The following is a 57,079-nucleotide window of genomic DNA, read 5'->3' as shown; positions in this document are numbered from 1 at the left end:
GCGCGCCGCCCAGTCCGCCACAGTTTTGAACGGAGCATCCATCTGCGCTTCGAGTTCCGCCTCCGTATCCACACCGTCAATCTGCTCATCGAGATAATCGAGCATACCGGAGCGGCGCATGAAAGGCGCGTCGGCGCGAATACGCCCGCGTGCCTTCCCAACTGCAACTGCCAGCTCGGATTTGTGCTCATGGGGAGGATAGGGAATGCCGGTGACATAGCGAATGAAGTCGCCCGCCCAAAGCGCTCCCTGCGTGGTCAGGATGAAGGGATCGTAGGAGTGAAACGCCCAAAGAATATTGTCGTCGGGAATGGTGTTGGGGTTGAGTGCCGAAAGTCCTTGGGCCGAACCCCAGCAAGCACCCGACAGAACAAGTGTGGTGCGCGGCGCGGAAGAACGCGCTGCTGCGAAAAGCCGACCAAGCTGCTCGTCCCAGGCAGCGCCCTCAGCACCCTCGCAGCCAGTCACAGGCTCGTTCATCAACTCGAATGCGACGCGCTCGGGATCCTCGCCGGAGAGCGTGCGGCCCATGTCACGTACCAGACCCAGATAGCGTTCAAACAGCGCATCATCGCGCAGGAGTTCCTCCACACCTGCAAACCTGTCTGCACCGCGCGGAATGGGATGAAGGTCGACGATCACCTTCAGCCCCGCGGCATTGATGGTTCTCACACCTTCCAGAACCGACACCAAAAGGCGTTCGCGCAGATGCTCGGCCTTCGGGGAGAGAAACGGAATAGGGTCGACCGGCATGCGCAGGAAATCGAAACCGGTACCCTTGAGCCGGGTCAGCTCGCTCAAGTTCAGTTTTCGCCGCCATTCTGGATATGGCAGAAGCACACCATCCCGCGACCACTCCGCCTCGTTCGGCCAGGTATCCCACAGGTCGAGATTGAGCCCGCGCTCAGCCGAAAAGGTCGCAGCCTCGAGCGGTCCGGAAGCCAGCGCCAAAAGACCGACCGCGACCAGCCCACGCGTCAACCCTGCCATCCTGCTCGCCATTCAGCGGCCCCCGTTTCCTGATCCGCACAGCACACACCACACCTTCCGGATACCAGCCGCGGATTAACGAAACATGGTCACAGACGCCTGCGACGGGTGTTTCAGGACACCATCACAAAAACGGGAAATTCTGGCTTTGAAATTCTGAAACTCGCTCTGGAATGACAGAAAACCGGTCAAATTCCGGAATTCGGGCGGCACAGAGCCGCCCGGGAAATCATGGCGCCATCTAGGCGCGCAGCGCCTGGGGATGCCCGCCCTGATCTGCTTGAAGGTCTGCCTCGCTCGCCAGTCCGGCCGCGACGACGGAAACCCGGAAGACACCTTCCAGCTTGTCATCGAAAATCGCGCCGACGATGATTTCGGCATCATCGCCCACTTCCTCGCGGATGCGGGTGGCAGCTTCGTCCACCTCGAAAAGGGTCATGTCGCGTCCGCCTGAGATGGACACCAGCACACCGCGCGCGCCCTTCATGTTGGCTTCGTCCAGAAGCGGGTTGGCGATGGCCGCTTCGGCAGCCTTCATCGCGCGTGCATCGCCCGTCGCCTCGCCCGTGCCCATCATGGCGCGGCCCATGTCGCGCATGACCGAGCGCACATCGGCGAAGTCCAGATTGATCAGGCCTTCCTTGACGATCAGATCGGTGATGCAGCGAACGCCCGAGTAAAGAACCTTGTCGGCCAGTTCAAATGCCTCTGCAAACGTGGTCTTGGCGTCGGCGATGCGGAAAAGATTCTGGTTGGGAATAACGATAACCGTATCGGCCGCCTGTCGGAGAAGCTCAATGCCGCGCTCGGCAATGGCCATACGTCGATTGCCCTCGAAGGTGAACGGCTTGGTGACGACCGCAACCGTCAGGATCCCTGCATTGCGCGCAGCAGCGGCAATGATGGGAGCAGCACCCGTGCCGGTGCCCCCGCCCATGCCGGCGGTGACGAAGCACATATGCGTGCCCGACAGGTGATCCATGATCTCGTCGATTGTCTCTTCAGCGGCGGCCTGGCCGATCTCCGGTAGCGACCCGGCACCGAGCCCCTCGGTCGAGTTCGCGCCAAGCTGAATAAGGCGCTCCGCTTTCGACATGGTGAGTGCCTGCGCATCGGTATTGGCGGCGATGAAGTCCACACCCTGCAGGCTTTGCGCAATCATGTTGTTGACGGCGTTGCCGCCACCGCCACCGACACCGACGATGGTGATCTTGGGGCGCATTTCAGAGATTTCGGGCTTCTTTTCGTCCGTCATAGGGCCTTGGTCCTTCCTGGGGGCAGGCGGCGAAGAACGAATCGCTCCGCCCGCGCGTCCGCCTCAGGGAATCAGAGTGCGCACACTTGTTCAAGTGCGCGCTACACCTCGAATATCGCCACAATACGGCTCAACTACAAATCTGATGACGCTTTGTAATAACCGGCTGGCGAAGTCATGACGGGTCGCCGGCATTGTCGGCAGTCACGCTTTCACGCAGGAGCCTCAGAACATCCGGATCAGCCGACTGCACACGACTCCAGTTGGCGATGAAAGGTGTTTCCATCGGGTGCTCCAGAAAGGTGTGCCCCGCCTCGACGATGTTCGCCGCAAACAGCTCCACAGCCTTCTCTTCCTTATGGCGGTCCACATGAAGGCCATTCATGATCGCGTCGTTGTAATAGCGCTCGATCAGATCCAGAGCGAGCCGATAATATGTGGCCTTGAGCGTGCGGAAATGCTCCTGGCTGAAAACCATTCCGTCGGTTGCGAGCTTGCGGAAGATCGCCTTCGATATGTCGATCGACATGCGCGAAAGCCCGCGCGCGGCGTCTTCCGCCGACAGCGGCTGGTGCTTGTGGTCGTAGCGGTCGCAGATATCCACCTGGCAGACGGAGTGGCGACCGAGATTGCGCCAGACTTCTGAAAGAACGCCGATTTCCAGCCCCCAGTCGGAGGGAATGCGGATGTCCGGGAGGATGGACGTGCGCATGGCAAATTCGCCCGCCAGCGGATAACGGAAGGCCTGCAGATATTCGACATAGTCGCTGTGGCCGAACGTGCGCTGCAACGCCTGTAGAAGCGGCGCAATCAGGAGCCGACTGACCCTGCCGTTCAGTTTCCCGTCTGCGATACGCGGATAGTATCCCTTGCAGAACTGATAGGGGAAGGAAGGATTGGCCAGCGGATAGACAAGCCGCATGAGCATTTCGCGCGAATAGGTGGTGATGTCGCAATCGTGCAGGGCCACCACATCGCTGTCCTGGCAGGCAATTGTGTAGCCCATGCAATACCAGACATTGCGCCCCTTGCCGGGTTCTTCCGGAGCGAGGCCGAGGGTGGCAAGCCGATCCTGGACGGCCTTGAGCCGTGGACCGTCGTTCCACAGGATCGAGTGCTTTTGCGGCAGACGGGAGAAATAATCCCGGGCGAAACGAAATTGCTCTTCGTCTGCCCGGTCCAGACCTATGACGATGTGATTGATGTAATCGACCTGGCAAAGCTCATCGACGATCTTGCCAAGTGCAGGGGCTTCAAGCTCCGAAAAGAGCGACGGCAGAATGAGTGTGATCTTGCGCCGGCCAGAGAAAAGGTTGAGTTGCCGCTCCATCTCTTCGGGCGCGATGGTGCCCAGATTGTGCAATGTTGCGACGCTGCCGCTCTGCTGGAAATCCGACATGATGTTCCTCCCCGCTATTCGATCTCTTCCAGCACCGCGAGCATTTCTTCGTTCCAGCCTGCTGGCCCCGCAAGACGCGCCCTTCTCAGAACCTGACTTCCCCCACGGGCAATCTTGCCGATCCCCGCATGGGCAGGGTTGGGAATTTCAACCGCGATGTCGACGCTTTCCAGCATGTCCCTGTCGTTCGGCGCATCGCCAAGTGCCACACTGACGACTGGCACGCGCTTGTCTTCAAGACGTTTCAGAAGTTCCCTGACCCTTTGCCCCTTTGTGCCACCAAACGAGAGCGTGACGAAGCGTCCGCCCTTCTGGATGTGAATGCCCTTCTCGTTGAGTGCCTGGCAGAACGCAGCAAACTCCCCTTCCGTTCCGCTCCAGACGCCCGGTTCGGAATATTCACGCTGTTTGGCCAGTTGCGCCCCCTCCAGGCTCAGGCCCGTGCGCGCGGCCACCTCCTGCTCATCCCAATCCGAAAAGCCGGAATAGCATCGCCGCAGCTCTGAAGGCAGAGCGTCGAGATGTCCGACGAGTTCTTCGTAGCGGCCACCGCTCTCATGTTGACTGCCCCGTTCGGAAGCAAGAATGCCAGCCCCATTTTCCACGATGGCGGGACAATGGGCAAAGTCCAGCGCGCGGCGCAGAGGCGCGATTTCAGCAGCCGTTTTGCTGGAAGCAAGAACGAGCACGCCGAAGCGCGCGCGCAACGCCTTTATCGCCGGCAGGGCGGGTGTGAAATCATAGGTCTCGTGATCCAGCAGCGTACCATCCAGATCGCTGAAGACGACGAGGCGCGGCCGAATGATCATGAAGCCGTTTGCCGGTTGGAGATCCAGCGCGTCTGGTAGGGAGCAAAGGCAATCTCGCCTGAAAGCTGTGCCACGGGCTCACCAGTCAGAAGGTCATGCCACGCATCCCCCTCAATGAGATTGAGTGACATGGAGGGGATGGATCGTTTCTGACTGGTCAGGTTTGATACTGCGAAAATGCTCTGCGACCTGTCGAGACTCTGGCGCCAGAAACCAAAGAAAGCTTCACCAAGCTGAAGCGTAAATTGCGTGGCATTAGGATGGAAGGCCGGCTGAGCGGAACGCACACGCACCATCTCCTTCAACCACGAAAGGACGCGGGCGGAAAGAGTGTTCGGGTCATCAAGCTTCTCGCGCAGCATACCATAATCCAGGCGCTTGCGATTGATCGCCCGATTGTAACCCAGCTTTTCGACGCCGTCATAATCGTTGCGCGTTGCAAGCAGGGAGTGGATGTAAAATGCGGGAATGCCCTCCAGCCCCATGACGATGGCCTGGCTGCAAAGAAAGCGCTCGACCTGCAGATCGTCAGTCCCTTCATGGGTACCGGCAAAGGCGTCGAAGAGAGCCACATTCAGCTCATAGGGCCTATCGCCATCCGGACGGGCATAATGGGAAACACGGCCACCAAATCCCTGAACCGTGTCGATGACCTGCAGGATCTCTTCTTCAGGAATGAGACCTTCTGCGGGCCGCAGGCCGATGCCATCGTGAGAGGCGGAAAAATTGAAATAGGCGCAGCCGAGTTGCGCCGGCGGCATCGCCATCTGCCAGGCGTTGAGATATTTCGATGTGCCGCCCAACAACGCATGGAGAAGAAGCGGCGGCAACGCGAAATTGTAGATCATGTGCGCTTCGTTGCGATTGCCGAAATAGCTGAGGTTCTCGACATTCGGAACATTGGTCTCGGTGATGAGAACAATCGGCTCTTCGCGGTAATCGCACAAGAGCCGGATAAGCCGGATGATCTCATGCGTCTGGCGCAGATGGATACAGCTAGTCCCGATCTCCTTCCAGAGGAAGGCCACCGCATCGAGGCGAATGGTGCGCACGCCACGCTCTATATGTTCGCGGATGATATCGAGAAATTCGAACAGGACACGCGGGTTTGAGAAATCGAAATCAACCTGATCGTGGCTGAAAGTGCACCAGACATGCTTGATGCCGCTTTCCGTCTCGAAGGCGCGCAAGAGCGGGTGGGTGCGGGGTCGCACCACCGCACTCAGATCATCTTCAGGGTTTGCCACCTTGAAGAACCGATCCCAGGGTTCGTGGCCCTGCAGGAAATCCGAGAACATGCGGCTCTGGCTGGAGCAATGGTTCATCACCAGATCGGACATGAGACGGAAGTGGCCGGCGATGCGCGAAATATCGGCCCAGTCGCCTAACTGGCTGTTCACCTCGCGATAGTCGGTAACGGCGAACCCGTCATCCGAGGTGAACGGAAAGAAGGGCAGGATGTGAATGCCTGTGAAGACGCCCGCCAGATAGCGCTCGGAAAAATCGTACAGCAGATCGAGCGGCTTGTGTTCGCCATCCACCAGCGTGTTGCCATAGGTGATGACGTAGTTGTCCTTTTCGCTCCAAAGCGAATTTGCCGGGACCCGGCCACGCCTGCGCGGCTTTCCCTTCTCTCCGAAGAACACGGCCAGCGCCTGTTCTGCAAGCGTGGCGGGGCCCTGGTCAGGATAAATGGAACCGAGGAGCTGGCTGAGACCATTGTGCAGCCTGGTGGGCGTCGTCGCTGGCGCCCTGCGCTCTGCTCCCGTTACCGTCATGTGCCGAACCGGTCATGCTGCATTGCAACATGATGGCGTGGGACGGCGACAATGGCAAGGGTCATCAGATTTCCGGCAGCCACCCGCCTTCAGGCGTCGGCGCAAGGGCCGGCGTTTCGAACACACCGACAACGCGGTCGCAGATGCCCTCGCTCTCGGCCGAAAGCGCTTCGCGCCAGCGGCTCGTCTGCAACATGGCCGCACCGACCGCGACGGGCTCGATGTCGCAAAGCTTGAGGAGCTTCAGACCGGCCAGAATGGAACTGCCGGTGCTGATGACATCATCCACCAGAAGCACGCGACGCCCCTCAATGAGCGGCAGCATGCGCGGGTCCACATAAAGGCGCTTCTGCTGATCGGGGCTGGTGACGGAGCGCAGCGGAACCGAACGCTCTTCCTCATACCAGAACTTGCGTGAGGTGCTGAGCGGCACATAGCGGCTGTGACCGAGCGCGCGGGCGACCTGAGAGGCAAGCGTCAGGCCGAGGGTGGGCAGGCCGACGACAACATCCGGCCTGTAGGCAGACGCCTTTTCAGCGAGCGCCTTTGCCAGCGCATCGGAGACGGCAAAACTCGCCTGGTTGACGATGAGCGAAGCCAGCGCCCGCTCGCCGCCCGAAAGAACGCGGATCGGCAGGCCGAGCTGACGCCCATCGGGCAGTTCTGCGGGGAAGAACCCCTTGTGGCCGCCGCGCGGGGCGCGCTCGAAGGTTCCTGCCGGTTCGAGCACCTGCCAGAATGCCTGGGGATCGATCTGGAAATCGGAATGCGTCATTGTCTGCCGAAAGGCCCCGCGTTAAGAATGAGCTGTTTTCACCTTGGATTTCTGTTTCCGGACAGAGCAACGATCTCCACGCCGGCCGCCTTGCTGCGGAAGGCATCTTTTATCCGGGCAGACGCATGAATGGAAAGGGCGTATTGATGGCTGTTAACGAGGATGTTCGTGCGGAGCTCGATTTTCTCGTCGCATTGCGACGCGACCTGCACGCACATCCCGAACTGGGCTTCGAGGAAGAGCGCACCAGCCAGATCGTCGCCGAACATCTGACAGAGACCGGCATGAAGGTGCATCGCGGCCTTGGCGGCACCGGCGTGGTGGGCACGCTGACGGTGGGCAACGGCCCGCGCACCATCGGCCTGCGCGCCGACATGGACGCGCTTGCCATGCCCGAAACCGCCGACCGCCCCTACAAATCCACCGTGCCCGGCAAGATGCATGCCTGCGGCCATGACGGACACACGACGCTGCTTCTGGGCGCGGCGCGCGAGCTGGCGCGCACGCGCAATTTCTCCGGCACGGTGCACTTCATCTTCCAGCCGGCGGAAGAAGGCCGTGGCGGCGCAAAGCGCATGGTGGAAGACGGTCTTTTCGAGCTGTTTCCCTGCGATGCGGTCTATGGCCTGCACAACATGCCCGGCCTCGACACCGACGAGATGGCCGTTGTGGCCGGACCGCAGCTTGCCTCTTCCGATAGCTGGCAGGTGCGTTTTCGCGGCGTCGGCACCCATGGCGCAAAACCGCATCTGGGCAAGGACCCTGTGACGGCCGGCGGGCATTTTCTTGCAAGCCTGCAGACGATTGTCGGGCGTGTGGTGGACCCGCTCCAGCCCGCCGTGGTGAGCGCCTGCTCGGTGCAGGCGGGCGACCCCAATGCGCTCAACGTGATCCCCGATTTCATTGACATTGCAGGAACCGCACGCGCCTACACGCCGCACGTGCGCGACCAGCTGGAAGAAGAGATCGGCCGGCTGGCGAACGGCGTTGCTGCAATGTTCGGCATCGAGGCTGAGTACCGCTTCATCCGCCGCATTCCGCCCGTGGTGAACGATGCGGATGCGACGGCGCGCGCGCTGGCGGCGGCGAAAGCCGTGTGCGGCGACAAGGTGCGCACCGACTTTCCGCCTTCGACGGCGGGCGACGATTTTGCGTTTTTCTCGCAGGGTGTGCCGGGAGCCTATGTGTGGCTCGGCAATGGCCCGGCGGTGGACGGCGCGCTGCACCACAACACGGCTTATGACTTCAATGACGGGGCGATCAGCACCGGCGTAAAATTCTGGACGACGCTGGTGGAACAGGAACTGGCCGCCTGACGACTTAGGCAATGCCTATTCCAGCACCTCAAGCACCGGCGTTTCCAGGACGGCGGGGCGGGCATTGTCGGCAATGCCGAGATCGGTCTGGTGCGGGCCGGCATTGCAGGCGAGCGTCGCGCCGAAACAGGCCTTGAACACCAGATAGGGTGGCTCCCAGTCGACAATCTCGTCCATGGCGGAGCGCAGGGCCGCAAAGCCCGCCGCCACATCGGCCAGCGGTTCATCGGAAACGAGGCCCGACAGAGGCAACGCCAGAGAGGCGACGATGCGACCACCCTGCGCAACGGCCATGCCGCCGCCAGCCTCGATCACCCAATTGGCCGCTGCCGCCACATCTTCTTCATTGCCGCCGAAGACCGTGACGTTGTGGCTGTCGTGGGAAACCGTCGTGCAGAATGCGCCGCGCCACGAGCCCCAGCCGGTGAGATAGCCCACACGCGGAATGGCCGGTGCGCGGCCATGACGGTGGATGACACTGATCAGCGTCGCGCCCTCAGGCGGTACGACGAAGCCATCGTACACCACAGCTTCCGCCTCGCCCCACTCGGTGAAGCGGGGGCGGTGAATGGTGGCGACGCGCACACGCTCTCCATCTGCCCGGACGCGAAAATCATCGGGCGTGAAGGTGGGGCACTTGATCGAGCCTTTGAGCGGCGCGGTGGAATGCGCCTTCACCGGGGCGGTCAAAGCGCCATCGCGCGCGACCACAACGCCATTGGCGATGACGGCGGCGGCGCGGAAATTCTCCAGATCGTCAAACAGCGCGATGTCGGCGCAGCGACCGGCGGCGACAAGGCCGAGATCCGGGCGCGCGAGCCGGTGCGCGGCATTGAGCGTTGCGGCCTGAATGGCCCAGGGAGCCTGCATGCCGTAGCGCACCAGACGGCGCACCACATCGTCAAGCCCGCCTTCGTTCAGAAGCGAGTCGGGAAACACGTCGTCGGTGCACAGCGTGACCGTGGAGGGCAGATGCCCGAGCGCGTTCAGCGCTTCGACGAATTCCGGCAGGAGATGATCGTGTGAGCCGCGCATCTCGATGGCGAGACCGGCGCGCAGCTTGGCCATCAGATCATCGCCGGAGACGAGTTCGTGATCGGAGCTGACGCCGGCGGCCATGAAGGCGTTGAGGTCTGCGCCCGCGAGGCTGCGGGCATGGCCGAAGACAGGCTTGCCGCTTTCGAGGCCGGCCTGCACCACATCGCGCATGGGCGCGGTGCGGTCGATGACGCCGCGCATGTTCATGACCTCGGCAACGCCGCCAATGCCGGGACGCGCCAGCATGTCGGCCAGCTCGGCCCCGCCAAAATCCGCACCGGACATTTCGAGACCCGGGGCTGCCGGAACGCAGGACGGCGCGAGCACGATCATGCGCAGCGGCAGACCGGCTGCCGCCTCCAGCGCCCAGGTGACGCCGTCGAGCCCGTGCACATTGGCGAATTCATGCGGATCCCACTGAACGGTGGTGACACCGCGCGGCAGGACTGCCTGCGCATAGGCAGCCGGCGTGATCATGGAGCTTTCCACATGCATGTGCATGTCGATCAGACCGGGCGTGATGGAGAGCCCTTTCGCGTCGAGGATTTCGGCGGCGTCATCGCGCGCGCCCTGTTCGTGGACGCTGGCGATGAGCGCGCCGACAATGCCGATGTCGGCGGGTCGCAGCTCGCCGGTCACCGCATCGAGCAGCGTGCCGCCGCGAATAAGAAGATCAAACGGCGCATCGCCGCGTGCTGAAGCAACGGCGCGGTCGCGCAGGGCGGGATCGTTGAGGTCGTGGGGTTCAGCGGTCATGCGCGGGCGGCCTCCACGAGGGCGTCGAGCGCCAGCGCACGAACGCGGGCGGCATCGGCGCGCATGCCCCACAGGGCATTGGGCCTTGCGCGCGGACGCTGGTCGACAATGGTGCGGCCGCGTGTGTGTGCGCCGGAAAGCTCCATCGTCACCTCCGCCTCTTCGAAGGTGAAGGCGTCTGGCGCGACGAAAGCGGCGGCGGCGGTGGGGTCGTAGAGCGCCATGGCCGCGCGTCCGCTGTTGAGCGCGATGTCCACATATGCGCCAAAAAGATCGGCCAGGATTTCGGCCTTCGGCGTGCCGACAGCGCGGACCGTGTCGACATCCTCCGGACCGACCAGCACCTGGCGGCAGAGGTCGAGATCGGCGACACGCAGTGAAATCCCGCTTGCCAGAACGATGGCGACAGCCTCCGGATCGGCGAAGGCGTTGAACTCGGCGGACGCCGTGTGGTTGCCACGGGTTGCGCCGCCGCCCATCCAGGTCACACTGTCGATCTTTGAAATGAGATCCGGCCGCGCGAGCGACAGGATTGCGATGTTGGTGAGCGGCCCGAGCGCCAGGATTTCGCCCGGCGCTTCGAGCCCTTCAAGCCATGCAGTCAGGGCCGCAAGCGCATCGGTGCGCGGCAGCGCCTCGGCTTGAGGAAGGCTGCGCCCACGGGTGGGAATGCCGGTGGGCCCAAGCACATGGGCGGGTGTTTCCACCCCGCCCAGGACCGCGCGTTCCGCGCCGGTGTGGATCGGGAACCGCCAGCCAAGCAGCGATGCGGCTCCGGCGGCATTGGCGCGCACCGCGTCCATCGGCGCATTGCCGAAAACGAGCGATACGCCGGCCACCGGCTTCGAAGCGGCTGTGACCATCATCACCGCCAGAATGTCGTCGAAGCCCATATCCGTGTCGATCCAGACCAAGGCGGATACTCCCTTTCTACATGCGTTCGAGAACGGCAGCGCGCTCCGGCGGCAGGTCGAAGGCGATCTTGCTACCCGGTTTGAAAGCGGGCGCTGCAGCGTCCATCTCGGCCTTGATGGGGCCAAGCGGGCTCTTCAGGAGATACTCGCGCGAACCGCCGGCAAAGGCAGCGCCAAGCACCTCACCCTCAAAGCGCCCCTCCCCGAGGGTTACCATGTTCGGTCGCCATGCGAGCCCCGGCGCATTCACTGAGAGACCGCCGCCCAACGCCATTGCGCCGTTTTCGGTCACGATGTTTCCATCCTTCACGGCAAAGATGTTCTCGAAACCGACGAAATCGGCAACGAAACGCGACCGGGGACGATTATAAACGTCCTCGGGCGAACCGACCTGCTCGATTGCGCCTTCCTTCATGACGACGATGCGGTCGGCCAGCGCCAGCGCCTCGTTCTGGTCATGTGTGACGAAGACCATGGTGACGCCGCTCTCGCGCTGAACGCGCTGCAGCTCGGTGCGCATTTCCAGACGCAGGCGCGCATCGAGGTTGGACAGCGGCTCGTCGAGCAGCAGCACCTTGGGCTCCATGACCAGCGAGCGGGCAAGCGCGACGCGCTGCTGCTGACCGCCTGAGAGTTCCGCCGGCTTTCGGCTGTGGAACTTGGAAAGCCCGACCATGGCGAGGCCGGCCTCGACCCGCTGGTTGATCTCGGCGGAAGGGAGCTTCTTCAGGCGCAGGCCGAAGGCGACATTCTCGAACACGGTCAGGTGCGGGAACAGCGCATAGGACTGGAACACCAGACCGACATGGCGCTTGTTGGCCGGCACATGGGTGATGTCGGCGCCATCCAGCGTGATCTTGCCGGACGCCGGACGCAGAAGGCCGGTGATGGCGCGCATGGTGGTGGTCTTGCCGCAGCCGGAGGGGCCGAGCAGCGCAATCAGCTCACCCTTGCGGATGGACAGGTTGAGGCGTTCGACCGCAACGGTCTTGCCATAAGCGAGCGTCAGATCGCTCAGATCGAGATAAGTTTCATCAGACATAGCGGGAGAACCCCAGGAAACGTTCCGCGAGGAAAACGATGGAAATGGAGAGGAAGGCGAGCAGCGCGGCAAGAGCGGCCACCGACGGATCGTAGGTGATTTCCATGTACCAGATCATGTCGATGGGCAGCGTGCGCACGCCCGGTCCTGAAAGGAAGAGCGACACCGGCACCTGATTGAAGCTGGTGACGAAGCCCAGAATGAAGGCCGCCAGAATGCCGCTCTGAATGTTGGGCAGCACGATCCGGAAGAAGGTGGCGACCCGCGAAGAGCCCAGGATGACCGCGGCTTCCTCGATGTCGCTGCGCAGATTGTCGAGCGAGGCCGAAACCACGCGCACCGCATAGGGCAGGATCAGCGCCGTGTGGGCGATGAAAAGCGCCACGCCGACGCTGACGTCGAGCGGGATCACCAGATAGCGCAGGAGCGCCAGGCCGACGATGATGCCCGGAACGATGATCGGCGCGGAGACAATGGTGCGGATGGTCTCGCCGAACGGCAGACGATAACGCGAGGCGGCATAGGCCACCGGCACGCCGAGCACGAGGGCGGCGAGCGTGCCGAAGATGGCGAGGAACATGGAAAGCGCAAAGCTTGCCCTGAAACTCTCCACCTCGAAAACTTTCATCACCCATTTGAGCGACAGGCCCTGCGGCGGGAAGGCGAGCGTTTCGCCGCCCGAAAGGGCCGCCGCGACGATGATGACGAACGGCCCCAGCAGGAAGATGAGGACGAGCGTCAGCGTGACGTAGGACAGAAGGCGGGAGGTCATCGCTTGTTCCTCGCGGTGGCCAGTCGTTTCAGAAGCAGGTTGGCGGAAAAGCTCATGACCATGAGGATCATGGCGATGATGCTTGCCGAGGCGAAATCGTTGGCGACGGTGACGCGCTGATAGAGCAGCGTTTCCAGCATCAAGACCTTGGAGCCGCCGAGAATGGCGGGGGTGATGTAGGCCGTGAGCGAGCCGGTGAAGACCAGCGTGCCGCCGATGACGAGCCCTTCCCTGGTCAGCGGAAGGATGACCTTGACGAAGACCTGCAGCCAGTTCGCGCCCAGAACGCGCGCGGCGGGCACGGCATCCCTGGGCATGTTTTCCAGCGCACTGATAAGCGACAAGATCATGAGTGGCAGGAAGAGTTGCAGAAGACCGATGAAAACGGCCGTCTCGGTGAACAGGAACCGGATGGGCGTGTCGGAAAGACCGAGCCAGACAATGGTCTCGTTGACGAAGCCGGTGCGGCCCAGAATGACGATCCAGGCATAGGTGCGGGCGACGGGCGAAATCATCAGCGGCATGACGACGAGACCGATCATGCGGCCGCGGGCGGTGGGCGGCAGCGTGACGATGGAATAGGCCGTGGCATAGCCGATGACCGCCGACACGGCGGTCACGATCGCTCCCAGCTTCAGCGTACGCCAGAAGACGGTGCGGTTGAGCTCGCTTTCAAAAAAGCTGGCGTAAGATGCCAGCGTCCAGCTTCCCTCGGCGCGAAAGCCCTCGGAAAGCAGGATGCCCACGGGAACGAGAAAAACGATCGCCGCGAAGACCGCCGCAGGCAACGCCAGCGCCAGTCCTTCCATCCGATTCTGAAACATGTGTTGGAACCTTGTGTTGGGTTCGGGGGCAGACCCACTGCCCGCCCCCGGACCATCGCATCAGCGTATCGGCTTACTGGCCGATCTGGGCATTCCACTCCGAGAGCCAGCCCTCGCGGTTGTCGAGGATGACGGCCGGGTCCAGAAGCTGGAGGCTCTCAACGGTCTCGGCGCCATAGGTGAGGTTTTCGGCGATCTCGTCGGAAACCTTCACTTCTGCATTGGCGGGGCTGTCCACCAGCGCCTCGGCAAGCTTGGTCTGGATATCGGTGGAGAGCCAGAAATCCATGAACTCATAGGCGAGATCTTCGTTCTTCGCGCCCTTGGTCAGGATCATGACGTTCATGCCCCCAGTCTGGCCTTCCTTCGGGGTGGCCCAGGCCATGTCGAAGCCCATCTTGGAGTATGCGCCCCAGGCGAAACGGCCAATGGGTGCGGCGAGGATTTCTTCCTGCTGCATGAGCTGTGCGACCTGCGAGGACCGCTCGTAGAAAGTGACGATGTCGTCCTTATTCTTCGCGACTTCGCCGATGGCGGCCTTCAGGTCTGCAGCATCGTCGCCGATGGCCTTGCCGACCATATAGAGCGCGGGCGGGCCCTGATTGGTGCTCACATTCGGAAATGCAACGCGGCCCTTGAGCTTGTCCTGGAACAGATCGGCCCAGCTTTCAATGGTCACCTCGTCGGCGCGGTAGGCGATCGACGTGGCATAGAAGGTGTAGCCGACACCCATGTTGTCGCCGACCGGGTCCTTGGCGATGTCGTAGAGCTTGTCATAGTTCGAAAGGCGGTTGACATCGATAGACTGAGTGATGCCCTTGCGCGCAGCTGAAAGCGCATCATGGGTGGACATGACGGCCATGTCGATTTCGGGGTCGTCCTTGCGGGCTTCCAGCTTGGCGAGGCGCTCAACGGAATTGCCTGTTTCGACCACCAGCTCGCAGCCACACTGGGCTTCGAACGGATCGTAGACAATCTCCTTGAAGGCATCCTGGGCAAAGCCATAGACGGAGATGACGAGCTTTTTGTCGGCGGCCTGCGCCGCGCCGCTGAGTGCAGCCAGCGCGACGCCTGAGGCCAGAATTTTCTTGAACATATCTAATCGCTTCCTTCTCTGGTGGTGCTTCTTCTGGGTTCGGTAGAGGATGATGCAGGCCCGGCGAGGACCGGCGTCATCGCGCCAGCAGCGGGGAGCCCCAGCACCGGCCCGCTCGACTGGCGAATGATGAGTTCCATCGGGATAGAGCGCTGATCCGGCGAGACCGGCGGACGGGGTGACGTGGCGCGCCCATCCTCCTGCTCGATCTGAGAGATCAGGTCGGCAATGGCGATCTCCGCGATGCGCTCCATATCCATGCGCATGGTTGTGAGACTCGGCGCGATGACACCGGCCCATATGAGATCGTCGAACCCGGTAACGCTAACATCGCCCGGAATTGAGATGCCGCCCTGCTGCAGTTCGGTGATGGCGCGCAGGGCGTGAAGATCGGACACGGCAGCGAATGCCGTCACGCCTTCTTCTGCCAGTCGCACAAGACCGAGCGGACAGCCGGACCCGTGGCTGCGCTCCATTTCGCCGATCCAGATCAGACGGGTTTCGCCCCTGCCGGCAAAGGCCTCGCGAATGCCGCCAATGCGGTCGTTCTGGACGTTGGAATCCGAATGAAGGCCTATGATCGCGACGGATCGATGGCCAAGTTCCAGCAGATGCCGGCCAATCTCCAGCCCGCCATTCCAGTGATCGGCGGCAACGGTGTTGCCAGGTGTGGAGGCAGAATCAATGACGGCGACGGGACGACCGATATCGCCGATGCGCGTACCATGGCGCGGAACGACCACTATGCCATCCGCGCCGCGCTCGATCAGCCGGTTGATGGCGCGGGTCTGCGCCTCGACATCACCCCGGCTGTCACCGATGAGAACACCGTAACCCGCCTCGGACGCCGCATGCTCGATCGCCTGTGCAAACTGGGGAAAGAGCGGATGAGCGATGTCAGCCAGAACAAGGCCAAGCACATGGCTGCGGCCGGTACTGAGCGCCCGGCCTGCGAGGCTGGGCACATAGCCCAGCTCCTTTGCCTTTTCGCGGATCGTCCGGCCGAGTTCCTGCGACACGCGGCCCTTTCCGGACATCGCGTTTGAAACGGTCGCAACCGATACGCCAAGCGCCTTGGCAATATCGGACAGATTGGCGCGAGAAGCCATCAAAGCCCGGTTCAGAAGCAGATTAAACGTTTAATCAATATGCCTTGCTCGAACCAATCTGTCGACTCTGTTTTTTGGTTTCCCCAGAAAGTGCGATCAGGCAGAAGCCTCTGCCGCCCTCGTATTGGCTGCCTTCACAGCCCCCTGCCCGGTGATCCGGGCAGGAAGAGGAGCCTGAAAGCGCTTGAGTCTCAGCGCATTGCCCAGCACGAAGACGCTGGAAAGAGCCATGGCGCCGGCGGCAAGCATGGGCGACAGGAGGGTGCCTGTGGCGGGATAAAGAACACCCGCCGCAACGGGAATGAGACTGACATTGTAGGCGAAGGCCCAGAACAGGTTCTGTCTGATGTTCTTCATGGTTGCCTGTGAAAGCCCGATGGCGTTGGCAACGCCAGTCACATCGCCCGCCATGAGAACCACGTCGGCGCTCTCAATGGCGACATCCGTGCCGGTGCCGATGGCAATGCCGACATCGGCTTCTGCAAGAGCGGGAGCATCGTTGATGCCGTCACCCACGAAAGAGACCGGGCCTGCCTGCTTGCGCAGACGCTTGAGCGCCTCGACCTTGCCCTCTGGCAGCACTTCCGCCTCGACCCGGTCGATGCCCAGCTTTGCGGCAATAGCCTGCGCCGTATGCCGGTTGTCGCCGGTGATCATGGCCACTTCCAGCCCCAGCGCGTGAAGAGCGGCAATGGCGCGCGGTGTCGATTCCTTAATTGGGTCGGCGACCGCGATGACAGCCGCGAGCCGACCATCCACCGCCGCGTAAAGCGGTGTCTTGGCATCGGAGGCGAGCGTTTCTGCCGCTGTGGAAGCCTTGCCGATCTCGATGCCCTGCTTATGCATGTAGCGATCGGCGCCGACATGAAGCCTGTGACCACCTACAGTGGCAGCGATGCCAAAGCCCGGAACCGCATCAAACTCGACGACCGTCCTGAGGGCCAGATTGGCTGTTTGCGCAGCCTCCACAACGGCGTCTGCTACCGGATGTTCAGACATGGCTTCCGCAGAAGCAACAAGCGAGAGAACCTCCGCACGATCGAAACCGTCCTGCACGATGAAATCGGTGAGTGCGGGGCGACCGCGCGTGAGTGTGCCGGTTTTGTCGAACGCCACGACGCGCGTGTTGCGCATTTTCTGCAATGCCTCGCCATTGCGGAACAGGACACCGAGCTGTGCGGCACGACCGGTGCCAACCATGATGGAGGTGGGCGTTGCAAGCCCCATGGCGCAGGGGCAGGCGATAATGAGCACCGCCACCGCATTGACCAACGCGAATGCCAAAGCGGGATCAGGACCGAACAGGAGCCAGATGACAAAGGTGAGTGCCGCCGCGAGCATGACGGCCGGAACGAACCATGCCGTGACCCGATCGACCACCGCCTGGATTGGCAGTTTGGCTCCCTGCGCGTTTTCGACCATTCGGATAATCTGTGCCAAAACGGTGTCGGAGCCGACCTTGGTGGCGCGATAAACAAAGCTGCCGGTCTTGTTGATCGTGCCACCGATGACCTCGTCGCCCTCGGCCTTGGAGACCGGAACCGGTTCGCCGGAAATCATAGCTTCATCAACATAGGAAGAACCGCTTTCGACCAGACCATCGACCGGCACCTTGTCGCCGGGGCGCACCTGAAGGCGGTCGCCCACAACCACCTCTTCAAGCGGCACCTCGACAAAATTACCGTCCCTTTGAACCCGGGCGTTTTTGGCGCGAAGCCCCATCAGCCGCTTGATGGCCTCCCCGGTGCGGCCCTTGGCGCGCGCCTCCAGAAGTCGCCCAAGCAGGATCAGCGTGACGATGACGGCGGATGCCTCGAAATAGACGTTGACCGTGCCGGACGGGAGAACGCCGGGCGCAAAGGTGGCCACGACCGAATAGGCCCAGGCGGCGGTGGAACCGAGCATGACGAGTGAGTTCATGTCGGGCGCAAGGCGCATCAGCGCCGGAAAACCCTTGCGATAAAAACGCAGACCCGGGCCAAACTGAACGATGGTCGCCAGCACGAAGTAGACCATATAGAGTGTGCTGCGGTCGGCGATGCCCATCAGCCAGGCATGCATGCCCGGCACGAAATGACTGCCCATTTCAAGAATGAAGATCGGCAGGGTGAAGATTGCCGCCAGCGTGAAATCGCGCTTTAGCGAACGCAGCTCCGCGGTCTTTGCCTTCTCATGCGCATCGCTAGCGGTAGCGCCATCGGAGCGCAGAACCGGCGTGTAGCCGGATTTGCGGATCGCCTCCTCCACTTCGCTGCGCGCTTCGTCGTTCACGAGATCGATGGACGCGCTTTCGGTGGCAAGGTTCACTGCGACTTTTGAAACCCCGGGAACGGCGGCAATGGCCTGCTCTACACGCCGCACGCAGGATGCGCAGGTCATGCCCTCGATGCCGATATCGAGATGGCTGGCCGGGACGCCATAGCCAGCTCCCTCCACCGCTTTGACAATGCTGGAAAAATCCACGCCGGGCTGGAGTGAGACCTCTGCGGTCTCCGTCGCCAGATTGACCGAGGCCTTCGTCACGCCATCGACTTCTGCCATAGCGTTTTCGGCGCGCCTGACGCAGGAAGCGCAGCTCAGCCCCTCAATACGGAACCGTTTGACAGTGACCGGAGAGGAGCCGGCAGGAAGGGTATTCATCGCTTTCACCCTGAATGACTATTGTTCAGGATTGGGCTTCTAAACCTTCCAGTCAATGGAAGGTCAAGCGGGAAAATTCACAATCCCTTTCGACGTTTCCCGGCAGCCTTCAACCACATTGTCGTTTGCCCCTGAGGATCACACGAATATGATTGGGATTGCACAGGCGCGATACCTACATCAGGCTCTGCGGGCATGGGGCTCTCCACCAATGCCCGATCTCGATGGAGACGAACAATCAGGAAGCCGGAGCTGCGAATGAGTTACAAGAAGACTGAAGAAGCCTTGGCCCGCCTCACCCCCGAGCAGTACTACGTGACGCAGCAAAGCGGAACGGAACGTCCGGGCACGGGCGAATATCTTCACAACAAGGAACCTGGAATCTATGTCGATATCGTTTCCGGCGAACCGCTTTTCGCAAGCAGCGACAAGTATGAATCCGGCTGCGGCTGGCCAAGCTTCACAAAGCCGATCGTACCGGCCAATGTCCAGGAACGACGCGATGTGTCCCATGGGATGATCCGCACGGAAGTGCGTTCGGCACATGGTGACAGCCACCTCGGCCATGTCTTTGAAGATGGGCCAGTGGACCGCGGCGGCCTGCGCTATTGCATCAACTCGGCCGCTCTTCGCTTCATCCATCGCGACGCGATGGAAGCGGAAGGTTATGGTGCCTATCTCGACCAGGTGGAGGACGTGACATGACTGAACGTGCCGTACTTGCCGGAGGCTGCTTCTGGGGCATGCAGGATCTCATCCGCAAACTGCCCGGCGTGATCAGCACGCGCGTGGGCTACACCGGAGGCGATGTGCCGAATGCGACCTACCGCAACCATGGTACCCATGCAGAAGGCATCGAGATCATCTTCGACCCGGAAAAGACGAGCTACCGGCGCCTGCTGGAGTTTTTCTTCCAGATCCACGACCCGACGACGGTGAACCGGCAGGGCAACGATGTCGGCATGTCGTATCGTTCGGCAATCTACTATGTGACGGATGAACAAAAACGCATCGCCGAGGACACGATTGCCGACGTCAACGCCTCAGGTCTCTGGCCGGGCAAGGTCGTGACCGAAGTGGAACCCGCAGGCGATTTCTGGGAAGCCGAACCGGAGCACCAGGATTACCTGGAGCGGTACCCGAACGGGTATACATGTCATTTCCCCCGCCCGGGCTGGGTACTGCCCAGACGCGACGCAGCCGAGTGAGCATCATCTCTTCCTGATCAACGCTCACGCGGCCATGCGACATGCATGTCGTCAATCACATAGGCATGGGCGTGACGGCGCCCATGTCCACTTCCCGCAAGATGCGGGTGGTCCTCCGGAAGGTCGTCATGGCTGTGTTCGACAATCTCCGGATCGTCGGCCGGCCAGATGGCAAGACCGGCCCCGATGGCGACCGCGACCAGCGCTGAGAGGATGATCGACGTGGCGGGCAGGCCGAGAGCCGCGCCCGCCCAACCGGCAAGCGGATAGGCGATCAGCCAGCAGGCATGAGAGAGGGCAAACTGCGCGGCGAAGAGTGCCGGGCGGTCCTCCGGATTGGCTGAGCGTCTGAGCAGTCTGCCGGACGGCGTCTGCGCCGTTGAATAACCAACACCAAGCACGAACCATAAAGCCAGCAACCACGCAAATCCGGGCAGCGCCGCCGCAGTCAGCGTACCGGCCACCAGAAGAGAGGCCCCGGCCAGCATCACCGTGCGGTCCGAGGCGGTTTCCAGCAATTTGGGCAGTGTGAGCGCGGCCACCATCGACCCGCCTCCGAACGCAGCAAGCGCCAGCGCGGTCGACTGATTATCGAGGGCAAAGACACCCTGCACATAGACAACCGTGTTGACGATCACCAGGGCCCCCGCCGAAGCGACGGCCAGGTTGAGCGCCAAGAGCCCGCGCAGACGTGGCGTTGCAAGGTAGATGCGAATGCCGCGCGTGGTCCGATCATAGATGCCGCGCGGCTTTCCCGGTTTCGGGCTGGGCAAGGCCACCGACATCACGAGTGCCGCCGAGACGAGAAACCCGATCACGGTTCCGGCAAACAGGTTGTGAAATGAGACAACGGAAAGCAGGGCGGCCGCCAGCATCGGACTCACGACACTTTCCAGATCGTAGGCCAGACGCGAAAGGGAAAGCGCCCGCGTATAGTCTCTCTCATCCGGCAGAATATCGGGAACCGTAGCCTGAAAAGTGGGTGTGAAACCCGCTGAGGCGGATTGCAGCATGAAGATCAGGACGTAAACCTGCCAGACTTCGGTAACAAAGGGCAGGAACATCGCGACACCTGCACGCACCAGATCGAGTGTCACCAGCATTGCGCGGCGCGGCACCCTTTCTGCGAAGGCGGAGGCAAGCGGCGCAACGCCAACATAAGCGATCATCTTGATGGCAAGCGCCGTTCCCAACACCGCGCCTGCATTGTCTCCAGCCAAATCGAAAGCAAGCAGCCCCAGAGCCACGGTCGCAAGCCCGGTTCCGATCAACGCGATCACCTGCGCGCCGAACAGATGGCGATAGGTTCGATTCTTCAGGATCGCCAGCATCACAAATACTTCGCTATTTCCCTCAATTCATCGAGCGCCTGTCGCCGCTCACGCGCGAGCGGCCCGATCACATCTTCAAGACAATGATCAAGATGATCCTGGATCAACGTCTTCTTGGCCTGCGCAATGGCCCGTTCGACCGCATGGAGCTGCTGGGCGATGTCGAGGCAGGGTCTGCCGGCCTCGATCATTTCGATGACCCCGCGCAAATGCCCGTCGGCGCGTTTGAGCCGCTTGACGATCTGGGGGTGCGTTTCGTGCAGATGAGGTTCCGTAGTCATTGATAAATGCTATCCCCCCGTAGAGGATATGACAAGACGTTTTGACGTAGGAATGGCAATCCGCAACGGGTGTATCACAAACCGGTCAGTCGCGGCGATTCGCGGAGCCGTCGGCCGCCTTATCCTCTCCCAAGGAATGATGTTTGCCTAGCGAAGCGGGACAGCAGATTGCACCTCAGATGCCGGTTCGCCCTGAGGCAATGGCGTCCAGCGCTCTGCGCTGACGATGCATTTCCAGAAAGACGCGATAGTCACGATCGAAACGTTCCCGGGCAATGGGGTTCGGTCGCCGCGCCCTGCCCCTCTGTGCCATGCTTACACAGGCATCCGTCAGACTATCGTGGAGCCCGGCAGCCGTAGCCGCTACCATCCCGGTCCCCAGAAGCATGGCGTCCTCGGCGCCCGGCTCCTCCACCGTGCAACCGGCAGCATCCGCATATAACTCCATCAACAGCGGATTTTTCGTATGTCCGCCCGTAACGTGAAGCGTGTCGATGGCATAGCCCTTTTCGTTCAGCGCATCGAGAATGTGACGAATTCCGAACGCAATCGCCATCGCGGTACGCCAGTAGAGCCGGCAGAGACTGTCGAAAGAGGCGTCGAGGGTCAGCCCCGAGATGACCCCGACTGCATGGGGATCGGCCAGAGGCGAGCGGTTTCCGTGAAAGTCCGGCAGAACGTGCAGCCGGGCGGCAAGCTCGTATCCTTCTGCAGCCCGCAATTCGTTGACGCGGTCGCAGATGCGTTTGTGCATCCCGGCATCCGGCTCTCCGCCCGCAGCGTGCCAGCGGATGATGTGGTCGAGCAAAGCACCTGAAACGGACTGGCCGCCTTCACCGAGCCAGCATCCCGGCAACGCCGCCCCAAGATAGGGACCCCATACGCCAGGCACTGGACGGGCCTCGCGGGAAAAGGCCATGACACAGCTCGACGTCCCGGCGATCAGCGCCATGTGCCGATCGATACTGTCGGCATCGCCAGCAAAACCGCCAAGCACGCCGAGGGCTCCGCCATGGGCATCAATCAGCCCGGCTCCAACCCTGCACTGTTCCGTGAGACCAAGCGCATCCGCAGCGTCTGCGGCGAGTGGCCCAAGATCCAGACCGATGGGGCTTGCCTCTCCCGGCAATTGCCCGCGTTCAAGCATGTCCGGGATACCGACAGTCTCGAAGAAATCGCTCTGCCAACCGGACTTCTCATGTGCAAGATAGGTCCATTTGCAGGTCAGTGTGCATTGTGAGCGCGCGAGCGAACCCGATGCTTTCCAGGTCAGGAAATCGGCCAGATCGAAAAAATGACCGGCAGCGTTCCAACATCGCGGCAGATTGCGCTTTAGCCACATCAGCTTTGGCGTCTGCATCTCCGGCGACATGACGCCACCGATGTAATCAAGCACACGGTGGCCGGTTTGCGTGCATTCATCGGCTTCGGAAAGCGCACGATGGTCGAGCCAGACGATCGTGTCCCAACCCGGCTCTCCATCGGGTGAAACGCTTACCTGGCCACCATCACGATCCCGCACAACCAAGGAACAGGTGGCATCGAAGCTGATACCGACAACGCACTGAGGCGCCACCCCTGCCCGCTCAACCGCAGTCCGCACCGAGGCACACACCGCATGCCAGATGTTTTCGGAATCCTGCTCTGCGAAATCCGCTGCAGGCCGGTTCATCCGGATCGGCGTCTCAGCTCGACCCAGAAGCTGGCCTTCACGGTCAAGCACACCGGCGCGGGCGCTGCCTGTGCCCACGTCAACCGCCACCACATAATCGCGCATCAGTTCTCTCTCTGGGTCTCCACCAACCGGACGAGAAGGTCCGGAAGCAACTGCATCCTGTCAAAAATCAGGTCCGGTTCCAAGCGTTTCAGAATAGCGCGATGCGCTTTGGAACCGGCGTGGGATGCACCGGCGAAACACAGGACCCGCATACCGGCCCGGTGCGCAGCCTCGATCCCGGCGGGGCTGTCTTCCACGACGACACAACGGGCCGGTTCAATCCCCATCGAGCGGGCGGCAAAGAGAAAGAGATCGGGAGCCGGCTTGCCGTTGGGCACCATCGTCGCGCTGAACACATTCGGTTCGAAACGATCAAGAAGCCTCGTCACCCCAAGCGATACTCGGATACGCTCCGGCTGGCTGGAAGAGGCAACACAATATGGCAGTTCAAGACCGTCGAGCGCTTCGTGAATCCCATCGACCGCCCGCAGTTCTTCACGAAAGGCAGTGTAGAGATTCTCACGCATGCGCGACAGTGCAGCCTCGTCGAGATCGACGCCGAAATCCGCACTGAGCAGCGACCTGATCGTGGTTAAGGAGCGACCGAGAAACAGTTCATAAGCCGTTTCCGGTTCAATATGCACACCATGTTCCGCGACGGCCTCCAACAGGACCCGCATGGAAAGCGGCTCACTGTCCACGAGCACACCATCGCAATCGAAGATCACAAGCGCGATGTCGTGCTTCGTTGTCACCTGGCTCACATCCTTCACCAACACGAATAACCGCCGTCCGCCATCACGATCGAACCGGTCATGAGGCTGGAAGCATCGGAGGCGAGGAATTGAACAACCGAGGCGATCTCGTCGGGCTGGCCGACACGTCCCATGGGGGTCATCTCCAGCCAGGTAGCATACATCTCGGGATTCTCCTGAATACCGAACGCTGTCAGCGGTGTTTCGATATAGGTTGGGGCGACCGCGTTGACACGAACCCCACGCCGGCCCCATTCGGCGGCCAGAGACCTGGTCAGCTGGTGCACCGCGGCCTTGGAGGCGTTGTAGAATGCCTGGGGCTGAGGCTTGTTTACGATCACGCCGGACATGGAACCGATATTGACGACGGAGCCGCTGCCGCGGTCCAGCATCTTGCGGCCGAACGCCCGGCAACACCAGAACAGCCCGTCGACATTGACATCCATATGGAAGCGCCAGTGATCGTCACTGGTTTCTTCAGCCGGCACGTCGCTCTGCGCCACGCCTGCATTGTTGACGAGAATGTCGACCCGCCCATGACGTTCCGCAATTGCATCTGCGGCGGCATTCACCTGTGTCGACCTGGTCACGTCCAGCACGATGCTCTCTGCCGAGTGACCCAGTTTGTTCAGGGCTTCGACGCTTGCTTCGGCCAGGTCGGCTTTCATGTCCGCAACCACCACATGGGCACCGGCTTCGCCAAGCGCGCGGGCGCATGCGGCACCGATACCCTGGCCTGCACCGGTGACCACCGCGACGCGTCCATCGAGCCTGAATTTTTCCAGATACATTTCAAAACACCTTCTTCGTTCTGCTTACCCTGTGTGCCGGACCATCAGCTCAAGGCATTGCCGGCGTCATCGAAACGGTGCAGGCGCTCTGGCGATGGAGTGAGATAGACCGTCTCACCGTGACGCAACGCAAACTCACCGTCGGCCCGCGCGGTAAGCTGTCCGATCCCGTCAATGTCGACATGGAGAAACGTGTCGGAGCCAAGATGCTCAGCCACGCCGACCCTGCCCTTCCAGTGACCGCTTTCGGTCGAAAGCTGCAGGTGCTCGGGCCGGACTCCGATTGTCGCAGCCCCCATCTTCTCCGCTTCGATGCCCTGGACGAGGTTCATGCGCGGCGAACCGATGAAACCCGCCACAAACAGATTTCTTGGGCTGCGGTAGAGTTCCAGAGGTGAACCGACCTGCTCGATCCGTCCCGCATTCAGCACGACGATCTTGTCGGCCATCGTCATGGCCTCCACCTGATCATGGGTGACGTAAATCATCGTCGTGTTGAGCTGATGATGGAGTTCGCTGATCTCAAGCCGCATGGAGCCGCGCAGTGCTGCATCGAGGTTCGACAACGGCTCATCAAAGAGAAACGCCTTTGGCTCCCGCACGATCGCCCGGCCGATCGCCACACGCTGGCGCTGACCGCCGGAAAGTTGCCCGGGACGACGGTCGAGATAATCCGTCAGATTGAGAATGCGCGCGGCGTTGCGCACCTTCTCGTCGATCGCCGCCTTGTCCGCTCCGGCCATTTTCAGCGGGAAAGCGATGTTCTTGTAAACGCTCATATGCGGATAGAGCGCATAGGACTGGAAGACCATGGACAGGCCGCGCTTTGCCGGAGAGCGGGCGGTCATGTCTTCACCATCGATCAGGATCCGGCCGCTTGTCGTGTCTTCGAGGCCCGCAATCAGGCGCAGCAACGTGGATTTGCCGCAGCCTGACGGACCGACGAACACGACAAATTCATTGTCGGCAATCTCCAGATCGATCTCGGGAATGACGACTGTCGAGCCAAAGGCCTTGTGCACCTTTTCGAGACGGATTTCCCCCATGATTGTCGTTCCTTATTTGACGGCGCCAAAAGTGAGGCCACGCACGAGCTGACGTTGCGAGAACCAGCCCATGATGAGGATCGGGGCGATGGCGAGTGTCGATGCGGCCGAGAGCTTTGCCCAGAACAGCCCCTCCGGGCTGGAATAGGAAGCGATGAAGGCTGTAAGCGGCGCTGCCTTGGCTGCCGTCAGGTTGAGTGTCCAGAAGGCCTCATTCCAGGCAAGAATGATGTTGAGAAGCAGGGTGGAGGCGATGCCCGGAACAGCCATGGGCGTCAGCACATAGATGATTTCCTTGGCGAGCGAGGCGCCGTCCATCCGGGCGGCTTCAAGGATGTCTCCGGGAATCTCACGGAAATAGGTATAGAGCATCCACACGATGATCGGCAGGTTCGCCATGGTAAGCACGAGCACCAGACCGATCCGCGTATCGAGCAGCCCCGCATCGCGAAACAGAAGGTAAATCGGCACCAGAACACCGACTGCCGGCAGCATCTTTGTGGACAGCATCCACAGGAGCACGTCCTTCGTGCGCTTTGTCGGAGCGAAGGCCATGGCCCAGGCTGCCGGGATGGCGATGAGGAGACCGAGCAGGGTCGAACCAAGCGAGATCACCACCGAGTTCATGAAATGCTTCAGGTAGTCGGACCGACTGTTGACCTCGACATAGTTCTCCGCTGTCCACTCGAAGAACAGAAATTGTGGCGGCGTTGCGATCGCAGCACCCTCGGACTTGAAGCTGGTCAACACCGTCCAGAGGATTGGAAAGAAGATTACGAAGCCGACGAGCCAGCCTATAACTGTGAAGGTGAGACGAGTGCGGGTGGAAACGGTGCGGGCCATCGGGTCTCTCCTATTCCAGGTTCTTGCCGATGAGGCGGACGAGGAAAATGGCGACGATGTTCGCCAGCACCACGGCAACGATGCCGCCGGCAGAGGCGCCACCCACGTCGAACTGCAACAGCGCCTGCACATAGACCAGATAGGTCACGGTGGTTGTCTGCACGCCCGGCCCGCCATTGGTGGTCACGAGGATTTCCGCGAACACGGAGAGCAGGAAAATAGTCTCGATGAGCACCACCACGGTGATCGCCCGCGCCATGTGCGGCAGCACGATATGGATGAAGCGCGAAACCGCCCCCGCTCCGTCCATCTCAGCCGCCTCCTTCTGCTCGGTGTCGAGAGACTGAAGCGCCGTCAGCAGGATCAGCGTTGCGAAAGGCAGCCACTGCCAGGAGACGATCATGACAATCGAAAAGAGTGGAGCCTCGCCGAACCAGTCGACAGGCTGAAGGCCAAATGTGCGCGCGATCCAGGCAAACAGCCCGTTCACCGGATGCATCAGCATGTTCTTCCAGACCAGCGCCGACACGGTTGGCATGACGAAGAAGGGGGCGATGACCATCAGGCGCACAATGCCCTGCCCGAAGAACGGCTGGTCGAGCAGCAGTGCCATCATGATGCCCCCACCGACGCTGATGAGAAGCACGCCCCCCACCAGGAGCAGTGTATTCAACAGCCCCGTGAGGAATGCGGGATCCGTAAGGAAAAACCGGTAGTTCAGGAAGCCGGCCCACTCCTCCATGCCCGGCATCAGGAGATTGTAGCGCAACATCGAGAAGTAGAGCGTCATGGACAGGGGAACAGCCATCCACAGAAGCAGCAGAACGACTGCGGGCGTCATCATAAGCCGGGCGCTGGCGCGGGTCTGTAGCGTGGCCATGAGCCTGCCTCTTCAAACGTTGTGTCGACGGATAGGCGGAATCGGGATCGCGACCGGGAGAGAGGGCCGGTCGCGACCCCGGGGGATGGGCGGGTTTACTTGGGGTATCCCGCCTTCTGCATTTCACGCTGGGTCAGCGCCTGCGCGTTCGACAATGCCTGGTCAACGCTGGATTGCCCGGCAAGTGCGGCTGAGAATTGCTGGCCGACCGCCGTCCCGATACCCTGAAACTCCGGGATCGCGACAAACTGCACACCCACATACGGCACGTCCTCGACCGTTGGGCTGGTCGGATCAGCAGCCTGAATGGACTTGATGGTCAGGTCGGCAAAAGGCGCGGCTTCCTGATAGGCGGGGTTTTCATAGAGCGAGGTCCGCGTGCCGGGCGGCACGTTGGCCCAGCCTTCCTCCTCCGCAACGAGCGCGCTGTATTCCTTGCTTGTCGCCCAGGCTATGAAGGTCTTTGCGGCGTCGGTTTTCTGCGAGCCGGCGGGAACGGCCAGAGACCACGCCCAGAGCCAGTTTCCGCGCTTGCCGAGCCCCTTGTCGGGCGCAAGTGCAAAGCCGACCTTGTCAGCCACCTGACTTTCATCCGGGTTGCTGACGAAAGAGGCCGCCACCGTGGCGTCGATCCACATGCCGCATTTTCCGGTCTGGAATAGCGCCAGGTTCTCGTTGAAGCCATTGGAGGATGCTCCGGGCGGTCCTGCATCGTTCATGAGATCGATGTAGAACTGCAGGGCCTCCTTCCATTCAGGCTGGTCGAACTGCGGATTCCATTCCATGTCGAACCAGCGCGCGCCGAACGAGTTCGCCATGGCGGTGAGGAACGCCATGTTCTCGCCCCAGCCGGCCTTGCCCCGCAGGCAGATTCCATAGATCTCGCTGTCTTTATCGGTGATCTTGCGCGCTGCTTCGCCGATAAAGTCCCAGCTTGGGGCCTCCGGCATCTCAAGTCCCGCTTCCTCGAACAGATCCTTGCGGTACATGACGAAGGAACTCTCGCCATAAAATGGCGCGGCATAAAGCGTTCCGTCCATCGATAGGCCGGCCCGGATGGCCGGCAACAGATCATCGACGTCGTATTCAGGGCCGAAATCGAGCGGTACGAGCCAATTCTGCGCGGCCCAGATCGGCACCTCATAGGTACCGATGGTCATGATGTCATACTGACCGCCCTTGGTGGCAATGTCCGTGGTGACACGCTGCCGCAGGACATTTTCCTCCAGCGTTACCCATTCAAGCTCGATATCGGGATGCTTTTCCGTGAACGCGCCCGCAAGCTTCTGCATACGGATCATATCGCCATTGTTGACGGTCGCGATCGTCAGTGTTTCCGCCTGCGCCGCAACGGCAATGGTCATTGCCGAACACGTCATCATGGCCAGAAAATTCGCTCTCATGGTCTCCTCCCAAAGAATTGAGCAAATGCTATGTTGATGAGCAAATACTCACTTCACTTCAAAGTCAAGCCCTTCTGTCTCGGAGAAACAGAAGCGGACGAGCGGAGGCTCGGCTCAGCCAGCCTCCAGCAGCGCTGTCGCCGTGCATTCATCGGTGATCAGCCCGTTGACGATGTGGCGGCTTACAGCAGCCGTAATAGCGGGAAGTTTGCGCGCGCCCATCGCCGCTGCAATGACGAGCGAGGTTTCCGACGACGGCAATGGTGCGCTTGCGACACGCTCATTCAAACCGCCCTCGATGTAGACGCCATTTGCGTCAAACGACCAGCCGACGATCTCCCCGACCGCACCCGCCCTTTGAAGAGCGTCCAGCTCGGGCCTGGATACGAAGCCGTCTTCGAACACTGGCGCGTTATCTGTCATGTCGCCTATACCGACAAACGTCACATCCGCCCTTCTCGCCAGTTCCAGTGCCGGCCGGATCATCGGCTGCTCGTGAAGAAGATTCCGCTCTTCGGGCGACGAAACGATCACCGGCAGGGGCATGGGGAAACTGCGGGCCTTCACGGTATCCGCCATGGTGAAGATAACGTTGTAATAGGCCGCCGAGCCATCGGGCGCGATATTTCCTGTCAGTGAAACGATGCGGTGTTGAGGACATTCCATCGGCGGCAGTTGTTCGATTGCAGCCTTGAGCGTTCGCCCTGTCCCGATCGCCATGACGATCGGTTCCGCCGAAAGCAGATGTCGCTCTATCTGGGCGGCAGCCGCCTCCGCCACACCGACTGTTGTCGAATTCGATTGAGGATCGCTGGGAACCACTTCGGCAAACTGAAGATCAAAACGTTCTTTCAACCGTCGCGCCAAATCCATGCAAGCGGCGATCGGGTGGTCGATCCTTACCCGCACGAGCCCTTCCGACACAGCCAGCGAGACAAGGCGTTGTGCGGATTGCCGCGAAACCCCCAGCGTCGCAGCAATCTGATCCTGCGTGTTGCCCGCCACGTAATAAAGCCATCCTGCCCGGGCGGCGTCATCCAGTCGATTTCCGCGTGCGCTCATACTTTCCAACTCATGTTCTGCTTGTCAGTCCAATGATCATAACTCTAGCGAAGCAACGGGGAGACAACCAGCAACATGATGCAAACGAACAGGCCTGGTGAGACAGGCCCGGAGCACCCGGGGCTGTGGCCTACGAAACGCCGGACGCATACAGACGCAAAAACCGGCCTTGGTGGGGGCATGAGACCAAGGCCGCCACCAATATGGGGCATTGTCGGCAATCGTACGGCGCAGCGTCTCACCAGGCTCATCCGCATCCCAGGCGCAAGGTAAAGCCCCCCCCCCGTGTTCTCGGCCAAACACTGCACCTGACGGCCTTGATCCTGCGATAGACCGACCCGACCACATGCGTGGTAAAATTGACACCCGGATTTTCAGTTCAGAAGCGAGAGCGCAGGGGCGGCATGGCAGATATCGATACCGTCTGCAACGACGACCACGGTCGCTGCATTTTCTGTAAAACGTAGTTGGTTTGCCGCAATCCGCACGGCATCGGAAAGCAGTCGCTTGCCCTTCGGCGGCAACCATTGGCCACAGCGGTCATCCGAGCCACGGACCGGCAGCCTACGCACCGGAACCACCGGTTCTATGTTCGAACAGGCACCTTCCCCACATGGAGCCTGCGCAATCGAAAACAATTATAGTGTGTGCCTCCTGGGCAGGCACACTGGCGCGCAGACCGAATACCAGGAGATTTCACGCCAGAAAAAGGAAATGCAGAAAGGGTGCGTTTCAAGGCGATGGATTGGCAAGCATTCCAGGCTCCATTCTCGCGCGCATTCATCCGCCGGAAAAACGGACAAAGGCCAACATCGAGAAGACTATCCGCTGCTTCGCAACCGCACCTCACCCATTTGGGTGACATCACACGGTTGCGCGAGGAGATGCGCTGGATTGGAGCGATTATGTTCGGCGGGTAGAGGCGGAACCCGCAACCCACTCGCATCGACGGCATTTCAGGCACCAGCCAGTCCCGCCTCCACAGGGTGAGAGCACGATGCGACTTCTCAGACCTTCAGGCTGCCGCGATCCGGGAGCGGAAATGTTCCGTACCTCGCTCAATATGATCGAGCAGATCAGCGGCGGCCCAATGCCGCTCCAGAGGGTGGTAGTCCACCACCCGGGAATGAGCGCTCGAAAAGGTTCCCAGCCTGAGATGCCATAGCTTGGCGAGCTTTGGATACCCCATCCCCTCAGCCATTCCGGCCAATGCGAGAAAAACCGCGAGATCGCGAACCAGTTCCGTATCCTCGCCCCTGTGTTCGTACATCCAGGCATAGAGATCCGGATGGAAATTGCTGAACACGCCACCGAAGCCCCGCGACCCCGCACGCATGGCGGCAAGCGCGATCGCTGCATTGGCGTTGACAATGGCGAAGGGCGTACCCGCAGTTATCGCTGCGCGACGGGCCACCGTCGGCAGGTCGCAACTGACATCCTTGAGCACGGCAAAGCGGCCCGTATCCAGGCAGAGCTTCAGCTCGTCATCGCTGAGCAGGCGGCGATAGGGGACCGGGCATTCATAGAGCCCGAGCGGCAGATCGTCTGGCAAGGCTCTCAGGATCGCTTCAAGCGCATGTCGGAACCCCTCGAAGCCAGCATTGTCTGGATCCAGCCTGTTGGTGACCAGAACCAGCGCATCGACCCCCGTTTCGGCCATTGCCTTTAGCTCTGTGAGCTGGTCGTCCAGCGCCTCGGATATGTGCCCTGAAGCAATCACCGGCAGCCGCCCACGCGCGCATTCGAGCGTGCGGCGCGCCAGAAGAACACGCTCGTCCAGCTGCAGCCTCTGCATCTCACTCGACTGGCAGACCGCGAACAATGTCTGTGCACCGCCTTCGATATACCAGTCGGTCAGCCGTGCGAGCCCATCCTCGTCAATGCGGTTGGCCGACGTGAAAGGCGTGAGCATCACCGGCACGAGGCCATCAATCCCAATTTTCATTTCTTGCCCATCTGAAGGTTTCAATTGCCACGCTATATGATACGAAATGAAATTGGAATAGGATTCCAAAAACGGAGGAGAAGCATCTTGAGCGTGACTCGGTGGGAGGATGATGCGTCGGTCTGGACGGGCCCGACTTATGTGGACCAGGCCATTCGCTATCATCCCGATGTGGGTTCGGCACCGGTCGCGGGCCGCATCATCACCTGCGTCGATGTGGTCGACTGGGATGGCGATGGCGGACGCGACCTTCTCCTGTCCAGTTGGGATACGTGCTATGAGGGGCGCGTTTTTCTGTATCCGCAGATCGGAATCAAGCCGGACGGCACACCGCTTCTTGGACGCGAGGAGATCGTTGAAGGTGTGCGCGGCTATGTTACCGCCGTACGCGACGGCGACCGCTTTCATCTCCTCTCCGTCTCGCGCATGCGGCGACAGATTTTTCTATTTCCCAATATCGGCACCGCGCGCGAGCCGCGTTTCGGTGATCCGGTCGCGTTGGATCTCGAAGCCGACTGGGTCAAAGGCAACGAATATTTTCACATGGCCCGCTTCCATGACATTGACGGCGATGGTGTTCCCGAACTCGTTGTGGGCACGGATTCATGGGATGACTACTGGCCGAACGGGCTGGAGTGGAACGATGTCGGCTACCGCGCCTATGATGCGGCGGGCCGCTGGCTGGGCGGGCCGCTACGCGGTTTCCTCTATGCTTTCAAGAACACCGGCACCCTGAGCGCGCCCGTGTTGAGCCGAGGCAGGCCGATCGTCGGGGGAGAGACCCCGCTGGAGGTCTATGGCCAGTGTGCTCCAGCCTTCGGAGATTTTTCCGGAGAGGGGCGCACCGCCGTGGTGTGCGGCGAATTCTGGAACATCCTGCATTTTGCCGAACAGACCGGCCCCTTCGCCTTTGAACATCCCACGCTTGTTGCCGACGGTGCCGGTGCCCCGGTGCTACTGGATCAGTGCATTCACCTGCCGTGCGCCGTCGATTGGGATGGCGACGGGCGCCTCGATATTCTGGTTGGAGCCGAAGATGGTTATGTGACTTTCCTTCGGAACACCGGCGCCGGCCCCGACGGGCGGCCGGCCTTTCAAAAGATCGGCCGCGTCGAGGGCACCGAGCCATCGATTCACGCCGGGGTTCTGCCCTCTCCCGCCGCTCACGATTTCACAGGCAACGGCCTGCCCGACCTCGTGGTCGGCAACAGCACCGGCGAGCTTCTGTTCTATGAAAATCTCGGCCCTAGCGGCGCGCCCGCGCTCGCGCGGGAAGTGATGATCGAAGCGGGCGGACAGCCCGTCCGCATCGCCGCCGGTCTGACCGGCTCCATACAGGGCCCTTCAGAAAAAATGTTCGGCTATTCCTGCCCCGCCATTGCCGACTGGGACGGCGACGGATTGCCGGATCTGCTTGTCAGCGACGTCAACGGCGAGCACAATTTCTACCGCAATGACGGTGGTGCCGTACCTCCCCGTTTCGAAGCGCCACGCCCGCTGACCTGGCAGGGCAAGCCGCTGAAAACCGTCTGGCGGGTGCGGCCGGCCGTGGTTGACTGGCTCGGCAACGGCCAGCTCCACTACCTTGCACTCGACGAGGATGGCGTGTTGTCGGATTTCCGCCGCGCAACAGACACGGAACTTGTCGACAAGCGGCATCCACGGTGGGAGGACGGCTCGCAAATGCGCTTTACACAGGATGTGGGCGGCGGACGCGGGCGCGTGAAACTTTGCGCCGTGGACTGGACCGGCGATGGGCGGATCGATCTCATTATCGGCACCCATGCGCGTGCCTCCGTTCCGCCCGGCCCAACCGGCCAGCCACGCAACACGACCGGCCAGGCGGGCATCTTTCTGCTGGAGAACACTGGCTCCAACGCCGAGCCGGTTTTCGCCTTTCCAAAAGCGTTCAAGTTCCGCGGCGAAACCATCCAGATGGCCATGCACGTCGCTTCGCCGGAAGCTGTGGACTGGGATGACAGCGGCAAGCCCGGTCTCGTGGTCGGCGTGGAAGATGGCAGTCTCGTATGGCTGAAGCGAGAGGAGCTCTCATGGTAGATCTTCCCCTTGCGATCAATGGCTCGACCAGGATCATGGGTGTCATTGGCGACCCCATCGCCCAGGTGATGACCCCGACGGCGATCAACCCCATCTTTGCCGCACGGGGAGAAAATATCGTCTGCGTGCCCATAAACATCGATGCACGGGAACTGGACACCGCATGGGCGGGGCTCAAGACGCTCAAAAACCTGATCGGTTTTGGCATCACCCTGCCGCACAAGCAGGCCGCACTCCCGCTCTGCGACAGTCTCGATCCACTCGCCGAACGGGTCGGAGCGGTCAATCTCGTGCGGCGGGAAACCGATGGTTCCTTCAAAGGCTACCAGTTTGACGGCAAGGGTTTTGTTCGCGGTTTGAAACGCCAGGGCCATGTGGTGTCCGGCAGGCATTGCCTCATGGCCGGAGCCGGCGGGGCAGCTATCGCGATAGCGTTCGCACTTGCCGAGGAAGGCGCGGCATCCCTGATCATAGCAAACCGCACCCGACAAAAAGCCGAGGAACTGGCAGAGGCTGTGAACCGCGCCGCTGGGCGGTCTTTCGCGCGAGCCGAAATGTCCGGCGAAACGCATACCGCATCGGGTCTGATTGTAATAAACGCGACGTCGCTCGGCCTTTCGGCGAACGACCCTCAGCCCTTCGATGCAAGTCTGATCGACGAGACGATGCTGGTCGCCGAGGTAATCGCCAAGCCGGAGGTGACACCTTTGCTCGAGGCCGCACGCACGCGGGGTGCGCAAATCCATTCAGGCATTCACATGATCCACGGCCAGATCGATCTCATTGCGGCTCACATGGCTGCTAAACATGGCTGCTAAAATGGCAGAGGAGCAGGCTGAGACCTGAATTCAGAGCGGCGTCCCCGCCTCCCCTCCGGCCGCGAAGCCAGCAATCAGCGCGATCTGTGCCTCAAGCATGTCGCGACCATCGCTTGTAGCCGCGCCACGCGCCCGCGCGAGCTTCAGCAATTCGGTATCCCGTGACAAGGCGGCAATGTCGGCCACCAGCATTTCAGAGTTCAAATCCCGGAGATCGACTGGAAAGGCGTCTGCGGATTTCAACCCGATCGGCGTTGCGTTGATCAGCACATCGATACCCGCCAGATCGTCGGAACCGCGTTGTGCCAGCGGCCCACCCATCTCGCGATTGACCATGCCGATGGTGAATTGAAGTGCATCCTCATCGAGGTCGATCACGGACAGCCGGCCGATCTGCTCACCGGACAAGGCGTGGGCGATGGCACGCCCCGCCCCGCCAGCGCCGACAAGCATAACCGACGCTCCCGCCAGACGACTGCGATTGGCGGCCAATCCACCCACGAAACCCAGCCCGTCGAAAAGCGCACCATACATGGAGCCGTCGATTCGCCGCTGGATGGAATTCACCGCGCCGACGGCCGCAGCAGCAGGTGTCAGTTCGTCGCACAGACGAGCGGCTGCAATCTTGTGCGGCACGGTCACGCCGATGCCGGCCACATTGTCCATCGCTGCGAAAACGCCCCAGGTGGCCTCGAAATTTTCCCGGGTGACATGAAAAGGAACGGCGTAGAGATCAAGGCTCCTGGCCGCGAAAAGCGGGTTGATGAGGGTGGGTGTCTGCACCTGAGCCACGGGATCGCCGAACACCGCATAGATGCGCGATCCACCGCCCAGATTTGGAATGCTGTCGCTCATGATGTGATCATCCCCCCGGAAATATGCTACGGCATCGCGCCAGTGCCGTATCAAGGACGAGGTCGGGGTCTTCGCCCCACCAATGGTCGGAGAAGATCTCGATCTCGATCGGCCCGGCGTAACCGGCTGCCTGCACCTCGCGCCACATGCCGGCCAGATCGATGATGCCATCCCCCATCATGCCCCGATCGCGCAGGACATGCTTCGTCGGCACCAGCCAGTCGCTGACGTGGAAGCCCAGTATCCTGCCGGCAGAACCGGCGCGTGCGAGCTCATCCTCCAGACGCTCATCCCACCAGATGTGATAGGCGTCCGCCACGATGCCGATGCCGTCGCCCAGCTGCGCGCACAGGCGATTGGCGTGACTGAGTGTGAGGATCACCGCCCTGTCGCCGGCCACCATGGGATGCAGCGGCTCCAGCGCGAGGGTCATTCCAACGGAACGGGCATGGTCGAGGAGCATCCCGATCGCGTCTTCCACCTCGGCGCGCGCGGCGGCAAGATCGCGGCTGCCGTGCGGGAGCCCACCTGAGAAGACAAGGACATGGTCGGCTGCGAGCTCGGCGGCCATGTCCACCGCGTGACGTGCGCGATCAAGGCATTCTGCACGCCCGGACCCTTCCGTTCCCAGGAGAGGCCCTGCCCGATTGAAGCCAAAGGTTGATATCCCGGTGCGGGAAAGCATACGCCGCGCCTCCTGAAGGCCGACCTTTTCGATTTCATCGCCCCATAAGGAGGCGCGCGACAGACCGCGCTGCGCACATCCTTCGAGAAACGGCTCAAGGCCCCACTTCTCGCGCACTGTCGCTTCATTGAAGATGAACTCGGGCAATTGCAAAGCTTCGACCATGACGCCGCGCTAGAATTTGTAGACGCCGAGCTTCTCGAAGATCCGATAGATCCTTTCGGCATATTTCGAGAACTCGGGATACTCGCCCAGATGGGCCGGGCGCGGACGCGGCAGATCGATAACGATTTCCTCGACGATTGTACCGGGGCTCTTCGACATGACCAGCACACGATCCGAAAGCCCCACCGCCTCTTCGATAGAGTGGGTGATGAAAAGCACCGTCTTGCGTGTTTCGAGCCACAGCATTTCCAGGTCGTGCCGGATCTGTGTACGCGTGATCGCATCGAGCGCACCAAAGGGCTCGTCCATCAACAGCATCGAAGGGTCGTGAACGAGAGCCCGCGCGATGGAAACGCGCTGACGCATGCCGCCGGAGAGCTGCCACGGATATCGGTTTTCCGCCCCTGTGAGACCAAGCCGCGCGAACAGGGCATCAGCCCGTTCTCTGAATTTGGCCCTGTCGAGCCCCCTGATCTCCTGCTGCAGCATGACATTGTTGATGGCGGTACGAAAATCGAGAAGCAGATGATCCTGAAAGACGATGCCGATCTCCGAAATGGGAGCCGTGAGAGGTTTCCCGTCGATCTCTACCGAACCCGCGCTCGGCGGCTCCAGTCCGGTGACAAGAAGCATGGTCGTGCTCTTGCCGCACCCGGAGGGGCCGATAATGGAAACGAACTCTCCCGGCTTTATGTCCAGATCGATGGGCCCGAGCGCGTGGAACGCATTTTCCCCGCTCCCAAACACCTTCGTCAGCCCTTTGGCATTGATCGAAGCGCCCGTGGCGTTCGCCTCGCCGACCGGATCCACCAGACCGGAAGGAATTCGGGAGTTCATGTCTGCCATCGTCGTGTCCGTCATTGTCATTTATCCGGGTTCAGTGTCTGGACCACGGCATCAGCCATTGCCCGATAATGCTCATTGCGCCGTTGAAGATCAGCGCGACGATCGCTGCAGCCACCAGTCCGGAAAACATCAGTGTCATATCCATGAACGCCGAGGCGCGCACGATCATGAAACCCAGACCTTTGTTGGAGGCGATGAATTCGGCGATGATGACGCCCTCCACCGCCTTCACCACGCCTATCTTCATGCCGGAGAAAATGTGGGGCATGGCGGCGGGAAGCCTGACCTTCCAGAAAGTCTGCCATGAACTCGCGCCCATGGATCGCGAAATGTAGAAAAGGCGACGGTCGACCAACCGAAAACCCGACATGGAATCGACCAGAACCGGAAAGAAACTCATCAGGAAAACGATCAGCGCGGCCACCAGCGGGCCAATCCCGAACCAGATGATCAGGATGGGCCCGATCACTGTCTTGGGCATGATGTTCAAAAACACGATGACGGGATAGAGGCCCCGTTCCAGCGCACCCACCGAAACAATCGCCAGGGCCAGCGGGATCGCCACCAGCACCCCAAGAACAAAACCCTCCACGATTGTGAGTGAAGTCCAGAACGCGTGACCGGCGATCAACGCACGGTCGGTATAAAGCCGCGCCAGGAAATCTGAAGGCTTGGGCGCGAGCCATATGGGCACCTCGAAGAAGCGAAGCGCTATCTCCCACACGCCAAGCAGCAACAACACCGCCACCGTTCCGATCAGAACGGACGATAAATACGAACCGCCGAACGCCGCCATCAGGCGCGCGCGCGCCCCCGACTGTGCCGGTGCCATGGCAGAAGCTGTTTGCGACATGCCTACGAAACTTTCCGCGTGAGATTTATGTCCGGGCGCCTCACACGCCCGGACCGGAGGTTACGACTGACATGCCTCAGGGGCAGGTCACCGGCGTTCCCGGCAGATAGTCGAGCGTATAGTAATCGGTTACCGGCTTCGTGTCGGGAAGGTTCATCGCCGAGGTCATGACCCCGTACATGGTTTCCCAGGTTTCCGCGTCCGTTACACCGATGGCGTCACCGGCCCCACCCGGACAAACCGAGGCAAAGCTGAACTTGGCCGACTGAAGGAGATTCTCCTTCGAATGCGAGGTCTCGGGGAAAATCTCGAGCAGCGCATCGACCGCGGCTTCCGGATCCTTCATCGCTTCCTGCCAGCCCAGCGCCGTCGCTTCGACAAAGCGTTTGTAGACATCCGGGTTGGCTTCAAGCTTGTCTTCACGGGCCACCAAGGCGAGGCTCGCGATCGGAACACCATTGTTATAGAAATACATGTTGCCCGCCTCGATGCCCTGGGCAGCAAGCGGCACCACAATGTTTTCCGGCGTTTGCGACACCGCATCGACCTGTTTGGATGTCAAAAGGCCAATAAATGCGCTCTCAGCCGCAGAGACGATTTCGACCTGAGACTCTTCGATGCCGTTTGCCCGCAGGAAGACCGGGATGAGCGGAAGCATCGCTGATCCGGGAGAAACCGCCAGCTTTTTGCCGATAAGGTCTTTCGGTTCCTTGATGCCTGAATCGGCCAGATACTGGATACCGAACTGACCGGATTTCCAGATGGTAGCGATGATCCTGATCGGCGCCCCCTGTGCAGCGACATTCAGTGTCGCGCCGGTATCGGCATAGCCAAGCTCTGTTTGCCCGGTCGCCACGAGCTGCGCCGCCACAGCGGATCCGCGCCCCTCCGTCAAAGTGACATCAAGATTATGGTCCTTGTAGATTCCCCTGGACTGAGCCACCGCAAAACCGAGATGCGCCGAGTCCGCCGTCCAGTTCATCTGCATCTGCAGCTTGTCCTGCGCAGACGCGGAAACCCCGCCGGCGAGCAGTGCGAACATCGCCCCTGCCGCCACATGTTTCAATCTGAATTGCATTTTCTTCCTCCCTTTTGTTGATCGTGATGACTGCTTGCCGACCACGAACCGCTCAGCGCCGCCGCCAGGGCAGCAATGCCCGTTCGGCCAGTTCCATCCCCCAACTGAGCAGAACGCCGATCATCGAACCGACAACAAGCACTGCAAAGATGAGTGACGTGTCGGAATCGTCCATTCCCCGTAAAACCAGATACCCAAGCCCGTTCTGCGAGTTCATCCACTCCACGACGATCACCACTGTGACAGCGATGACAACGGTGATCTTGAACCCCGAAAATATACTGGGTGCCGCCGACGGCAGTTCGAACAACCGAAATGTCTGCCACCATGAGGCCCCGACCGAGCGGCTGAGATAGTACTGCCGCGGATCGATCGATTTAAAACCGGTGACGCTGTCGACCAGGATCGGAAAGAAAGTGATCAGCGCCGTGAGCAGTATCTTTGGAAAATCGGCAAACCCGAACCAGACCAGCATGAGCGGGGCCAGAGTGATCTTCGGCAATCCCTGGATGAAAACAACCAGCGGATAAAGCACCTGCTCGGCGAAACGGGATTTCGCTATCAGATAGCCGAGCACGACACCGGGTATGGCGCCCGCGACAAATCCGTAGACGATGAGCCTTGTCGTCACGAGTGCGTGGTAACCCAGTCTCTGGTAATCCTCGAGAATGCGCGAGAGGAATTGCGATGGCGCGGGCAAGACGTAAACCGGGACCTGCAGCGCCCTGACCAACACTTCCCACACCAGCAAAAGACCGGCGAACCAGAGAACCGGCTCCAGAACGCGCTGCAATACTGGGTTGCGTTGCATCATTTCTTTCCTCAAACGTCCGCAGGCGCTGGCGAGCGTGACGCCGCCACAGCCGGCTGATAACCGCGCTGGCGGCTGCGAAGAGACCAGATCTCGGCAACCTCAACGGCGGCCTTCTTCAGGGCGGTTGCAAGCTCCTCGTAGCGGTCGGGGGTGATGCGCACGAGAGGCCCGGCCACGCTCATCGTGCCGGCCACTGGAGCATCCGGCTCCACCCCGTTGAAGAAGGGCACGGCCACGGCGCCTGTCCCCGCCTCGGCTTCTTCTACGGAGACCCCGTATCCGCGCTCACGCGTTTCAACGAGACGGGCGCGGAACTCATCAACATTGGTGGCGCTGTTTGGACCGAGCGGCCGCCGCGCGCCAAAACCCCGGGAGCAGACTATGCGCAGCGCTTCCGATTCCGGCAGAGTGGAAAGCCAGGCCTTGCCGTTGGCGGTGGCATGCAGAACAATCTCCTGTCCCATCTCGGGATCGTAGCGCAGCCCCGTAACCGCACCCTGTGCACGAGCCACCCAGACAAGATCCTCGCCCTCGACGATCGCGAGACGGCAATATTCGCGCGTCTCGCGTGCCAGCTTGTCCAGAACGGACTGAACCACGTCGGGCACCGCGCGCACATCGAGATTACGGAAAGCGAGGGTGCTCATGCGGAGAGAAAGCGCATAACGCTGGGTTCCGCTATGCTGCAACACCCATCCTCGCGAGACAAGTGTTGTCAGCGTGCGATGGACCGCACTTGCCGGCATATCCAACCGGTTCGCGAGATCCGTAAGTTCGATCGGATCGCGCTCGCCCGCGAGGGCCTCCAGCATCGTCAGGCAACGATCTATAGCAGCTACAGTCAACCATCCCTCCCAGGTCGGATTGGAGTATACAACATCAAATTCCAAAATGGAATACGATTCCAGTTTTAAAGGCGCAGATGGATGCGAGCGTTTCGCTTTCACGTCCGCCTGAGCGATGGCCGGTTTGTTCCACGTTAAAGAATCGCAATCAGGCCACAGCAGAGTTTACCGTGTATTCTCCAGGATTATGAGGGTTTGCTGCTCACGCTCTTCTGAACGTCTGCGCCCCGGAGCGGCCTCGCGCCAGGCCCCTGAAATCATCAGTGAATGGAGATCCGGCCACACACGAGCCGCAACGGTCCCACACCGAACGAGTCTGCAATCCGGGCCCAAACAGACCACAACACGAACAGGGCTAATCTATGAATGGATACAGTCAGGGAAGCAGGTCAGGCCCCGTTTCTGCCAGATCGAAATACGAGAACCCATTGAAAACACGTCGGAGAGCGCGAACCCTAATGCTCAGTTCACAGCCGGTCCTCGCGGAAGAAGACGCGAGGACGAATACCTTTACTTAAGCACTACAATTGGAGTCGCCGGGGTGTTCAACGAATATCTTTCTGTCTTTCGCAATACTGTTGAACAATCCCTACGATCCGTGCCTGGGCGTTCCTCATCATAACCAGCGTACGATCGTGCGCTTCTTGCTCGTTACGATCTCGGATGCTTAGAAGAACTTTGCGTAAGTCGCCGGCAGAGTGCTCCTGCATTTCCCTGCTGTGGGTGTGTGCAAAATAGCGGTAACGCATGGCCTGCTTCTCTATCGTGCGCAGAATATTCTCCAGGGTGCGATTACCGGTGATCGCGTGAACGCGGTCGAAATACGCCATATTGGCATCGAAGAAGGCTTCTGCGTCATCTTGCGCGAGGGACTTGTCGAGCGCATCGACGGCACGTTCCAGATACTCAATATCGGCCTTAGATGCGTTTCGCGCAGCGCAACTTGCCGCAATGCTCTCCAGAGGCGTGCGCACGAAATAGATTTCGTCCACATGCTCCGGTGTCATGTCTGTAACGCGGATGCCCTTGCGGGTATGCCGCACCACAAGGCCAATGGCCTCAAGCTGACGAAATGCCTCACGCACGGGTGAGCGGCTTACGTCGAAACGCTCGCATATCTGCTGCTCGGTCAAGTGCTGGCCAGGCTCAAACTCGAGCCTGATAATCAAGCGCTCAATGATCTGTGCAAGCTCAAGACCCAGCACATTGGGCAGGCGAACTGTACCAGTTCCCGAAGCCACGAGACTATCCATTTCAATCTCCAATCACGTGGGTCGCTACCGATCCACGTGCCGTTTATATAATACTGTATCCAAGACCTCTAGGCTGCTAAACAACTCATCCAGCGATCCTGGTACGTGACTTGCGACCAGCCCGCGTGTCCAAGCTGCGCTTGAGTCCAAACCCCACGATCAGGACGATCACCGCGATGATGACCAGCCCCACCGGTCGCGAAAACACCGACAGCAGCGCGTCGTCTTTGAAGATGATGACGGCTTTACGCAAGTTCTCGTCGGCCAGCTTGCCGAGAATCATCGCGAACACCATGGGGGCGAGCGGGAAGCCGCTTCGGCTCATGACATAGCCAAAGAGCCCGAATGCAAGCGCGATCCACATATCGAAGACAGAAAGCTGGACAGAATAAGCGCCCACCATACACAGCATGGCCACCATCGGCATCAGAACGGAAGGCGGCAGCGCCAACATCTTCATGATCGGCTTCAGAAGCAGGAACGCCAGCACGTACATGGCAAAGTTGGCCACAATCAGCGTACCGTACAGATACGAGAGGAAGCCAGGTTGGCTGAGTTCCACGGACGGCCCTACCACCACTCCGTGATAGGCCAACGCTGCCATGAAGACGGCAACCGCCGCCGAGCTTGGAATGCCAAGCGCGAGAGCCGGAAGAAGCGAACCGCCTATGGAGGCGTTGTCGGAGGTACCAGTGCAGACAACTCCCTCAATGCTGCCTTTGGAGAAATCCTTGCCTGATATACGCTGGCCGAGTTCGTAGGATAGGAAGTTGGCCATGGGCGAGCCGCCGCCCGGTATTACACCAATCACTGTGCCCAGTCCGCTTGAGCGCAGGGCGGCGCCGGCGTATTTGCGAAGGAGATCGAAACGGGGCCAGCAGCGCCCGATCACCATCCGTGAGACGCGTGGGTTTTTCTGCCCAGCCATCCGCATGACTTCGGCAATGCCGAACAGGCCGATAAGAGCAGCGATGAAGTCCACGCCGCCGCGCAGGTTTGGAACATCAAAAACCAGGCGCGGATAGCCCAGTATCGGCTCCAGCCCCACCATGGAAATGGCAAGGCCAATCCAACCGGATATCCATCCCTTGATAGCTGAATCGCCCTCACCTGAAATGCTCCCCGCAAGCAGTATTCCGCAAAGCGCGAGCAGGAACTGCTCCCACGCGCCGAATTCAAGCGCAAACATGATGAGAAGCGGTGCTGTGAGGGCGAGAATGAGGATGCCAACCCAGTTCCCCACAAAAGAGGCAAATATTGCGGTCGCGATCGCTTCTCCACCACGTCCGCGCTTGGTCAGCGGGTAGCCGGCAAGCTGGATCGGCACCGAGTCAGGTGTACCTGGAATATTGATAAGCACCGCACTAACGGCGCCACCGAACGTCGCTCCAGTATAGACGCCCATAAGGAACGCGGCAGCATCGAAGATCGACATGCTGTAGGAAAATGTCGCGAGGAGCGCCATGCCCATGGTCATGGAAAGCCCGGGAATCGCGCCCCATATGATTCCAGCCGCAGCACCGATTACCGAATAGAGGATCGGTGAAGCCGTAAACGCTTCGAAAAAACTGAACATGACAATTCTCGATCAGTTGAGGAAGCGGTCGAGCAGAACCGCTCCGCCGGGCAACAAAGTCTGCAGCACCTGCGTGAACATGAATGCGATGATCGCCGTGAAAAGGAGTGACGCGACCAGTATGCGAACGAGGGACCGCTCGCCTAGTGCCCACATCCCGGCCACGAGATAGCCAAGGGTGGCTAACTCGAAGCCAATATGGTGAACAAGCAGTATGTATGCTGCAAGACTGACGGGTACCGCAGTGGTCAGCGCGACCCGTCTCCTACGTTCAGCCGCGCTTTCCTTTTCACTGGAGGAGTCGGGTGCTTTCCTGTCTCTGGGCAGCGGCTCCAACTGCAGGAGAATCGCAAGCAGAAACAGAACGCTCCCGATAATGATGGGGAAAAGGCTGGGCGATGTCGCCCAGCCTCTTTCATGCGGCATATGCAAGCCTTGCCAAACAAGCCCTGTGCCTATCAGAGCCGTCAGCATTCCGGGGATCAGGCGGGACTTCAGTGAACTTGTCATGGAAGCTCCGGGAAGACTGGGTTTCGCAGAACGGATTTACTTCGTCAGGCTGCTTACTTCGCCCTCTTGTAATCCTGCGGTGGCCACCATGCCCTGAAATCCTCCGGACGAGGGATTCCCAGCTCTTCCGGCGTTTTCTGTAAGCCTTCCATCTCGTTCTCGAAATAGAGCCAGGACGTGACGGCCTCAAAAAGTGCAGCTTCCCTGTCCGCTTCCTCGCCACTTTTGAACTCGGGGAACATGACCCGGTTGGCCAGGACTTCCGCAAATCGCTCGTCTGCAACGGCTTCCTTTACCGCCGCTTCCAACGCTGTGAGAACCTCTTTTGGCGCATCACGGCGCACTGCCAGAGCATACACGCCCTGGATGAGACCGATATCGGCTGCATTGGGGATGGCGTCAGTCACTGGCTGCAGAGGCTCGTCGACGCCTTCGATTTCCAGCGGCTCGGTCAGGAATACCGCTAAGTTCCGCAATTGGCCACTGCGCAGATATTCGACCTGCTCCTGTACACCGCTTGCAACGACGTCCGCCTCGTCCTGAAGTACGGCCAGCGCCGCCGGCGCGCCACCGTTGTATGGAATATGGGTGAACCTGGCGCCCGTAGCATATTCGAGCGCGACAAGTGTCGCCTCGTGCCAAACGGTGCCAACGCCTGCATTTGAGATCCGCACGGAGCCAGGGTTGTCCTTCGCCGCCTTCACCACATCGGCTAGCGTCTTGAACGGCGAATCCGGCTTGACCGCCCAACCCGGCAACGAACGGCCGATCTTGAAAAACTGCCACTCCCGCCATGGCGCAGTTTCGGTGTACCCCAGGACACGGAAAATCTTGTTGTAGTCTGCATTGCCGAGCAGCCAGTAGCCATCGGGCCTGCGCTTTGCAACTTCGTCGGCAGCCAGCGAACCTGCAGCACCAGGCTGGTTCACGGCGCGCAGCGACACGTCGAAGGATTTTTCCAACGCCTGGACAAGCGCGCGAATGATCGTGTCCGTGCCGCCGCCTGCACCATATTGAATAACAACTGTAATCGGACGAGCCGGCCACTCGGCAGCGTGTACAGCTTTTGGGGCGATGGTCATTAGCGCCGCGCCTGACCCGAGGCTTTTCAGGAGGGTTCTTCTGCTAAGGTCTTTCATGCTCTCTTCCTCTGGAGTTAGCCCGGGGCTTGTTTTTGTTATTCCCCGGGCGGTTGTTGAAATTCAAAGATCGAGTTCGCGGTCCTTAAGCACCGTCTTTCCATCAATTGTCACGATCGGATGGCGGATCACGAGATCCAGATGGCCCTTTGCACGGATCGAGCTACCAAAAGTGATGCCGTTACCAATGCCAAGATGGATAGTGCCGAACTCCCCTTCGTCTTCGAGTTCGATTCCGCGGCCAATTCGGGCGTTCGGGTTGAGGCCGAAGCCAAGCTCCACGTGGGCGTAGATGTTGTCGTCATCATAGCTTTTCAGCAGACGATCAAGTTTGGTCCCGTCAGGACCCGAAGTGTCGATTTCAACGATGCGTCCTTTCTCGAAGCGAATCTGGAAGGGGTGCAGCACCTCGCCACCGGGTGCCAACGCACCGTCGATCATGGCAACGCCCTCGGTCGTGTACTCGACAGGTGAAACAGCGGTTTCAATGCATGGTGGTGGCGAGATGGTCCCCGGTTCATGGCAAATGCCATTCTGCGGGACGGCATGGCGTCCGCGAATGTCGATCTTTAGATCGGTGCGCCCGTCATGACTGGTGACGTGGACGCTTTCACCATTCTCGAGGATCTCCGAAAGCCTGGCGATGATCTTCGCCTGCTCCTCAAAGTCAATGTCTAGCGCACCGTCGAGGAACATTTCCTCCTGGCATCCGGGAAAAAAGATCAGACGCGCGCCGGCGTCACTTGCCGCCTTGCGCGCTGACGTATGGTTTACCGAAAACTTTGTCGGGGCAACGATCACATCAGCCGCTTTCATGGCTTCAGCAATGATGCGGGGAAGCTCGTCGCCGTGGCGCGTGCGCGGGGAATAGGTCAGGAATATCGTCTCCGCACCACGTTCCTGTCCGGCCAGGGCGAACATGCGGCCGATCCGCAGATTTTCGGTATCAGCCAGGACTAGAAATTGTTCGCCTGCCCTGAGGTTGAGGCATTGGTCCAGAATCCGCCCAACGGGCTTCATCATTTCCATTCTCTCGAGCATTAGGTACTCCCTTTTCGTCGCTCCGGACCTGCCTGCCCCGACACTTCGCGGGGAAATGATTGCAAGCATGTCACCATTTTTGGATATAGTATACAGTTTCTTCAGCTACGCTTCCCCGTGGGTGGCCGACCTTAATGCGGCAGCAGAAGTTGCTCCCCATCAAACACAACCTCTCCGTCAAGCTCGAGCCGCGCATCTGTCAGGACCGTGTCGTAATGTGCAGCAGCGCGACACTCGCCGCCGGGCGCGCTTGTGCCAAGCGCGAGCTGGAAGCCGCCCCATACGCTCTCATCGCTGAGCATTGTGCCATCGAGCGTGCATTCAGGATTCATCCCAACGCCTAGTTCACCCAGATTATACACGTTAGGATCGTTGAAGCTTTCCAGCAGCTTGCGAAAGGCGTCGGCTTCCGGGCCACCGGCGATCGACGTGGCAAGACCGTTTTCATATTCAATGATGATCGGTTGGTCCCTGATGAGCGCGACGCCTGGAATGCTCGCATTGACCACGATGCGGCCATTGGCAGTTCCTTCAACCGGAGCGATAGAGGCTTCCAGGCAGTAGCCGGCCGAGATGTCGATAGTGTTGGCAAAGCCGTTTAGCGAGCGCCCTCGACGTCCGGCAATGCTCATCGTGATATCAGTTCCCGCCTTCGAGGTGACGCGAGCGGTATTTGCCTGATCAAGCCCCCTGGCAAGCACATCAATCCGGGGGCGAAGCGATACGAAATCAGCGTCCCAGCCGCGCGCCAGGAAAAAGTCCGCCCCATCAGCCTCGGGGAGGACGATAACCTTGACCCCATTACGCTGCGCCTCGCGCCTGGCTTCGGTATGCGCGACATTGGTACGCATTGGCGCGATAACCAGATCGCAGGATTGCATGGCCGCGGCCGCCACCTTCGAAAGCTGCTCCCCATGGTGACGCCCCGTGGAAACCTGCATCGTCGTAAAAGAGCACCCTACTTCCGAAGCTGCTATGGCAAGCGCTTCGGCATTATGGCCGGTGTATGCATCGTGCAGGATGAGTATCTCGGTATCCGGCGTCGCCTCGCCGAGGAGACGAACGACCTTCCGAGCATTGGGAAGCAACGGCAAGAGACTGCGCATCATCTGAGATTATTTCCCCACATGGTTATGATGGGCTGCGCACGCTTGTACGCAGCCCGGTTTTTGGCTGTTCTAGTTCGGCGCCTGCTCAGCGATGCGCTCAAACAGTCCTTTTTTCCACTGACCCTCAAACTGCTTTGGCAGATCGGCGACGGCAGCCTGGAATGCGGAAAGCTCCTCAGGTGAGAGCTCAACAATGGTCATTCCAGAGGAGCGAGCCTGCTCGAGATAGTTGCTGTCTGCGGCATAGACCTTCTCCTGCCCCCACTGCATTGCCTGGTCCGCTGCAGACTGGATTTTGGCGCGAACCTCTTCCGAGAGGTTACTCCACCACAGCTCCGAAACCACGAGCCACTGAACTTCGCGCACATGACCTGTGAGGATGATCGTGTCCTGGACTTCGTTCAGGCTGGTGCCCATGATGATGTCTAGCGGGTTTTCCTGCGCATCGATGACGCCGGTCTGAAGTGCAGTGTACACCTCTCCGAAAGCCATAGGGACAGGGCTAGCGCCAAGCAGGCGGAACGCCTGAACCTGCACCGGGATCTCTCGCATGCGAATCTTGATGCCTTGAAGGTCTTCAGGCTTGCGCACTGCCTTGCCGCTGGTTGTAACGTGGCGCGGAGCACGGTCCATGCGACCGATGATGCGGATGCCCTTGCGCTCCAGAATTGCGTCGCGAAGCTCGGCACCGACTTCGCCATTCATCACCTTGTGCAGGTGCTCCGGCGAGGAGAACAGGTAAGGTGCGTCGAGCGGACCGTATTCCGGTGCAATGGCCGATACAATGACAGAGCCGGTGACGCCCATTTCGATCGCGCCGCTCTGCATCAGGTCGAACATGTCACGTTCGCCGCCCATTTCACCGCGCGAAAAGACATTAATCTTGATATCGCCACCGCTCTCTTCAGTCAGCGATGCGGACATGCGCTGCACTGCTTCATCGACAATCGTGCCTGTCATCTGATGGTTGAGGCTGGCGGTTACGCCTTGTGCTTGAGCGCTCTCAGTGAGCGAGCCGCCCATTGCCACGGCAAGGGCCAGGAGGCTTCCTCGCAAGATACTGGCTGCACATAGCCGGTGTGAACTCCCATTCATCACATTCCCCTCATGCTTGTTTTTCTTGATGGCATGCCCGTAACGGGCGCGCCATCAGGCTTGCTTTACGCCCGATGATTTAACATGGATATTGTATTCAGTCTATAATCGACGTTATGTTCTATGAATAACGACAGCAGAGGGGAACGGGGAACCATGCGCGGAAGCCAGCAACTAAACTGTGACTACTGCACCGAAATTCGGCCCGCATGGACCGACCATAACGGCCATTTGAACGTCGCCTATTACGCATTGATTTTTGATCAAGCGACGGACCATTTCCTCGAACGGCTTGGACTCGGGCCCGCTTATCTGGCCGAATGTGGCAGCAGCACCTTCGCGGTGGAATCACACAGCCGCTATTTCTCCGAAGTTCATGAAGGTCAGGCAGTGCGCGTTGAGAGCACCCTTCTCGCTTTCGACGATAAACGCATTCTCTACGGCCACCAGATGTACAGGGCCAAGGATGACGCGCTGGCAGCGCAGTTCGAGCAGATTTCCCTCCACGTCGACCTTTCCGAGCGCCGGGTTCATCCGTGGCCGCAGGGCATCGCGAACAACTTCCAGCATGTGTGCAGCGAGAATGACGCATTTGGCGCGCTCACCCTGCCTGTATCCAGGAAGGCAGGCTGAGCATGTCCGCATCTCATGAAACCAAGGGGGGTATCATGGCAAAATTCGCCAACCTTCTTATCACCACCGCCATCTGCCTGGCGCTGGCAGGCATGGCTGCGAGTGTCTTTCTCCAGGTGGTCATGCGCTATGCGTTGCAGGCGCCACCTTTCTGGACAGAAGAACTGGCCCGCTTCCTGCTTATCTGGCTCACCTTTCTTGGTGCGGTTGCCAGCCATATCGCGCGCGAGCATATCGCGGTCGAGTGGGCGCCAAATCTGCTCAAGGGGCGCTGGCGTGTCCTGCTCGACATCATCAATCACGCAATCATCCTGCTCGTACTCGGCGTGATCTTCATCGCGGGCTTCAAGATGGCTCAGCTCGGCGCACAGAAGTCGCCCGCGCTCGGCATAAGCATGCGCTACATCTACGGCGCTCTGCCGGTCGGCGCGGCTCTCATGCTTCTTGTATCGATTGCACAATTCGGGCGCGACATCGCTTCCCTTTTCAAAGGTGCCCGTGATGCCGATTGAATGGATCCTTGCCGGCTTTTTCCTGCTTGCGCTTGCAGGTGTGCCGATCGCATTTGCAATCGCGGCCATATCCGCAGTCTACATCATAGGCTCGAGCATGCCGCTGATGGTTATCGGTCAGCGCATGGTGTCAGGTGCCGATTCCTTCCCCCTTCTGGCGGCCCCGCTCTTCATGCTCGCGGGAACGATCATGAATTCCGGTGGGATCATGCAAAGGCTCCTGCGGCTTTCAGATGCCATGATCGGACATGTACGTGGCGGCATGGCCCAGGTGAATGTGCTGAGCAGCCTTCTGATGGCTGGCATGTCGGGCTCAGCAACGGCGGATGCCGCCGGACAGGGCGCAACCATGATTCCCGCGATGACAAAATCGGGCTATCCACGTTCCATGAGCGCGGCGATCACCTCCGCGTCGTCCGTCATCGGCCCGATTTTTCCCCCAAGCGTACCTTTCGTGATCTACGGTTCGATTGCGCAGGTATCTATCGGGCAGCTTTTCGTGGCTGCGATCATTCCGGGAATGCTGATGGCAGCAGTGCTGATTGGCACCGTCTATTTCATCTCCCGGCGAGAGAACTATCGTACTCGCGTCGGCTTTGATTTTGGCGACTTCCTCTCAGCTCTGAAGGCAAGTGCGCTGGACCTGATGCTTCCGCTCATCATCATCGTTGGCATCATCGGGGGTATTTTCACGCCCGTTGAAGCGGCCAGCGTGGCGGTCGTCTATGCACTCGTTCTCGAGCTTGTCATCTTCAGGACCATTCGGCCAAAGCAGTTGCCCGTCATTCTTCTGCAGGCAGGCAAACTTACAGGCATCATCATGTTTGTCATTTCTGTCTCCAACATCTTCGGTTGGATACTCGTGCGCGAGGGAATCGGGCAGATGCTGGCAGACACGCTGCTTTCCATGTCATCGGACCCGGCCGTCCTGCGCATGCTGGTTGTGGTCCTGCTCCTCATTCTGGGACTGTTTATCGAGACGGTCGTCCTGATTGTCCTGATCGTTCCCATCCTCGTGTCGCTCGGGCCGCAACTGATGATGGACCCGGTTCATCTTGGCGTCATGGTCGTCTTCACCACCATGCTGGGGCTGATCACACCACCGGTCGGGCTATGCATGTTCATCGTGAACTCGATTGCCCGCATCAGCATCACGGAATATACGCGAGCCATCCTGCCCTATTTCGCAGCGCTGATCGCCTGCGCCTTCATCATTGCAATGGTGCCGCCGCTGACGACATGGCTGCCACAGCTTCTGATGCGCTAGAACCACCGCCATATGAGAGGGACGAAATGACAAGCTACGATTTCGCAATTATCGGCGGAGGCATTGTCGGGCTTGCGACAGCTCGCCGTCTGCAGGCGCTCCACCCGCAGGCGAGCGTCGTGCTCTTCGAGAAGGAAGAGGCTGTGGCCCTGCACCAGTCGGGCCGCAACTCCGGCGTTATTCACGCTGGAGTATATTACACGCCAGGCAGCCTGAAAGCCCAGTTTTGCAGCGAGGGGAGGAAAGCTGTGGTCGCCTATTGCGACGAGCACGGCATCCGCTACCAGATCTGCGGCAAGCTCATCGTTGCTGTTGACGATGCGGAAACCGAGCGATTGGGCAACCTGCACCGTCGTGCCACCGCCAACGGCATTGAAATCGAGCGCCTTTCGGGCGCAGAGGCGCGTATGCTGGAACCGAATATTTCGGTCGAAGCAGCCTTGCTCTCACCATCGACAGGCATCGTGGACTTTGCGGCAATCTCACGAGACATGGCCAAGCGTTTCCTCGAGGCTGGCGGCACCCTCAAGCACGGCTGCAAGGTCACGTGTGGTTCGGAAAAACCGTCAGGCATTCGGCTCGAGACCTCCGAGGGTACAATCGAGGCCGGCAAGGCGGTTTTCTGTGCCGGACTTATGGCAGATCGGATGGCGCAGGCATTCGGCGCAGATGTGGATTTTCGTATCGTCCCCTTCCGCGGTGAGTATTATCGCATCGTGAACCAGCCAGACGACCTCGTGCAGCACCTCATCTACCCGGTCCCCGACCCAGAACGCCCATTTCTCGGTGTGCATCTGACCAAGAAGATGGATGGCGGCTTTACCGTGGGCCCGAATGCAGTGCTGGCGTTTGCTCGTGAAGGTTACGGCAGGCTGTCGCTCAATCTGCGCGATTTGGCTGACAGCCTCACCTATCCAGGCTTCTGGCGCGTGATCGCGCGCAATGCGGGGCCCGCAGTGGACGAGCTGTCCGCCTCCCTTATGCGGTCGCGCTATCTGAAAAAGGTTCAGAAATACTGCAGCACCATCAGGCTGGAGAATCTTGCGCCCTACCGCTCCGGCATCCGTGCGCAGGCGATCTCACGCGATGGCAAACTGATGGACGATTTTCATTTCGTGGAGACCCGGCACAGTCTGCACGTATGCAATGCGCCCTCACCTGCTGCGACATCTTCAATCCCCATCGGTGCCTATATCGTAGAACGCCTGCTAAAATAGCGCAGGTTGAGCCTGCAGATACAAACGAGGTCGCCCTGCACGCTACAGGGCGACCTCTTTGCTTGAGTCAGGCTTTCATTCAGCGACCCAGGTCTTCCCTCGTTTGATCGAGAGATTTGCCGAAGCGCTCAAGTATCGCGTCAATGTCGCCCTGGGTGGCAATGAGCGGCGGGCAGAAGGCGATGGTATCTCCGATCGCACGTATGATAAGGCCATTGTCGTGGGCATGCTGGTTGAGAATCCTGCCCGCCTGTCCCGCCGGATCGAATGGCGCCCGGGCCTCCTTGTCGGCCACGAGCTCGACTGCGGCGATCAGACCTTCACCACGCACTTCACCGACCAGCGGATCGTCTGCAAAAACGCGCAGGCCTTCCTGCAGTCTTGGGGCGAGTGCAGCGCAGTTTTCTACCAGAGACCGCTCTTCGATGATCTTGAGGTTCTCCAGTGCAACGGCGGTGGCCACAGGATGTCCACTGCCGGTAAACCCGTGACCAAGCACCCCGATCTCCGCCGTTTGTGTAGCGATTGGTGCAAATAGCTCGTTGCTGATCAATACGGCAGCCAGCGGTTGATAGGACGATGTCAGCTGCTTCGACAGAACCATTACGTCCGGGTCGATATCATAGAAATTGGAGCCAAACATGGTGCCAAGGCGACCGAATCCGGTGATAACCTCATCGGCGATGAGCATGATGCCATGATTGCGGCACACTTTCTGCACCATCGCCCAATATCCGAAGGGCGGTGGAACGACGCCGCCGGCAGCCATCAATGGTTCACCAATAAAGCCGGCAATGGTGTCAGCGCCTTCGCTGGCGATCAGGGCTTCAAGTTCATGCTCGAGCCGCAGCACGAAATCGCTCTCGCTCTCGCCAGGTTTTCCTTCGCGGTAGTAGTGCGGACAGGTCGTGTGGAGGAAACCGGGCAGCGGCAGGTCGAAACATGCCTGATTGACCGGTAGTCCCGTAAGGCTGCCCGCCCCGATGGTGATACCGTGATAGCCCCGCTTCCTGGCAATGAATTTTTTACGCTGTGGCTTGCCTATTGCGTTGTTGTAGTACCAGAGGAGCTTGATGACCGTGTCGTTGGCTTCCGAGCCGGAATTGGTGAAGAACACCTTCGAAAGGCGATCCGGTGTCATTTGCACCAGACGCTCGGCTAGATTGATCGCAGGCTCGTTCGATTTGTGGGAAAAGGTGTGGTAGTAGGGCAGCTCTTTCAACTGTGCGGTTGCCGCTTCGACAAGCCGCTCTTCTCCGAAACCGACGGCTACGCTCCACAGGCCAGCCATTGCCTCAATATAGCTTTTCCCCTGATCGTCGAAAACATTCACGCCTTCACCGCGCTTTATGATCAGCGGTCCAGCCTCGCAATGGGCCTGGGCGTTAGTGTAGGGATGCAGCATGTATGCCACATCCCGCGCATGGTTTGAATTTGGCTGTAGCATCCGTACCTCCTACCGTTTGCCGGCGGCTTTTTTGAGCGGAGCCTGCGCCCAGATCTCGTCAATCTGGTCATTGTGTTCGCCGAGCAGAGGCGCGTGGCTGCGCACCGAGCCTGGAGTGTGCGAGAGCTTGATGGGAATGCCGAGCGTCTTGTGCGCACCCGCCTTGGGATGATGCACAGGCACGACCATCTCGCGGAAAACGGCATGGGGATGAGCCAGGGCACGGTCGGTGCTTTGAATAATTCCGGAGGGAATGCCAGCATCTTCCAGTGCGGTCAGCCAGTAGTCTGCGGGCTTTTGCAAAAGCTGCTCTTCGACAAGCGGCACAAGCTCATCGATATTGGCAACGCGATCGGCATTGCTGATGAAGCGCTTGTCTTCAACAAGATCCGCGCGGCCAATGAGCTTGCACAGCGCGAGCCAGAAATTTTGCTGGGCAACTCCGACTGTAATGTGATCCGTACTGGTAGAAAATACCTGGTACGGCGCCACGCCGCGATGTTTCTGACCAAGCTTTTCAGGTGCTTCGCCGGTGGCGAACACACCTGCAGCCTCGTAAAGCTGCAAGGAAAGCCCTGCGTCGAACAGTGAAGCTTCAACGCGCTGTCCCTGCCCCGTGGCATTGCGGGCCTGAAGGGCGGTGAGAATGCCAATGGTCAGGTGCAGGCCGGCCGTGATGTCACATACGGGAATCGGCATGCGGTGCGGCCCCTGGTCGATCGGACCTGTAAGATGCATCAGTCCCGTAAAACCCTGGAGGACAAGATCGAAGCCGCCCTTGGTCGCGTATTCACCGGTGCGGCCATACCCGGATATCGAAGCGTAGATGAGTCCGGGATTGCGCTGTGAAAGCTCGTCATAGCCAAGTCCAAGGCGTTCCATCGCCCCAGTACGGTAGTTCTCGACCAGGACATCAGCTTCATCCACAAGCCGCAGGAAGGCGTTCTTATCTTCCGGATCCTTCAGGTTCAGCGTCAAGGATCGTTTGTTGCGGTTCCATAGCATGAACGGCGCGCTTTCACCCTCAACGAAAGGCGGTTCAGTACGGTTTTCGTCTCCGACACCGGGACGCTCGATCTTGATCACGTCTGCCCCTTGGTCGGCAAGCATCATCGCGCAATACGGCCCCGCAATGAAGCTCGCCAGTTCCAGAACTTTCAGCCCTTCAAGCGCCTGCATCTTGCTGTTCTCCATGCTTCGTGTTTTGTATACTGTGTTCTTTCTGACTGAAAGTTCGGATAACGTCAATCACGCGCAGAGATTAAAAGGATCGATTCATGAGCGATGCCGCGCCCTCCCCGACGACCGGCCACATCCTTTCGACATGTGACGAAAACGGCGTGCTGATCGTGACGATCGATCGGCCCAAAAAGAGAAACGCGTTGTCGCTGGCCATGTGGCAGGAACTGGGTAACGTGTTTCGTCAGGCGGCCACGGATGCCAATATCCTCGCGGTTGTTCTGACGGGGGCCGGCGGCCACTTCAGCGCCGGTGCAGATATTTCGGAATTTCCCCGGGTCCGCGCCACGGCTGAACAGGGGTTGGAATACGACCGCATCAATGATGAAACCACGCTCGCTATTCGCGACTGCCCGCGTCCAGTGTTTGCGGCGGTTTCGGGCGTGGCAGTGGGTGGGGGATTGAGCCTTGCCCTTGCCTGCGATTTTCGGGTGGCAGACGAAACATCGAGAATGGGCATTCCTGCGGGGAGATTAGGCCTTGTCTACAGTGTGCTCGATTCCCGGCTTCTGACAGAACGCGTCGGAACGACCCGCGCGAAGCAGATTCTCATGAGTGCGCAGCTCTTCTCCCTCGAGGAGGCTGAGGGCCTCAGTCTCGTGGACTACAAGTGTCGCGACAATCCCCTTGAGCATGCACTGCTTCTTGCCTCCAGCATGGCGCAGACCGCTCCGCTGTCTCTTGCTGGAAACAAGACGATCCTAAATGCGATCGCCGATGGTAGCATCGCTGATCGCGCCGACGAAATGGAGAGTTTGATCGCTCACGCCTTCGACAGCGAAGATTATCGGGAGGGCCAAGCCGCGTTCAGGGAGCGTAGACCGGCACGATTCAAAGGATGCTGATTCTGTTGCTACTGACCTTGCGGCTGGGTGGTTTTGCGGGCCAAAAGAACCCCGCGAACCGTGGGGTTGGCGGGGTTTTGTATATTTGGTTGCGGGGGCAGGATTTGAACCTGCGACCTTCAGGTTATGAGCCTGACGAGCTACCGGGCTGCTCCACCCCGCGTCAATTTATTTGCGTTTTTTGCCAGTTTTCATGGCAAAAGGCCGCTTTTGCGGCCTTTTGGAGTTTTGTGTTTGTTTTGAGAAGCTTTCCATGCGTTTAGCAGACCTGGCAGCGACCTACTCTCCCGCGTCTTAAGACGAAGTACCATCGGCGCTGGGGCGTTTCACGGCCGTGTTCGGAATGGGAACGGGTGCAGCCGCCCCGCCATAACCACCAGGTCGGCGAAACGCATGTAATCGAGAAGCTGGTAAAAGCGAATAGTGAGTAGCGAATGGCGAATAGAGAATGCGCCTCAAGCCTCACTGTTCGCTGGTTGACCTTCCGGTCATTGATTGCTCGCCTTCGGGCGAAGCCCACAAGGCCAGAATACAGGCAAAGCCTGCAAGGCCGACTGGCCGTCGGCGCTCATGCGCCGCGCACGCGCAGCGGTTTGCAAGGCAAACCCGCGTGAGCGCTCAAGATGAGCATAAGCCCAGATGAGCATAAGCAATGAGAATGATTCAAGCCGATCGAGTTATTAGTACCGGTAAGCTCCATGCGTTGCCGCACTTCCACACCCGGCCTATCAACGTGGTGGTCTCCCACGACTCTCAGGGAATACTCGTTTTCAGGTCGGTTTCCCGCTTAGATGCCTTCAGCGGTTATCCGTTCCGTATATAGCTACCCTGCTATGCGGCTGGCGCCACAACAGGTCCACCAGAGATACGTCCATCCCGGTCCTCTCGTACTAGGGACAGATCCTGTCAATATTCCTACACCCACGGCAGATAGGGACCGAACTGTCTCACGACGTTCTGAACCCAACTCACGTACCGCTTTAAATGGCGAACAGCCATACCCTTGGGACCTGCTCCAGCCCCAGGATGCGATGAGTCGACATCGAGGTGCCAAACAACCCCGTCGATATGGACTCTTGGGGGTCATCAGCCTGTTATCCCCGGCGTACCTTTTATCCGTTGAGCGATGGCCCTTCCACGCGGGACCACCGGATCACTATGACCGACTTTCGTCTCTGCTCGACTTGTCAGTCTCGCAGTCAGGCAGGCTTATGCCATTGCACTCAGCGAACGATTTCCGACCGTTCTGAGCCCACCATCGCGCGCCTCCGTTACTCTTTAGGAGGCGACCGCCCCAGTCAAACTACCCACCATACACTGTCCCGGATCCGGATAACGGACCGCGGTTAGACATCCATATAGATAAGGGTGGTATTTCAAGGATGGCTCCACGCGAGCTGGCGC

The 57,079-nt window shown here is 60.0% G+C and carries 52 protein-coding genes, 1 tRNA gene and 2 rRNA genes (2 of these 55 only partly in view); 10 read left to right on the top strand and 45 right to left on the bottom strand.

The annotated features are described in order from the left end of the window. From P2W41_RS05055 to P2W41_RS05030, 6 genes are all read right to left on the bottom strand, one after another. Positions 1-1,002 carry the 5' portion of a glycoside hydrolase family 5 protein gene (locus P2W41_RS05055; protein WP_404934469.1) on the bottom strand. Its footprint begins 249 nt before the window's first position, so 1,002 of the gene's 1,251 nt are visible here — the first part of the coding sequence; its start codon is at positions 1,000-1,002; its stop codon lies off the left edge, out of view. Between the two features lie 229 nt (positions 1,003-1,231). Next, on the bottom strand, positions 1,232-2,245 hold the full coding sequence (gene ftsZ / locus P2W41_RS05050; protein WP_292897303.1) for a cell division protein FtsZ: 1,014 nt from the start codon (positions 2,243-2,245) through the stop codon (positions 1,232-1,234). Positions 2,246-2,420: 175 nt separating this feature from the next. Further along, entirely contained in the window at positions 2,421-3,644 is a 1,224-nt protein-coding gene (locus tag P2W41_RS05045; protein WP_292897304.1) for a glycosyl transferase, read from the bottom strand. A gap of 14 nt (positions 3,645-3,658) precedes the next feature. Further along, a complete protein-coding gene (locus P2W41_RS05040; protein WP_404934468.1) occupies positions 3,659-4,453 on the bottom strand; it encodes an HAD-IIB family hydrolase in 795 nt (264 codons plus the stop codon). Next, positions 4,450-6,231 (bottom strand): sugar phosphorylase, encoded by a 1,782-nt coding sequence (locus tag P2W41_RS05035; RefSeq protein WP_404934467.1) that lies wholly within the window; start codon positions 6,229-6,231, stop codon positions 4,450-4,452. Before P2W41_RS05035 ends, P2W41_RS05040 begins: the two co-directional genes overlap by 4 nt. Before the next feature lie 64 nt (positions 6,232-6,295). After that, positions 6,296-7,006, bottom strand: a complete 711-nt coding sequence (locus P2W41_RS05030; RefSeq protein WP_404934466.1) for a phosphoribosyltransferase — start codon at positions 7,004-7,006, stop codon at positions 6,296-6,298. Positions 7,007-7,152: 146 nt separating this feature from the next. Here P2W41_RS05030 and P2W41_RS05025 point away from each other — a divergent pair, with 146 nt between their 5' ends. Next, positions 7,153-8,322, top strand: coding sequence for a M20 aminoacylase family protein (locus P2W41_RS05025; protein ID WP_404934465.1), 1,170 nt, complete (start codon positions 7,153-7,155; stop codon positions 8,320-8,322). 15 nt (positions 8,323-8,337) lie between these two features. Here P2W41_RS05025 and P2W41_RS05020 read toward each other — a convergent pair whose 3' ends face one another. The 8 genes from P2W41_RS05020 to P2W41_RS04985 form a co-directional block, all read right to left on the bottom strand. Continuing rightward, entirely contained in the window at positions 8,338-10,116 is a 1,779-nt protein-coding gene (locus tag P2W41_RS05020; protein WP_404934464.1) for an adenine deaminase, read from the bottom strand. After that, positions 10,113-11,009 (bottom strand): nucleoside hydrolase, encoded by an 897-nt coding sequence (locus P2W41_RS05015; protein WP_404934920.1) that lies wholly within the window; start codon positions 11,007-11,009, stop codon positions 10,113-10,115. The genes P2W41_RS05020 and P2W41_RS05015 overlap by 4 nt, the downstream gene beginning before the upstream one ends. 37 nt (positions 11,010-11,046) lie before the next feature. After that, positions 11,047-12,072 (bottom strand): ABC transporter ATP-binding protein, encoded by a 1,026-nt coding sequence (locus P2W41_RS05010; RefSeq protein ID WP_404934463.1) that lies wholly within the window; start codon positions 12,070-12,072, stop codon positions 11,047-11,049. Then, entirely contained in the window at positions 12,065-12,844 is a 780-nt protein-coding gene (locus tag P2W41_RS05005; protein ID WP_025030355.1) for an ABC transporter permease, read from the bottom strand. The genes P2W41_RS05010 and P2W41_RS05005 overlap by 8 nt, the downstream gene beginning before the upstream one ends. Next, positions 12,841-13,668, bottom strand: a complete 828-nt coding sequence (locus P2W41_RS05000) for an ABC transporter permease (protein ID WP_404934462.1) — start codon at positions 13,666-13,668, stop codon at positions 12,841-12,843. Before P2W41_RS05000 ends, P2W41_RS05005 begins: the two co-directional genes overlap by 4 nt. 73 nt (positions 13,669-13,741) lie before the next feature. After that, positions 13,742-14,764: a polyamine ABC transporter substrate-binding protein gene (locus P2W41_RS04995; RefSeq protein ID WP_404934461.1), complete on the bottom strand. Its 1,023-nt coding sequence runs from the start codon at positions 14,762-14,764 to the stop codon at positions 13,742-13,744. A gap of 2 nt (positions 14,765-14,766) precedes the next feature. Beyond that, entirely contained in the window at positions 14,767-15,873 is a 1,107-nt protein-coding gene (locus P2W41_RS04990; protein ID WP_292897319.1) for a LacI family DNA-binding transcriptional regulator, read from the bottom strand. Positions 15,874-15,969: 96 nt separating this feature from the next. Next, the gene (locus P2W41_RS04985) at positions 15,970-18,513 is read right to left on the bottom strand and encodes a heavy metal translocating P-type ATPase (RefSeq protein ID WP_404934460.1); all 2,544 of its coding nucleotides are present in this window, start codon (positions 18,511-18,513) and stop codon (positions 15,970-15,972) included. A gap of 258 nt (positions 18,514-18,771) precedes the next feature. On the opposite strand from P2W41_RS04985, the gene msrB reads away from it, so the two are divergent. Both msrB and msrA read left to right on the top strand, forming a co-directional pair. After that, positions 18,772-19,218: a peptide-methionine (R)-S-oxide reductase MsrB gene (gene msrB, locus P2W41_RS04980; RefSeq protein ID WP_292897321.1), complete on the top strand. Its 447-nt coding sequence runs from the start codon at positions 18,772-18,774 to the stop codon at positions 19,216-19,218. Beyond that, positions 19,215-19,721, top strand: a complete 507-nt coding sequence (gene msrA / locus P2W41_RS04975) for a peptide-methionine (S)-S-oxide reductase MsrA (protein WP_404934459.1) — start codon at positions 19,215-19,217, stop codon at positions 19,719-19,721. Before msrB ends, msrA begins: the two co-directional genes overlap by 4 nt. A 17-nt stretch (positions 19,722-19,738) precedes the next feature. On the opposite strand, the gene P2W41_RS04970 is transcribed toward msrA, so the two are convergent. The 12 genes from P2W41_RS04970 to P2W41_RS04915 all read right to left on the bottom strand — a co-directional run bounded on the left by P2W41_RS04970 (position 19,739) and on the right by P2W41_RS04915 (position 31,775). After that, complete coding sequence (locus P2W41_RS04970) at positions 19,739-21,052, bottom strand: MFS transporter (RefSeq protein WP_404934458.1); 1,314 nt, start codon at positions 21,050-21,052, stop codon at positions 19,739-19,741. Continuing rightward, positions 21,052-21,333, bottom strand: coding sequence for a metal-sensing transcriptional repressor (locus P2W41_RS04965; RefSeq protein WP_404934457.1), 282 nt, complete (start codon positions 21,331-21,333; stop codon positions 21,052-21,054). The genes P2W41_RS04970 and P2W41_RS04965 overlap by 1 nt, the downstream gene beginning before the upstream one ends. A gap of 175 nt (positions 21,334-21,508) precedes the next feature. After that, positions 21,509-23,110: an FGGY-family carbohydrate kinase gene (locus P2W41_RS04960; protein WP_404934456.1), complete on the bottom strand. Its 1,602-nt coding sequence runs from the start codon at positions 23,108-23,110 to the stop codon at positions 21,509-21,511. Next, positions 23,110-23,805, bottom strand: coding sequence for an HAD family phosphatase (locus P2W41_RS04955; protein ID WP_292900286.1), 696 nt, complete (start codon positions 23,803-23,805; stop codon positions 23,110-23,112). Before P2W41_RS04955 ends, P2W41_RS04960 begins: the two co-directional genes overlap by 1 nt. A 14-nt stretch (positions 23,806-23,819) precedes the next feature. Then, entirely contained in the window at positions 23,820-24,596 is a 777-nt protein-coding gene (locus tag P2W41_RS04950) for an SDR family NAD(P)-dependent oxidoreductase (RefSeq protein WP_404934455.1), read from the bottom strand. Between the two features lie 44 nt (positions 24,597-24,640). Continuing rightward, a complete protein-coding gene (locus tag P2W41_RS04945; protein ID WP_292897330.1) occupies positions 24,641-25,642 on the bottom strand; it encodes an ABC transporter ATP-binding protein in 1,002 nt (333 codons plus the stop codon). 12 nt (positions 25,643-25,654) lie between these two features. Continuing rightward, on the bottom strand, positions 25,655-26,485 hold the full coding sequence (locus P2W41_RS04940; protein WP_404934454.1) for a carbohydrate ABC transporter permease: 831 nt from the start codon (positions 26,483-26,485) through the stop codon (positions 25,655-25,657). A gap of 10 nt (positions 26,486-26,495) precedes the next feature. Then, entirely contained in the window at positions 26,496-27,365 is an 870-nt protein-coding gene (locus tag P2W41_RS04935; RefSeq protein ID WP_292897332.1) for a carbohydrate ABC transporter permease, read from the bottom strand. Positions 27,366-27,460: 95 nt separating this feature from the next. Further along, on the bottom strand, positions 27,461-28,768 hold the full coding sequence (locus P2W41_RS04930) for a sugar ABC transporter substrate-binding protein (protein ID WP_292897334.1): 1,308 nt from the start codon (positions 28,766-28,768) through the stop codon (positions 27,461-27,463). A gap of 114 nt (positions 28,769-28,882) precedes the next feature. After that, on the bottom strand, positions 28,883-29,830 hold the full coding sequence (locus P2W41_RS04925) for a sugar-binding transcriptional regulator (protein ID WP_292897336.1): 948 nt from the start codon (positions 29,828-29,830) through the stop codon (positions 28,883-28,885). A 374-nt stretch (positions 29,831-30,204) separates the two neighbouring features. Then, entirely contained in the window at positions 30,205-30,402 is a 198-nt protein-coding gene (locus P2W41_RS04920; RefSeq protein ID WP_404934453.1) for a hypothetical protein, read from the bottom strand. 443 nt (positions 30,403-30,845) lie between these two features. Beyond that, positions 30,846-31,775, bottom strand: coding sequence for a dihydrodipicolinate synthase family protein (locus P2W41_RS04915; protein ID WP_404934452.1), 930 nt, complete (start codon positions 31,773-31,775; stop codon positions 30,846-30,848). 93 nt (positions 31,776-31,868) lie between these two features. Between P2W41_RS04915 and P2W41_RS04910 the strand changes: the two genes are divergently transcribed. Next, a complete protein-coding gene (locus P2W41_RS04910) occupies positions 31,869-33,833 on the top strand; it encodes an FG-GAP repeat domain-containing protein (RefSeq protein ID WP_404934919.1) in 1,965 nt (654 codons plus the stop codon). Next, complete coding sequence (locus tag P2W41_RS04905; RefSeq protein ID WP_292897342.1) at positions 33,827-34,651, top strand: shikimate dehydrogenase; 825 nt, start codon at positions 33,827-33,829, stop codon at positions 34,649-34,651. The genes P2W41_RS04910 and P2W41_RS04905 overlap by 7 nt, the downstream gene beginning before the upstream one ends. A gap of 30 nt (positions 34,652-34,681) precedes the next feature. On the opposite strand, the gene P2W41_RS04900 is transcribed toward P2W41_RS04905, so the two are convergent. The 14 genes from P2W41_RS04900 to P2W41_RS04835 form a co-directional block, all read right to left on the bottom strand. Continuing rightward, on the bottom strand, positions 34,682-35,506 hold the full coding sequence (locus P2W41_RS04900; RefSeq protein WP_404934451.1) for a shikimate dehydrogenase family protein: 825 nt from the start codon (positions 35,504-35,506) through the stop codon (positions 34,682-34,684). Between the two features lie 7 nt (positions 35,507-35,513). Beyond that, a complete protein-coding gene (locus P2W41_RS04895; protein WP_292897346.1) occupies positions 35,514-36,356 on the bottom strand; it encodes a sugar phosphate isomerase/epimerase in 843 nt (280 codons plus the stop codon). A gap of 9 nt (positions 36,357-36,365) precedes the next feature. Next, positions 36,366-37,217 (bottom strand): ABC transporter ATP-binding protein, encoded by an 852-nt coding sequence (locus tag P2W41_RS04890; protein ID WP_292897348.1) that lies wholly within the window; start codon positions 37,215-37,217, stop codon positions 36,366-36,368. Positions 37,218-37,233: 16 nt separating this feature from the next. Next, on the bottom strand, positions 37,234-38,034 hold the full coding sequence (locus tag P2W41_RS04885; RefSeq protein ID WP_404934450.1) for an ABC transporter permease: 801 nt from the start codon (positions 38,032-38,034) through the stop codon (positions 37,234-37,236). 97 nt (positions 38,035-38,131) lie between these two features. Then, positions 38,132-39,133 (bottom strand): ABC transporter substrate-binding protein, encoded by a 1,002-nt coding sequence (locus P2W41_RS04880; RefSeq protein WP_292897352.1) that lies wholly within the window; start codon positions 39,131-39,133, stop codon positions 38,132-38,134. A 52-nt stretch (positions 39,134-39,185) separates the two neighbouring features. After that, complete coding sequence (locus P2W41_RS04875) at positions 39,186-39,944, bottom strand: ABC transporter permease (RefSeq protein WP_404934449.1); 759 nt, start codon at positions 39,942-39,944, stop codon at positions 39,186-39,188. 11 nt (positions 39,945-39,955) lie between these two features. Then, the gene (locus tag P2W41_RS04870; RefSeq protein WP_292897356.1) at positions 39,956-40,792 is read right to left on the bottom strand and encodes an IclR family transcriptional regulator; all 837 of its coding nucleotides are present in this window, start codon (positions 40,790-40,792) and stop codon (positions 39,956-39,958) included. Between the two features lie 545 nt (positions 40,793-41,337). Continuing rightward, positions 41,338-42,045 (bottom strand): GntR family transcriptional regulator, encoded by a 708-nt coding sequence (locus tag P2W41_RS04865; RefSeq protein ID WP_404934448.1) that lies wholly within the window; start codon positions 42,043-42,045, stop codon positions 41,338-41,340. A gap of 85 nt (positions 42,046-42,130) precedes the next feature. Next, a complete protein-coding gene (locus tag P2W41_RS04860) occupies positions 42,131-43,621 on the bottom strand; it encodes a tripartite tricarboxylate transporter permease (protein WP_404934447.1) in 1,491 nt (496 codons plus the stop codon). 12 nt (positions 43,622-43,633) lie between these two features. Continuing rightward, the gene (locus P2W41_RS04855) at positions 43,634-44,131 is read right to left on the bottom strand and encodes a tripartite tricarboxylate transporter TctB family protein (protein WP_292897361.1); all 498 of its coding nucleotides are present in this window, start codon (positions 44,129-44,131) and stop codon (positions 43,634-43,636) included. Between the two features lie 53 nt (positions 44,132-44,184). Further along, positions 44,185-45,270, bottom strand: a complete 1,086-nt coding sequence (locus P2W41_RS04850; RefSeq protein WP_292897363.1) for a tripartite tricarboxylate transporter substrate binding protein — start codon at positions 45,268-45,270, stop codon at positions 44,185-44,187. A gap of 63 nt (positions 45,271-45,333) precedes the next feature. Further along, the gene (locus P2W41_RS04845; RefSeq protein ID WP_404934446.1) at positions 45,334-46,311 is read right to left on the bottom strand and encodes an aminopeptidase; all 978 of its coding nucleotides are present in this window, start codon (positions 46,309-46,311) and stop codon (positions 45,334-45,336) included. A gap of 131 nt (positions 46,312-46,442) precedes the next feature. Then, the gene (locus tag P2W41_RS04840; RefSeq protein ID WP_404934445.1) at positions 46,443-47,420 is read right to left on the bottom strand and encodes an aminopeptidase; all 978 of its coding nucleotides are present in this window, start codon (positions 47,418-47,420) and stop codon (positions 46,443-46,445) included. Positions 47,421-47,489: 69 nt separating this feature from the next. Then, positions 47,490-48,476, bottom strand: a complete 987-nt coding sequence (locus tag P2W41_RS04835) for a TRAP transporter substrate-binding protein (protein WP_292897369.1) — start codon at positions 48,474-48,476, stop codon at positions 47,490-47,492. Positions 48,477-48,671: 195 nt separating this feature from the next. On the opposite strand from P2W41_RS04835, the gene P2W41_RS04830 reads away from it, so the two are divergent. From P2W41_RS04830 to lhgO, 4 genes are read left to right on the top strand one after another with little or no spacing between them, the layout of a single operon-like run. Continuing rightward, on the top strand, positions 48,672-49,148 hold the full coding sequence (locus tag P2W41_RS04830) for a thioesterase family protein (protein ID WP_404934444.1): 477 nt from the start codon (positions 48,672-48,674) through the stop codon (positions 49,146-49,148). A gap of 35 nt (positions 49,149-49,183) precedes the next feature. After that, positions 49,184-49,660, top strand: a complete 477-nt coding sequence (locus tag P2W41_RS04825; RefSeq protein WP_292897373.1) for a TRAP transporter small permease — start codon at positions 49,184-49,186, stop codon at positions 49,658-49,660. Continuing rightward, positions 49,650-50,927, top strand: a complete 1,278-nt coding sequence (locus P2W41_RS04820; protein WP_292897375.1) for a TRAP transporter large permease — start codon at positions 49,650-49,652, stop codon at positions 50,925-50,927. The genes P2W41_RS04825 and P2W41_RS04820 overlap by 11 nt, the downstream gene beginning before the upstream one ends. Positions 50,928-50,953: 26 nt before the next feature. Further along, positions 50,954-52,144: an L-2-hydroxyglutarate oxidase gene (gene lhgO, locus P2W41_RS04815; RefSeq protein WP_404934443.1), complete on the top strand. Its 1,191-nt coding sequence runs from the start codon at positions 50,954-50,956 to the stop codon at positions 52,142-52,144. A gap of 79 nt (positions 52,145-52,223) precedes the next feature. On the opposite strand, the gene P2W41_RS04810 is transcribed toward lhgO, so the two are convergent. Both P2W41_RS04810 and P2W41_RS04805 read right to left on the bottom strand, forming a co-directional pair. Beyond that, positions 52,224-53,591: an aspartate aminotransferase family protein gene (locus tag P2W41_RS04810; RefSeq protein ID WP_404934442.1), complete on the bottom strand. Its 1,368-nt coding sequence runs from the start codon at positions 53,589-53,591 to the stop codon at positions 52,224-52,226. 9 nt (positions 53,592-53,600) lie between these two features. Beyond that, the gene (locus P2W41_RS04805) at positions 53,601-54,785 is read right to left on the bottom strand and encodes a CaiB/BaiF CoA transferase family protein (protein WP_404934441.1); all 1,185 of its coding nucleotides are present in this window, start codon (positions 54,783-54,785) and stop codon (positions 53,601-53,603) included. Between the two features lie 83 nt (positions 54,786-54,868). Here P2W41_RS04805 and P2W41_RS04800 point away from each other — a divergent pair, with 83 nt between their 5' ends. Continuing rightward, positions 54,869-55,675 (top strand): enoyl-CoA hydratase/isomerase family protein, encoded by an 807-nt coding sequence (locus P2W41_RS04800; RefSeq protein ID WP_292897383.1) that lies wholly within the window; start codon positions 54,869-54,871, stop codon positions 55,673-55,675. An 86-nt stretch (positions 55,676-55,761) separates the two neighbouring features. Here the strand turns inward: P2W41_RS04800 and P2W41_RS04795 are convergent. The 3 genes from P2W41_RS04795 to P2W41_RS04785 all read right to left on the bottom strand — a co-directional run. After that, positions 55,762-55,838, bottom strand: a tRNA-Met gene (locus P2W41_RS04795). A 103-nt stretch (positions 55,839-55,941) separates the two neighbouring features. Continuing rightward, positions 55,942-56,056 (bottom strand): 5S ribosomal RNA (gene rrf / locus P2W41_RS04790). 277 nt (positions 56,057-56,333) lie between these two features. After that, positions 56,334-57,079, bottom strand: a 23S ribosomal RNA gene (locus P2W41_RS04785); it runs 2,128 nt beyond the window's last position.

Origin of the sequence: Nitratireductor sp. L15S-10, from assembly GCF_045011005.1 — a bacterium.
Taxonomy (GTDB): Bacteria; Pseudomonadota; Alphaproteobacteria; order Rhizobiales; family Rhizobiaceae; genus Nitratireductor.
The sequence above is the reverse complement of the archived record's forward strand: the minus strand, read 5'-3'. Positions and strand labels throughout refer to the sequence as shown.

What these genes read in the sequence shown, in the direction of transcription:
- ftsZ (WP_292897303.1), bottom strand. Translation starts at nt 2,245, where the DNA reads ATGACGGACGAAAAGAAGCCCGAAATCTCTGAAATGCGCCCCAAGATC.
- P2W41_RS05045 (WP_292897304.1), bottom strand. Translation starts at nt 3,644, where the DNA reads ATGTCGGATTTCCAGCAGAGCGGCAGCGTCGCAACATTGCACAATCTG.
- P2W41_RS05040 (WP_404934468.1), bottom strand. Translation starts at nt 4,453, where the DNA reads ATGATCATTCGGCCGCGCCTCGTCGTCTTCAGCGATCTGGATGGTACG.
- P2W41_RS05035 (WP_404934467.1), bottom strand. Translation starts at nt 6,231, where the DNA reads ATGACGGTAACGGGAGCAGAGCGCAGGGCGCCAGCGACGACGCCCACC.
- P2W41_RS05030 (WP_404934466.1), bottom strand. Translation starts at nt 7,006, where the DNA reads ATGACGCATTCCGATTTCCAGATCGATCCCCAGGCATTCTGGCAGGTG.
- P2W41_RS05025 (WP_404934465.1), top strand. Translation starts at nt 7,153, where the DNA reads ATGGCTGTTAACGAGGATGTTCGTGCGGAGCTCGATTTTCTCGTCGCA.
- P2W41_RS05020 (WP_404934464.1), bottom strand. Translation starts at nt 10,116, where the DNA reads ATGACCGCTGAACCCCACGACCTCAACGATCCCGCCCTGCGCGACCGC.
- P2W41_RS05015 (WP_404934920.1), bottom strand. Translation starts at nt 11,009, where the DNA reads ATGGGCTTCGACGACATTCTGGCGGTGATGATGGTCACAGCCGCTTCG.
- P2W41_RS05010 (WP_404934463.1), bottom strand. Translation starts at nt 12,072, where the DNA reads ATGTCTGATGAAACTTATCTCGATCTGAGCGATCTGACGCTCGCTTAT.
- P2W41_RS05005 (WP_025030355.1), bottom strand. Translation starts at nt 12,844, where the DNA reads ATGACCTCCCGCCTTCTGTCCTACGTCACGCTGACGCTCGTCCTCATC.
- P2W41_RS05000 (WP_404934462.1), bottom strand. Translation starts at nt 13,668, where the DNA reads ATGTTTCAGAATCGGATGGAAGGACTGGCGCTGGCGTTGCCTGCGGCG.
- P2W41_RS04995 (WP_404934461.1), bottom strand. Translation starts at nt 14,764, where the DNA reads ATGTTCAAGAAAATTCTGGCCTCAGGCGTCGCGCTGGCTGCACTCAGC.
- P2W41_RS04990 (WP_292897319.1), bottom strand. Translation starts at nt 15,873, where the DNA reads ATGGCTTCTCGCGCCAATCTGTCCGATATTGCCAAGGCGCTTGGCGTA.
- P2W41_RS04985 (WP_404934460.1), bottom strand. Translation starts at nt 18,513, where the DNA reads ATGAATACCCTTCCTGCCGGCTCCTCTCCGGTCACTGTCAAACGGTTC.
- msrB (WP_292897321.1), top strand. Translation starts at nt 18,772, where the DNA reads ATGAGTTACAAGAAGACTGAAGAAGCCTTGGCCCGCCTCACCCCCGAG.
- msrA (WP_404934459.1), top strand. Translation starts at nt 19,215, where the DNA reads ATGACTGAACGTGCCGTACTTGCCGGAGGCTGCTTCTGGGGCATGCAG.
- P2W41_RS04970 (WP_404934458.1), bottom strand. Translation starts at nt 21,052, where the DNA reads ATGCTGGCGATCCTGAAGAATCGAACCTATCGCCATCTGTTCGGCGCG.
- P2W41_RS04965 (WP_404934457.1), bottom strand. Translation starts at nt 21,333, where the DNA reads ATGACTACGGAACCTCATCTGCACGAAACGCACCCCCAGATCGTCAAG.
- P2W41_RS04960 (WP_404934456.1), bottom strand. Translation starts at nt 23,110, where the DNA reads ATGCGCGATTATGTGGTGGCGGTTGACGTGGGCACAGGCAGCGCCCGC.
- P2W41_RS04950 (WP_404934455.1), bottom strand. Translation starts at nt 24,596, where the DNA reads ATGTATCTGGAAAAATTCAGGCTCGATGGACGCGTCGCGGTGGTCACC.
- P2W41_RS04945 (WP_292897330.1), bottom strand. Translation starts at nt 25,642, where the DNA reads ATGGGGGAAATCCGTCTCGAAAAGGTGCACAAGGCCTTTGGCTCGACA.
- P2W41_RS04940 (WP_404934454.1), bottom strand. Translation starts at nt 26,485, where the DNA reads ATGGCCCGCACCGTTTCCACCCGCACTCGTCTCACCTTCACAGTTATA.
- P2W41_RS04935 (WP_292897332.1), bottom strand. Translation starts at nt 27,365, where the DNA reads ATGGCCACGCTACAGACCCGCGCCAGCGCCCGGCTTATGATGACGCCC.
- P2W41_RS04930 (WP_292897334.1), bottom strand. Translation starts at nt 28,768, where the DNA reads ATGAGAGCGAATTTTCTGGCCATGATGACGTGTTCGGCAATGACCATT.
- P2W41_RS04925 (WP_292897336.1), bottom strand. Translation starts at nt 29,830, where the DNA reads ATGAGCGCACGCGGAAATCGACTGGATGACGCCGCCCGGGCAGGATGG.
- P2W41_RS04915 (WP_404934452.1), bottom strand. Translation starts at nt 31,775, where the DNA reads ATGAAAATTGGGATTGATGGCCTCGTGCCGGTGATGCTCACGCCTTTC.
- P2W41_RS04905 (WP_292897342.1), top strand. Translation starts at nt 33,827, where the DNA reads ATGGTAGATCTTCCCCTTGCGATCAATGGCTCGACCAGGATCATGGGT.
- P2W41_RS04900 (WP_404934451.1), bottom strand. Translation starts at nt 35,506, where the DNA reads ATGAGCGACAGCATTCCAAATCTGGGCGGTGGATCGCGCATCTATGCG.
- P2W41_RS04895 (WP_292897346.1), bottom strand. Translation starts at nt 36,356, where the DNA reads ATGGTCGAAGCTTTGCAATTGCCCGAGTTCATCTTCAATGAAGCGACA.
- P2W41_RS04890 (WP_292897348.1), bottom strand. Translation starts at nt 37,217, where the DNA reads ATGACGGACACGACGATGGCAGACATGAACTCCCGAATTCCTTCCGGT.
- P2W41_RS04885 (WP_404934450.1), bottom strand. Translation starts at nt 38,034, where the DNA reads ATGGCACCGGCACAGTCGGGGGCGCGCGCGCGCCTGATGGCGGCGTTC.
- P2W41_RS04880 (WP_292897352.1), bottom strand. Translation starts at nt 39,133, where the DNA reads ATGCAATTCAGATTGAAACATGTGGCGGCAGGGGCGATGTTCGCACTG.
- P2W41_RS04875 (WP_404934449.1), bottom strand. Translation starts at nt 39,944, where the DNA reads ATGCAACGCAACCCAGTATTGCAGCGCGTTCTGGAGCCGGTTCTCTGG.
- P2W41_RS04865 (WP_404934448.1), bottom strand. Translation starts at nt 42,045, where the DNA reads ATGGATAGTCTCGTGGCTTCGGGAACTGGTACAGTTCGCCTGCCCAAT.
- P2W41_RS04860 (WP_404934447.1), bottom strand. Translation starts at nt 43,621, where the DNA reads ATGTTCAGTTTTTTCGAAGCGTTTACGGCTTCACCGATCCTCTATTCG.
- P2W41_RS04855 (WP_292897361.1), bottom strand. Translation starts at nt 44,131, where the DNA reads ATGACAAGTTCACTGAAGTCCCGCCTGATCCCCGGAATGCTGACGGCT.
- P2W41_RS04850 (WP_292897363.1), bottom strand. Translation starts at nt 45,270, where the DNA reads ATGAAAGACCTTAGCAGAAGAACCCTCCTGAAAAGCCTCGGGTCAGGC.
- P2W41_RS04845 (WP_404934446.1), bottom strand. Translation starts at nt 46,311, where the DNA reads ATGCTCGAGAGAATGGAAATGATGAAGCCCGTTGGGCGGATTCTGGAC.
- P2W41_RS04840 (WP_404934445.1), bottom strand. Translation starts at nt 47,420, where the DNA reads ATGATGCGCAGTCTCTTGCCGTTGCTTCCCAATGCTCGGAAGGTCGTT.
- P2W41_RS04830 (WP_404934444.1), top strand. Translation starts at nt 48,672, where the DNA reads ATGCGCGGAAGCCAGCAACTAAACTGTGACTACTGCACCGAAATTCGG.
- P2W41_RS04825 (WP_292897373.1), top strand. Translation starts at nt 49,184, where the DNA reads ATGGCAAAATTCGCCAACCTTCTTATCACCACCGCCATCTGCCTGGCG.
- P2W41_RS04820 (WP_292897375.1), top strand. Translation starts at nt 49,650, where the DNA reads ATGCCGATTGAATGGATCCTTGCCGGCTTTTTCCTGCTTGCGCTTGCA.
- lhgO (WP_404934443.1), top strand. Translation starts at nt 50,954, where the DNA reads ATGACAAGCTACGATTTCGCAATTATCGGCGGAGGCATTGTCGGGCTT.
- P2W41_RS04810 (WP_404934442.1), bottom strand. Translation starts at nt 53,591, where the DNA reads ATGCTACAGCCAAATTCAAACCATGCGCGGGATGTGGCATACATGCTG.
- P2W41_RS04805 (WP_404934441.1), bottom strand. Translation starts at nt 54,785, where the DNA reads ATGGAGAACAGCAAGATGCAGGCGCTTGAAGGGCTGAAAGTTCTGGAA.
- P2W41_RS04800 (WP_292897383.1), top strand. Translation starts at nt 54,869, where the DNA reads ATGAGCGATGCCGCGCCCTCCCCGACGACCGGCCACATCCTTTCGACA.